Source organism: Bacillus infantis, assembly GCF_008180445.1.
Lineage (GTDB): Bacteria > Bacillota > Bacilli > Bacillales > Cytobacillaceae > Bacillus_AB > Bacillus_AB infantis_B.
This window is the reverse complement of record NZ_VTER01000001.1, coordinates 166982-222631: the sequence shown is the minus strand read 5'-3', so window position 1 is coordinate 222631 and position 55650 is coordinate 166982. Positions and strand designations below refer to the sequence as shown.

Genomic DNA, 55650 nt, shown 5'->3' with positions numbered 1-55650 from the left:
TCCGCCGATGTATTGGCGTGTGCAAACCTTGAAAAACAGCTCTTCCCCTAAAGGGATGATCAAGAGATGGGCCGCTGACAGGATGAGAGAGTCTTTTACAAGATAAGGTATGAATGACCTGTACTTTCTTAATAACAAAGCACAGGTCATTTTTTTATTCAGTCAAACAACTGCCCTGACGATATATCTGGAATGAGTAATGGCCAATCCTCCGGAAGCTGCATGCAGATTGAAAATCGTGGTGACTTCAGAGCCGTATTTTTCCTTAACGAATGCTGCTATAGATGGCAGCTGTCCGAAGCAGGCCAGTCTGATAACGTCCTGCGGTGACTTGAGATATTCAATACTGGAAACCTCTTCAATTGCCGCATTCGTAAAATTGGAATTCTCTGCACGATTCTCCAGACCTTTTAGAATGGGAGTACCCGTTTTTTCTTCAAATAGAAACGGAAACAAGCCAGGCAATTCCAGGCCCTGACTGTCGCCCGGATGAAGGCCCAGAATGTGTCCGCCGTCTTTCACCGCTCTCTTTAAAAGAGGGTAAGCAGAAGTGGGTCCTTTTCTAATATAGGCAAAATCAAATTCCTTATTGGCAAATGGCAGGCCGCTTTTTGTATTTGCAATAATAAAAGATACATTAGGCTTCCGCTGTCGATGCCCTTCCATAATAAAAGTCTCTGCTGCATCAACCCCCACAATTTCCTTGGCAAATGAGGCACAGTGCATGGTAAACCGGCCTTCCCCGCACCCCACGTCAAGGACTTTCTGATTGACCGACAATTTTTCAGCCTCGCTGTCAAATATAGATTCTCCATTAGGCTCATTAATGTATGAATCCCAAGGATAAACATATTTTCCTTCCAATCTGCCGAGCTGTTCATACCATTCGATTGAATGGGGTGCCAGCCAGCCCTGAATAGAAGTGAGTGTTGTCAATTTGTTTCCTCCTTTGTGGCAGTCACTAAGTATGTTTTCTGCAGGTTGTGGCGGTTTTCCTGTTTTATGGAAAAATAGGGAAGTATACAGTTGGATTATTCAGTTTGACTGTATAACTATACAGTTGAACTGAATAAAGAGGAGGGCAATATGAAAAGAGATAAGCATCTCCCGCTTACAGAAACGGTTTATTATATTTTATTATCATTGCTCGAACCGGCACACGGCTACATTATCATTCAGAAGGTAGAAGAGCTGAGCGGCGGGGAAGTCAGGATGGCGGCAGGTACATTGTATGGAGCATTGGAAAATCTGCAGAAGCTGAAATTCATTCAGCCTGTGAAAAGCGATGACAGCAGGCGGAAGGTATTCGTCATCAGCGATAAAGGAAAGGAAATGCTGATTCTGGATTTTCAAAGAATGCAGCATATGACCAGGATCACGGAGGAAGCGTTAAAAGAATAGGAGGAGAACATGTCATGCTCATCTTATATCTCGTATTCAGTGCAAAAGCGGAGCGGCTCTACCGGGAAACGAAGGATTCGGGGAGTTTGAAGTATTAAGGAAAACCATTGTCCTTAGTCATTATGGAAGTGCTGGGACCGCTAGCGGAAGGAGGAAATGTAAGGGTGATTTTGTAAGAAAGAGGGATGGTGATTACAAGCGGAGGGGCTGGAACCACTATTTGCTGTAAAAAGAATAATAGTGGTCCCAGCCGGAGTAGCTGGAACCACTATTTACTGTAAATAGAAAGATAGTGGACCCAGCCGGAGAAGCTGGAACCGCTATTTGCTGTAAATAGAAAAATAGTGGACCCAGCCGGAGTAGCTGGAACCACTATTTGCTGTAAATGGGAAAATAGTGGTCCCAGCCGGAGTAGCTGGAACCACTATTTACTGTAAATAGAAAAATAGTGGACCCAGCCGGAGAAGCTGGAACCACTATTTGCTGTAAATAAAAAAATAGTGGTCCCAGCCGGAGAAGCTGGAACCGCTATTTCGTGTAAAAAGAAAAATAGTGGTCGGAGCAGAATCACTTCCCAAAAACATGTTAAGCTTTTTATTGCTTGAAAGGCCGGCCTGAATCCTATTGCAAAGATATACAGCAGCCCAGCGAAAGGGGCCCATTTTAACCATAAAGGGAAATCATGATCAATTAGTCACTGGAGGAACTTGCTTTCACCTTATATACGTTATCTTTCACTTAAGCTGCCACCCGGCGGCTTTTTTCTATTCGCTGCGTTCACCGCTAGGTTTCTAGTATACAATAGTGGAAGCAACATCCAATATTAAGAAAATATTAAGATATTTATAAAAGGAATATTAAGATTTGCGCTTTATGATAGATACATAAGCAGCTGCTAAGAAGGTAGGAATAGGAGAATGGAAAATTATAATGTACTTGTGGTAGATGATGAAAAAGAAATCCGGGACGCGATTGAGATTTATTTAAAAAACGAAGGAATTAAGGTGCTGAAGGCTGGCGATGGCATTGAAGCGCTCGAGATGCTCAATGAACATCAGATCCATCTGATCGTCCTGGATGTGATGATGCCGAATCTGGACGGCATTTCAGCAACTTATAAAATCAGGGAGAAAAAGAATATCCCGATTATCATCCTGAGCGCGAAAAGCGAGGATACCGACAAGATCCTGGGGCTGCAGGTCGGGGCTGATGACTATATAACCAAGCCTTTCAATCCTATGGAACTGGTCGCAAGGGTCAAGTCACAGCTGAGAAGATATGTGTCATTCGGGACTTTTGAAGGCATCAGAAAAGTCGTGGATTTGAATGGCCTGACGCTTGAAAAGGAAACAAAGGAAGTCAAGGTCAATGGCGAGCCTGTCAAGCTTACACCGATAGAATATAAAATCGTAGAGCTGCTGATGCTCAATGCCGGCCGGGTATTTTCCATCCAGGAAATTTATGAATTAGTCTGGAAGGAACCGGGTTATAATGCTGAAAATACGGTTGCCGTACATATCAGGAAAATACGGGAAAAGATAGAGATCGATGCAAAAAATCCAAGATATTTAAAGGTGGTTTGGGGAGTTGGATACAAGATGGAAAGGTAGGCTGATGATTGGAGTATGGGCACTTTTGTTCACCCTTTTCATTAATGGGGTGCTTTCAGCTTTTCTTTTAGCAAGCAATTATTCTCATCGTGATTATTTTCATACAAACAATTTCAGATATTCTATTGATGAAGCAGCCGGTTATTTAAGTATGTTGGAGCTCTACGATATCACATTGGAAGAAGCAAAAGATGAAATAACAGTATCTGTTGCCGATATTGAAGAGCATCGTACAAGATATGGATCCCTGCCATCTCAGGTAGAAAATATCAAGTCACAGTACGAAGGGGTCATCCAGGGTGCCATTGATGCCGGCAATGAAGAAGCCGAGGAAGCTTTCGTCAAGGAACGGGATGAAAAAATAGCTGATATCACCAAAAACTTCCAAAGTGATGACCATGTGAGGCCTAAGGTAGTCAAGGAAAAGGAAGAAAAGCTTGAAGCACTATTTAAACAGAGAGAACAGTATCGGGAAGATTATCAAAGGGTCAAGAGAAACTTACTATATTATTTTAAAAACGACCGAACTGGAAAGGTTTATACGAATATTCATTTAAAGAGCGGTGAAACAGCAGAAGAGTATTTTCGCGGTGATAAGGTTCAGTATGCAACTAATTATTACATTGGATCAGATTTATTCTTCTACAGTTTGCCCCGTGAGACCACTATGATTGACCCCCTTTTGAGTTCGATGGGTGATTATGAAGGGAAATTTGCTGTTGCCGCCCAAATAGGCCCTGCCAATTCCTTTTTTTATGATAACCAGGCATATAAAAGGGATCAGATGGTGCTGGCTATCCTTTCAGCAGCAGGGTTGGCAGCCTTGGTTCTTTGGATCATAATCACACGCAGGTCGATAGCTTTAAAAATGGAAATGGGAAGATTGGAGCCATATTATAACAGGCTGCCGATCGACTCCCGGATTATTTTTCTCCTGCTTTCTGCAATAGGTGCAATGACTTGCATGTCAGTTATTATAGACACCACCATGAATATGGTAGATGTTCCTTATGATCAGCTGGAATTGATTATATTTTTTCCTGCTGCCGCTGCTTTATGGGGACTGGTGATTTTACAGTGGAACTACCTTTACGCTGTCTTAAAGAATGGGAAGCGGACCAGGGAGGATTGGCAGAATAGCTTGCTGTATGAGGGAAGCATCCTTTCAAAGAAGATATATACAAAATCTAATCGGGCTTTGGAAGATGCATTCATCAATAGAAGCACAGGCACCAAAATGCTCATCATGTTCATCCTCGTGTTTGCTATGGGAGCCCTTTCCATCATCATTCTTATAGATCCAATATTTATCATAGTGTATCTTATCATTCTCTTTGGTCTGGGCACGCGGATTGCCATGAGCCTTGTAAAAAAGATCGGCTATTTTAACCGCATCGTCCAATATACGGAGGAACTGTCTTCGGGAAATCTGGGTCCTGATCTGGAAGTTGCAGGGAGATCTGTCCTGGCTGACCATGCTGCCAATGTAAATAGACTAAAGGAGGCAGTCCGGACTTCCCAAAGCCAGGAAGCCAAAAGCGAGCGTTTGAAAACAGAGCTTATCACGAATGTGAGCCATGATCTCCGGACTCCTTTGACATCAATTATCACTTATACAGAGCTTTTGAAGCAGGAACGCATTGAGCCGGATGAGAGGGAGGCGTACCTTGAAATCATAGACCGCAAATCGCAAAGGCTGAAGGTCCTGATTGAGGATTTGTTTGAAGTAAGCAAAATGGCAAGCGGAAATATCGAGCTCGCCAAAACGAAAGCAGACCTTGTCCAGCTTCTTCAGCAGTCCCTCGGAGAATATGATGAAATGATCCAGGGATCAAGCCTGAATTTCCGGGTCACAAAACCTGACAAACCGCTGGCTGCGATGGTTGATGGACAAAAAATCTGGCGTGTATTTGATAATCTGATCGGCAATATCCTGAAATATTCACTGGAAAACAGCCGTGTGTATATCTCTATCCGGGAGACGGGCCGAAAAGCGGAAATCACTTTCAAGAATGTTTCCAAATATGAGCTTAATGATAACGCAGAAGAGCTGTCCGAGAGATTCAAACGGGGAGATGAATCACGCCATACTGATGGATCAGGCCTGGGGCTGGCCATCGCCAAATCGATCATTGATTTACATGAAGGGGAGCTTGAAATCGGGACAGATGGCGATCTTTTCAAGGTAATTCTTATACTGCCGTTGGAGGGGTAAGGGGTGGAAAAATGACTGGGGCAGAAATAGCAAACTCATATGAAACTCATAAAAAAAGGCTCTTCCATATCAGCTATTCTATTACAAGAGACTCTTATTTAGCCGAAGATGCAGTCCAGGAAACATTCATTAAGGCACTCAATAAGGCACACACCATTACAGACAAAAAAAAGCTGGGAGCGTGGCTGTCTGTTACTGCAGCCAGAACAGCAATTGATTTTGTACGCAGGGAACGGAAGAAAAGCTGCCAGCCCATGGAAATAGAGGCAATCGAAGCTTTGGGCAATGTTAAGAGCGAAGCGGTTGACAGCATGGTAGAGGCCCAGCTGATGGAGGCGCAGATCAATCGGGCGATTAATACGCTGGGGGATGGCTACAGAGATATCCTGCATCTTAAAGCAAGCAAGGGACTGAAGGAAAAAGAGATTGCAGAAATGCTTAATCTGAAGCCATGCACAGTAAAAACAAGATTGTACAGGGCGAGGAAAAGATTGAAGCCTCTTTTTATCGGATTAGCAAATATGTAGAACAAGACAAAAGGAGCTTCACCGGAGGCTCCTTTTGTCTTCCATTTAGAGAGAAATCTTCACGCTTGCAAAAGGGAAATCTCTACTTTACATAGAATAGATTCAGAATAGAAATTGCTGTCATCAAAGAGCAAGAATTGACAGGATGCCAGCATGATCAGCTGCTACAATAAAAGCAGGGAGTGAGCGATATGGGATGGGCCGAGGGGCTGCAAAAAGCGATCGATTATATGGAGGAACACCTCCTGGATGATATTTCAGTTGAGGATATTGCCTTGCAGGCAAATGCTTCTTCCTTCCATTTTCAGCGGACATTTTCGGTGCTGACAGATATGTCGATTGGTGAATACCTGCGGAAAAGGAGGCTGACGCTTGCAGCACAGGAGCTTATAGCATCAGATCAAAAGGTCATCGATATCGCCCTGAAATATGGCTATGACACTCCCGAGGCGTTCGCGAAAGCCTTCCGCCGCCAGCATGGGCTGACACCATCCGATGCGCGGAAAAAGGCTGGACAGCTGAACGCCTATAATCGCCTGGTCATACAGGTAACCTTGAAGGGAGCGGAACCAATGAAGTATAAAATCATTGAAAAAGAAAGCTTTACAGCGGCAGGGATCAGGAAGGAATTTTCCATGGAAAACGGAGAGAATTTCAAAGGCATTCCACAAATGTGGAAGCAGGTGCATGAAGACGGAATCAATAAAATCCTTTTCACGCTGAACAAACATGTTCTTGGAATTTGTGTCGATAAAAGGGGTGAGACCGGAGAGCCGAAGATGGACTATTGGATCGCGGCAGAGTGCAAAGGCGAGAAGCAGGAAGGATTAGAAGAGCTGATCATTCCTGCCTCCAAATGGGCTGTTTTTGAGGTGCATGGAGAGATGCCTGATGCTATGCAGAATACCTGGAAGCAAATCTTCTCAGAGTGGTTCCCTTCCAATCCGTACGAGCATGCCGGGACACCAGAGCTGGAAGTCTACAATGACGGTGATCCTTACAGCACGGACTGCTATTCTGAGATCTGGATACCGGTAAAATAAACAGATGTAGCGAAAGAGCGGCAGAAAGCTGCTCTTTTTTTTGCGTAAAGAAGGGTGTTTAGACTGTCTGGAGTCAGGTTATGGAATATTAGGCTGCGGGAATCTTGTGGTTTGTGATAAATCTAGTATCTTATTGGTTTTTTTATAGGTTCAGCTGGCTATTTAATTAATTCGGCAGTTAATTCCATCTAATCAATAAATAATTCAATCATTTCAACGGATAATCTACCGTTTTCAGCAGATAATCTACCATTTCAAAAAATATTCTACCAATTCACATGTTCAGCCAGCTGCTGCCCATCCAAGCAAACCTGCCGTCCCGCAGCCCAGTAAGCCCGAAACAGACACCAAACTAAAAAAGGAATGATCTTATGCTCTTTTGGCTCAGCATGCTTTTTGCCATCGGTTTTGCGCTCATCCATTTTTCCTCCAAATATATGAATTTTATCGAAGAAACCCCAAGAAGCCGGATCCTTTCCATAGCCGGCGGCATTGCGGTTGCATATGTGTTCCTGCATTTGCTGCCGGAATTGAATGGCTATCAGGAGAGCCTCGAGGATTCGATCGGGACGGATGCAGGAAGATATATTGAGAATCATATTTACCTGATTGCCATGATCGGGCTGGCGATATTCTATGGCCTTGAACGGATTGTGAAGGTTTCGAAAAAGAAGAAAAAAGACAAGACGGAAAACCAGACATCGGCAGGCGTGTTCTGGATTCACATCGGATCTTTTTTTATTTACAACAGCATCATCGGCTATCTCCTCATAAGAGAGGAATTTGAAAGCCCTTGGGGCATGTTTTTTTATTTTATAGCTTTAAGCATCCATTTCATCACCAATGACAGGGGGCTAAGGCGGGATCACCGGGAAGTTTATGACAAATACGGCCGAATGCTCCTTACTGCAGCAATTCTGCTCGGCTGGATGATTGGAGCGGTTATGGAAGTTCATGAGCTGATCATTTCAATCCTGGTCGCTTTCCTGGCTGGAGGAGTTGTACTGAATGTGCTGAAGGAAGAGCTTCCGGAAGAGCGGGAAAGCAGCTTTGCGGCATTCTGCATCGGCCTTGCCGGATATTCAGTCCTTCTTATGGTCATTTAAAAAACACACACCCATTTGTTTCTAGTAGCCGGGTCAGGGGAAGAATAGAGTAATCGATCAGGAAAAGGGGGCTAAATAATGGATAGCATTAAAAAGACTGATCTTGCCGGACGTGCCATAGACAGTATTGAAGGAGCAGCCGGTAAGTTCCCTGGCCGCAAAAGGGCACATGCACGGGGAATCTCGTATGAAGGAATCTTTAAGCCAAACGGAAAGGCCGCCTATTTGACGTCTGCCCCTCATCTGCAGGGCAGTGAAGTGCCGGCTGTCGTCCGTTTTTCCAACAGCTCGACCAATCTCGGGCACAGTGATGCGCTGACTCCTCCTAAAGGAATGGCAGTTCAATTCCAGCTGCCAGACGGAGATGTTACAAACCTTGTATGCACGACTGTTCCGCTGTTCTTTGCAAAAACCCCTGAATCCTTCACCAAAATCATTGAGCTGTTTGCCTCTATACGAAAGGGGAAGCCTGATCTTAAATCATTAGCAGGCATTGCAAAGGATTTTCCTGAAAGCAAGGCGTTCATTGAATTGATCCGGGAAGTAAGGCTGCCTGCAAGCTATGCGGCAGCTCCTTACTATTCTATCCATGCCTTTTACCTCACCACTGGGGAGGGAGGACGGCAGGCGGTTAAATTCATCTGGGAGCCGGAAGAAGGCGTCAGCATGTATACAAAAAAAGAAGCAGCCGGCCATCTTGGGGAAACATACCTCGAAACAGAGCTGGAGGATAGGCTGGCAAAAGGTCCAGTCCGCTTTACATTATCTGTGCAGCTGGGAGAAAAAGATGACCCGACAGATGATCCTACAGTGCTGTGGCCGGGAAACAGGCAAAAAATTGCGGTTGGGGAGCTGACGGTCACCCGCAGGCTCGAAGATTCAAATGAAGAGTTTTTTGATCCAACCATCCTACCTGAAGGCATTGAATGCAGCGAAGATCCTATCCTCCATTTCCGGCATGAAGCCTACCATGAATCGAGGAAGAGGCGTGAAAGCGAGAAGAAGGAAGGGCTGTAAACGGGCTGCTGTAAAGGCAGCTTTTTTTCTGCTTAATCATAGAAGGTGAGTGCATCCGCCGTTTTTTATATCCCCCGTTAAAATCAGGTTGATATTTTTATTCCTCTATGCTACATTATATGGAAATTAGAGGTGATCCTTATGCAGCCGGATAGAAGCTGTTGTCCATTTTCACAAAACCATCATCATAAAAACTAGCCTTGCTATCGATTTTTAAAAATCGCAAATAGGAAGGCTATTAATCATGAACCGCATTTTTTTAAGTATCCACTTAAAAGAGTGCGGTTTTTTTGTATTTTTAAAAGGGTGAGGATCATCTCTAAATCTTATTCTGGAGGAATAACTGATGAAAAAGATGGATTATCAAAATGTAAAAGGAACTAAAGATTATTTGCCTGAAGAAGAGATTGTAAGACGGAGGATTCAAAGAGAGCTGGAGGATGTATTCATTCAATACGGATGCAAACCGTTGGAGACCCCGATTCTGAACTATACTGAACTTCTCGCTTCTAAGTATGGCGGGGGAGCAGAGATTCTTGAGGAGATGTATACGCTGTCTGACCGCGGGGGCAGAGATTTGGCTTTAAGGTATGATTTGACTATCCCATTTGCAAAAGCAGCTGCTATGAACCCTGGAATACGGCTTCCTTTCAAGCGGTATGAGATCGGCAGAGTTTTCCGCGATGGCCCGATAAAAACAGGACGTCTCCGCGAGTTCACACAGTGTGATGTTGATATAGCAGGAGCAGATTCCCAGCTTGCTGAAGCCGAGCTGATGGTAATGGCACTCGATGCCTTTCAGAGGATTGGCCTCGATATTACAATTCAATATAATAACCGCAAGCTGCTCTCCGGCTTGCTGCAGGAATTTGGCGTGCTGGAAGAGAAGCGCAATGAGGCAATCCTTGTGCTAGATAAGCTGGAAAAAGCAGGATGGAAGAAGGTTTCTGAAGAACTGGCAGCAAAGGATATCGGGTATGAAACGATTCAAAAAATTGCGGGCTTTATTTCTGACACGAATATTGGAGAGCTTGCCTACTACAAGGAAATCGAGGATAAAAACGTCCTCTTAAAAGAAGGTTTGCAGGAATTGCAGGAGCTGGAAGGTTATCTAACCTATTTGAATTGCGGCGGGAAAGCGGTTTTTAATCCTTTTTTAGCAAGAGGCCTGGACATATACACCGGCACGGTATATGAAATCTTCCTCACTGACAGATCGCTTGCCTCAAGCATAGGGAGCGGCGGCAGATATGATAACGCAATCGGCGGCTTCATAGGGAGCGGAAGTAAAATTGCCACGGTTGGAATTTCGTTTGGATTGGATGCCATTTTTACCGCGGTCAGCCAAAGCTTGTCCGGGACTGAACGGGAGAGTACGGCAGATTATTATCTCATTCCAATCAACACGCCAAAAGAATCCCTTGCTCTTGCACAGTATCTGCGTGAAAAAGGGTGGAGAGTAGAGTTGGAGCTAGGCAGCCGCAAAATAAGCAAGGCCCTTGAAAGGGCTAACAAGGAAAACATCAGGAAAGTGATTCTGCTGGGAGAAGAAGAAGTTTCAAATAACCAGTATAAAGTAAAGGATATGGAAACAGGGGAAGAAGCATTCGAGAAATTTGTTTTTAAGAAGTATGACTGAAAAAAGAAACATGCAAAGATCTGCTTTGCATGTTTCTCCTATTTTTATTAATACCAAAAGCCGGGGCGTCCGAAACCATAGCCCCATCCAGGACGTCCATATCCCCAGCCTGGCCTGCCATAGCCCCATCCTGGACGGCCGTAGCCAAAGCCATAACCGCCATAGCCCCATCCAGGGCGGCCAAAACCGAACCCGCCTGTAGCTGCACCGATTGCCAGGAGCGGAAGGAACCTTTCATCATGCTGCTGATATGCATATTCAGGAATTGCCATATAAGGATTCATTTTGCATAACCTCCAGTCTCTTTTACTCTGTATGCTATGCAGAAGGAGGGCAGTTGCCCGCAATTATGGCAGGGAATTTTAAAAATGGACATTTGCCCAGTGAAAATTTCTTATACTGAACATGAGAATATCCAAAAGCCAGTGGAGGTGGTAAACTGGTAGAAAAGCTTCTCATATTTAATAGAAAAGGTGATTTGTGAATGACAGAGAGAAAAGAATCGGCAACTTTTGCTGGAGGCTGCTTTTGGTGCATGGTCAAGCCTTTTGATCAATTTGACGGAATATATAGCATCATCTCCGGCTATACCGGCGGGCATGTTGCCAATCCCACATATGAAGACGTGAAAAAAGGGGACAGCGGCCATTATGAGGTCGTCCAGATCGAATTTGATCCTGACGTGTTTCCATATGAAAACCTGCTTGAGCTGTTCTGGCAGCAGATAGATCCTACCGATGAAGGCGGCCAGTTCCATGACCGCGGAGACCAGTACCGGACTGCTGTTTTCTATCACAATGAAACTCAGAGGGACAAAGCAATCGCTGCCCGCAATAAGCTTGCGGAAAGCGGAAAGTTCAGCAAGCCGATTGTCACAAAGGTACTGCCTGCTGAAACCTTCTATCCGGCTGAAGATTATCACCAGGACTATTATAAGAAAAATTCCGCCCATTACAAGGAAGACAGGGAAAAATCAGGGCGTGATGAGTTCATTAAAGAGCATTGGGAAAAGTAAAGCTCAGTAAGGCCCCGCAATCTTGCATGCGGGGCTTTTATTAATGACACTATCTTCTGAGAGGATGGAGAAGATGCAGATTCGCGGGCAATTTTACTGCCGTAATTCAAAGAGTAAGCTGCATTTCTTGTCTGATATCAAAGTATTTCACTAAAAAAACAGTTTGCATCTTCAAATAAAGAAAACAAATTAGCTCAGCAGGAATTTCTCTATAAAATGCCGAATATTGTCAGCTGATCTGAAATAAAAAGGAGCATATTCAATGTATATAGAAACAGAACGGCTGATCATCAGGGATTTTCAGGAGGAGGACTGGCGGGATGTTTATACATATACCTCTGATGCACAAGTCATGGAGTATATGCCGGAAGGTGTATTCAATGAAGAAGCTGCCATGAAATTTGTGAAGGAAAATATGATTGAAGCAAGAAACTATCCAGTCATTGTTAAAGAAAACAGGCAGCTCGCCGGCCATATCGTTTTTCATCCCTATTTTGGAACTCATACCTATGAAATCGGCTGGGCAATGAACCCTCATTTCCAAAACAGGGGTCTGGCATCTGAAGCAGCTTCTGCTGTTTTGAAGCACGGGTTCGAACAAAAGAATCTCCACAGAATCATTGCTACCTGCCAGCCGGAAAATATCGCATCCTTTAAAGTGATGGAAAGAATCGGAATGAGAAGAGAAGGATTTTTCAGAAAATGCATTCCGCATGGTGAAGGATGGCGGGATGAATATTATTATGCGATTCTAGGGGAAGAATGGCATCTTCACCATACTGCTGCAGGAATGGAGAGTGACTGAATGTCTACAAGAATCCGATATCCTTTTATTTATTTCTATGCTGAGCCGAATGTAGTTTTTGTCTGCAAAATAAATAGGACAGAATTTCTGGATTCCAATAGTTTCCGTGAACTGGAGAAGCAGACTTATGAGATGGCACCAGGGGAGGCTTTCTCTGATTTCAATCATGAAAACCATCAGCCTCTGGAAGGCCGCGGTTATCTTATGAGTCTTGAAAACCGCTATGAAATGATTAAAATAATCAACAGGGCGATTCAGCAGCATAAAAAAGAAACAGAAACCAGGAGAAGCCACTCATTCACCGCTGTCCATCTTGCACCATCAGAATCCGCTGCCGGCAGCATAAGGGTTATGCTGCCTCAGCGGGAGAAAGTAATCAGCCAGATCGAACATCTGGGCATCGGGCCAATATGGAAACTGGATACAAAAGAGGGGAAAAAACATCGTGCTGACTGGATGTTTGACCATATCAACTACCAAATAGAAGACTTTGAACTGGATCAGAAAATTGACAATATGCTCCTGGAAATAGCTGATATCCCTGAAGAAGTGCCCATCTATATATGGGCAGGCGAAAATGCGGATGAGCAGACAAATCTCCGCTATTTAACGAGTCTGCTGAATGGCAAGAAAAATGACATAATCGTCATTAATTCCACTGGCCAATTCACAGAGATGGGCTTGAAGAATAATGGGCCTGCCCGTTATACAAGCCAAATGGAGCCCGACAATCTGTCGCTTATTTTTAAGAGGGGCAAAGAGAACTCCCCCCTGAGCGAGAAACAGCGTTCGAAGCTCCTGAGTGAGTGGGAAAAACTTGCACGCACTCAATCAGTTTTGCGCAAATGGGAGAACCAATGCATTGTCTCCGTTCAAGAAGACCATCTAGACCCTAGAATCATCGAAACAATAAAAGAAATTGAAGCTGATAGTGAAGATGGCTTTGTCAGAGCTGGACACCTAATTGGAGCCATAACAGATAAAGATTTGCCGGACACAGATTTATTTTACCTGGAGTACCGGATCAGAGAACTGATTTACAATGGCAATCTTGAATCAAGGGGAGTCCCAAAATCTATGCGGCATTACCGTGTGAAGCTGCGGGAGTAAAAGCCAACAGCGCTTCCTGGGTGAAATCCAGCAAACTGACCCCATAGGCGGAAGCAGCCGCAAACACGATTGTCCACATGGCAAGGCTGACGGTCATCCAGGCAAGAACCCGGGAACGGGAAGCCCCGAGGGAAAAAGCGGCTATGGCAGCAATATCCGTCCCAACCAATAAAGGAGCAAGAAGGGCGAGGCCCGGGATACCGTATTTTTCCCAAAGCTGCTTTGAACGTATATCTCTTATTGTGGGGCCGGATGCCCCTTTTTTCTCCCGCCTGCTGTTCCTCCACAGAAAGAACTGCTCAAAAAAGAGAGCAAGCAAGATAAGCAGCAGAAGATTTCCTGCAAATGCCAGGACTCCTGTCCAAAAGGGTGACAATCCCCAAAGTACTCCAAGCGGAACCATAATGGAAATGTCCATCCAGGGTGCAGCTGAGAAAATAAAAATGACGATATACTGCCAGAAAGCACTGGCGGATTCTGCCCATTCAATCATCGTTCTTCTCCTTTCTTCGCTATTGCTCAAATCATTTATTACTATTATAAAAGCAACAGTTTAATATAGGGTAAGATTGTGTTTAATATTTGTTTAAAAAGCAGCTAACTTCCTTCCAGTATATAAAAACGGGGAGCTAAAAGTGTGTCTGAGCTAAAATTGAAAGAAACAGCATGCTGTTAAAAAATCCATACATACATTTTGTAAACAGGAGAGAGGATATGCACAAAATATTGCTTGTGGAAGATGATACTAAAATAGCAGATCTGCTGAAGTCGCATCTCATGAAGTATGGCTATGAAGCTGCCGTATGCACGGAATTCGATGAGGTAGTTAAATGCTTTGAAAGAGAGCAGCCTGCGATGGTCCTGATGGATATCAATCTGCCGAGCTATGACGGTTTTTACTGGACACGCCAGCTCAGGCAATTGACCACCTGCCCGATCATATTCGTTTCAGCCCGTGCGGGTGAGATGGACCAGATTATGGCATTAGAGCATGGAGGCGATGATTACATAACCAAGCCATTCCATTATGAGGTCGTCCTGGCTAAAATCAAGAGCCATCTAAGGAGGGCATATGGGGAATATGCATTGAATATGAAGGAACGGCAGATTGAAGCTGATGGACTTATCCTTTACCCTGAAAGACTCCTGCTTGTTTTCGGGGAAAAGCAGGCTTCGGTCACAAAGAATGAGTGTGCGGTCCTGGAAATTCTGATGAAAAGATATCCCCGCTTTGCCAGCAGGGAAGCGCTGCTCGAAAAGCTGTGGGATGATCAGGCTTATGTGGATGAAAACACATTGAATGTCAATATGAACAGAGTAAGGAACAAGCTCAGGGAAATTTCTATAACCGGAGCGGTTGAGACCGTCAGGGGAGCAGGCTATCTGCTTCAAAATACCTGGAAAAGGAGCTGATTGGTTTTGAAGCTCTTTTTTAAGGATCATTCAGGGGTCATATTTCTACATATTGTCATGCTCTTTTCTGTGCTTATCATCTATCGTATGGCAGGATTCCGGGACATGAAGGTAAGCTTTTATACTGTTTTTTTTGGGCTTTGCCTGCTCGGCGGTTATCTGGTTTTCCGTTATGCAGGGATGAAGGGATATTATGCACGGCTCACCGATCCGTTAGCAGCTCTCGATGAATCGATTTCTGCGACAGGCTTCTATCCGATGGCAGAAGCACTTGATCAGCTCCTGCTGAATCAATACCAGCTTTATGAGAACAAGCTGGCGCAATGGGAAAAAGATAAAAATGAACATCTTATCTTTATGAATCAGTGGGTGCATCAAATGAAAACCCCCCTGTCTGTCATAGAACTGCTGCTGCAGGATGATGACGAAGTAAGCCGTGAAAGCATCAGGGAAGAGACGGACAGAATTCATAATGGTCTGGAAACAGTACTGTACAATGCAAGGCTTAAATCTTTTGAGCATGATTTCCATGCAGAGCCTGTCAGTCTGTGGGAGCTGGCTGTGAAACTGGTGCAGGAAAACAAGCGCTTGTTCATCCGGAATGAAGTTTATCCTGAAATTGCAGAAGGAGCTGATCTGTTTGTCCATTCTGACAAGAAATGGCTCGAGTTCGCAGTCTCCCAGATTCTGATAAATAGCATCAAATATTCAAAAGGTACAAATCAACAGGTGACCATCTCCTTCTGGCAGGAAGGAGAAACTGTCATCCTTGAAGTGAAGGACCGCGGGCATGGAATACCAGCCAGTGATATCGAGCGTGTCTTCCAGCCTTTCTTTACCGGTGAAAACGGGCGCCGTTTCCCGGAATCAACAGGAATGGGACTGTATCTGGTTTCAGAAATCAGCATGAAGCTTCAATTTCAGCTGGAGCTGGAGTCCGAGGAAGGAAAAGGGACTGCTGTCCGCTTCCTGTTCAATGAGCCGAACAGCATCTTACAAGATTGTAAGACTCCTGAAAGGAACATCGATAGCTGAAGCAATCACTCTCCTTTAACATAAAAGCATCAGAAGAAAGAGAGGAGAAGTTAGATGAATATGCTTCAGATAAATCGGCTGAGCAAAGTATATACAGGAAAGGTTTCTTACCGGGCGCTGTCAGAACTCAGCCTGGAAATCAGCAAAGGGGAGTTCACAGGGATCATGGGCCCTTCAGGCAGCGGGAAGACTACGCTGCTGAATATGATATCCACGATTGATTCTCCAACCTCAGGGGAAATCCTGATAGAAGGAAAAGATCCGAATAAGCTGAAGAAAAGGGATCTTGCGAAATTCCGCCGGAGAGAGCTTGGGTTTGTTTTTCAGGATTTTAATCTGCTTGAGACGCTGACTGTGAAAGAAAATATGATGCTTCCTCTTACATTGGAAGGGGTACGCGTCAGGGAAATGGAAGAGAAAGCAGAAAAGGTCGCAGACAAGCTTGGCATCCGTCCGATCATGAACAAAAGGACTTATGAAATTTCGGGCGGACAGGCACAAAGAGCGGCGATTGCAAGGGCGATCATTCATACCCCGAAGCTCCTGCTGGCAGACGAACCGACAGGGAATCTGGATTCAAAGGCTTCACACGATGTGATGGAAACTATGTCAGACATAAACAGGAATGACGGTACCACCATGCTGCTCGTCACCCATGATGCCCTGGCTGCCAGTTATTGTGACCGGGTTATCTTTATCAAGGATGGCAGGCTCTATAATGAAATCCGCCATGGAGACAGCCGCCAGGCCTTTTTCCTGAAAATCATTGATATGCTTTCAATACTGGGAGGGAATGCACATGACCTTTCGTCAATTCGCGTTTAAGAATGTGCACCGCAATAAACGGCTGTATGCTGCTTATCTGCTGAGCAGCGCCTTTTCGGTCATGGTATTTTTTGTCTATGCGGTTTTTGCTTTCCATCCGGGCCTTAAAACAGAAGGAATCGGCGGGCATGTTTCAACCGGCTTGCATTTTGCCGAGGCAGTTATCTATGTGTTTTCCTTCTTTTTTGTTCTTTTCAGCATGAGTGCATTCCTGAAATCGAGAAAAAAGGAGCTCGGATTGCTGGTTATGCATGGCATGACAGGCATGCAGCTTAGAATGATGATCTTCATGGAAAACATGATGATCGGACTGGTTTCAATTCTGACAGGAATCGGAACTGGCATGGTGCTTGCCAAGGCAATCCTGCTCGCAGCTGAAAATGTACTCGGTTTAAAAAAGTCCCTGCCTTTTTATATGCCTTTTGAAGCGCTGGGCCTTACAGCGGGTGCTTTTGTCCTGCTGTTCGCAGTTATTTCATCTTTCACAGTTTCCATGTTCAGGGGGAATCAGCTGACAGCTTTTATTAAAAGAAGCACTGCTCCAAAGCCCGAACCGCGGGCTTCCCGCCTGCTTGCCCTGCTATCTGCCTTGCTTCTTGCCGCAGGGTATATTACTGCGCTCAAGGTAAAGGGGGTTTATGTAAGCCTGGCATTGGTGCCGGTCAGCACTGTTGTCATCATCGGCACCTATTTTCTCTTTACACAGTTCAGCGTGTATATTATCGGCCGCTTAAAAAAGAATCCATCAATCCTGTTCAAAAAGACGAATCTGCTTCTTTTCTCTGATTTAGCTTATCGGATGAAGGATAACGCCCGTACCTTCTTCATTGTTTCGATTGTGTCCACTGTAGCATTTTCAGCCATTGGTGCACTGGTCGGCTTCAGGACAGTTATGACAAAGGCAGTCCAGGAGGAGAACCCGTTTGCTTTTGACTACAGCAGCTATGCAGGGAACGAGAGGGAAGCATCCCAGGTTGAGCTTATTCGGGATAAGCTTAAAGAAGAGGGAATTTCCTATCGCGAACTTAGAGCAAAAGGGCTTTACCAGACAATCGGCGACAGTCAGGCGATGTTTATAAAAAGTTCTGAATATAATCCGATAGCAAGTGCGGCAGGCGGGGAAGCGGTAGACCCTGAAGGAGACAAAGCAATCAAGATAATACCTATGAAAACACCTGCTGAAAAAGAAAAACAAACAAAACTGACCCTCAAAGAAAGCGGGGAGCCCATTTCCATAGCAGGAAATACACAATCATTTGCGTTCCCTGCATATGAGAGCTTCTATGTAGTTTCAGACAGTAAGTTTGCTGCGCTGCAGGGTTTTGCCAACGAACAGCGTTTTTATATTTTTGATGCAGAAGATTGGAAAAGCACATCAGATATCGGGGAAGAACTCGCGAAAGATCTTCCGATCAGCAGACTGGGAAAAGAATACAGCTTTTTCCCGCTTGCTCATGAATTGGATAAGATCGTTCAAGGGTATGGGGCCATCCTATTTGTCGGCCTATTTATCGGAGCAGTGTTTTTTGTTGCCGCCGGGAGCTTTCTTTACTTCAGGCTCTTTAGCGACCTTGATGAGGATAAAAAGAAATTTTCCCGCATTGCAAAGATTGGACTAACGGATGATGAACTGTCAAAAGTCGTTTCAGTGCAAATCGGACTCCTGTTTTTTGTACCGTCAGGCGTTGCCGCTGTCCACGGTGCTGTCGCCCTTACCAGCATGCAGAATATGTTCGGCACCTCGCTCTTCAGGGAATCAGCCCTTGTGCTGGGAAGCTTTTTATTGATTCAGCTGGTTTATTATGTATTTATCCGTTCAGCATATTTGAAAAATATCAAGAAGGCACTCCGCTAAATGCAGCAGGACCAGAAATCAGGGTCCTGCTTATTTTACTCTTGCGGCAAACGGATTTGTTGACGCTGGATGCCTGTCTGCCTGTAAAATAGATAAGTGTACATAGAGTTAATACTAACAGGGGGATGCTGATATGAACCGCTTCACTTATATGCTGCTGGTACTTTTGACAACTTCCCTTATGGGATCGTCCTTTGCTATTGGGAAAATCGGACTGCATTATATCTCCCCCCTTATGCTTGTAGGGCTTCGTTTCACCATTGCCGGGGTGCTGATGGCAGTCATTGTGTATCAGAAGCCGCGGCCGGGTACATTTACAGACTGGCTGAAAGTGTTCACAATCGGACTGTTCCAGACAGCAGGGGTAATGGGCTGTATTTTTCTGAGCTTAAGGACCATCACTGCCGGGGAATCTTCCATTCTGACTTTCAGTAATCCGCTGCTCGTCGTTGTTCTTGGCACGATCATTTTCGGCCTAAAATATACAAAGATTCAATGGATAGGCGTCATTGCTGGATTTCTGGGTGTGATCCTGACACTTGGCTTTCAATTTCGGCTGGAATCAGGCACCCTGCTCGGTCTTGGGGCAGCTTTTTCATGGGCAATCGCAACCTTGCTTATTAAAAGGTGGGGAGGGCAATTCAATACCTGGGTTTTGACAGCTTATCAGCTGCTTTTCGGAGGAATCGTCCTGCTGCTTATGAGCTTGGCCATGGAAAAGATTGAGCTGCACATCACTCCGCTTTCAATCTTCATTGTTGTATGGCTCGCTGTGATGGCATCTATTGTCCAATTCGCTGTCTGGTTTTATTTATTAAGCAAAGGAGATCCGGGGAAAACGAGTGCCTTCCTTTTCCTTGCCCCATTCTTTGGCGTGCTGTCCGGATGGCTTCTGCTGGGGGAAGCTGTCCATTGGTATGTCTATGCAGGGGGAGCACTTATTTTTCTCGGAATTTTTCTTGTCAACTGGACTTTCAAAAAGAGCAGTACCTGACAAAGAGAGCCGCACTTCAAAAGTGCGGCTTTTCTCTGTTCCCGGCGGATTATTCCTTGCTGCCGCCGTTTTCGTCCCAATAGATATCTGCAAAAGCTTCAGACAAAGCATCTACTGTCCTGTGGAGTTCCTCCAAGTTATTATCGACTCCGCCAAGCTCCACCAGTATGGCTCTGTTGGATATATCCTGGTTATATACCCCGTTTCCTTCAAGCTTTGTCTTCAAGAATACTCCGCGGCTTAGGCCCGGGTATTTTTCTTCGACCTTCGCATTCAGTTTTTTTGTATATTCAAGATTGGCCTGGTAATTTTTATTTTCCTTGCCGACGATGAAATACAGCCGTGCATAGGTTTTGCCGTTGATTGTCGCAGTCGTTTTATCCTTCCGGGCAGAATCGCGGTGGATGTCTATAAAATATTTCAAATTCGGATTTGCTTCTGCAGAAGCGTGGACAACTTCATTGGATACTTTATAGGAAGAAGAGTAAGTCCACTCTCTCTTGAGCAATTCTTTATTAATATTGGTTTTATCCTGGGATGCTCCGATCCCTTTTTGCAGCAGTGCATCTGAAAGCTTGCTGCCCAGTCCGACCACATTGGCCCGTTCATCTGAAGTTACGGCTTTATTGGCGTCTTTTGTATTTTTCAGCAGGGGAAGAAAGGCCTCCATATTATGTGAATGATAAATCAGCACATCTGTTTTTTCAGGCTTTTTGGCCGGTTGTGACGGCTTGTCCGCCACAGGCTGCTGCAGCTTTTCTTCTGCAACTTCACGCTCATTCATGAGCACTTCTGCTGGAGGTGCTGATTCAAATGGGAGGGTGGAAAGGTCTGTCCCTTCACCGGCAACCACAATTTCTGTATCAAAATAAACAAGGCCGGGAAGCTCTGTACCGAGAAAGGTACGGGCATCTGTAGGCTTTACATTAGTGGCAAGGGAAAATAAAGCATCTGTCACATTTTCAAACGTAAAAGGATCGCTGTCAGGAGCGAAGGAATGGTTGGCCGAGCTGATAAAATAAGTCAGCAGTTCATTGATTTCAATATTTCTCATGACGCGCTCCAGTGACTTCGAGCTGAATTGAGTGTAGATAATGATAGAAAAGAGGAAAACGGCGGCCGCGATTAGTAGATAGATGAGATCTTTGTAATGTTTAACGTTTACTGCTACAACTTTTATCATGAAATTCACCTCAATTCACCATATGCTCAATGATACGAGAGTATGCGAAATAAGAGGTAACGATTTGTAAAATTCCTGCTGGGAAAGGGATCCAAGAATATGGGCGGCTCTATCTGAACTGCACATGAATAACCTGCAGCCAATGAGGAGATTTTATAATAAAGGCTATGTTATTGATTTGGGCGCATTCGTGTGAATATCTGGTTAAAATGAGCCCTAAATCAACAACAATGTTTAACAATGCCATAATAAAAAGAAGCAGAATCCTGCTGATTGAAAAGTAGGGAAAAGAGATGGCAGGACTTATTATTTCAATTATCATTTTTAATATCGCAGCTGTAAAGTTCGGCAAAACCCTGACTGGCAATCAGAAGCTGCATATATGGACTTTTACGATTGCATTTCAGCAAACCTTTGACGTCATCATAGAATTTAAGCTCCATGGATACTGGTATTTCAGCCTGGATCCCGATTTTGGCGGACTGCTGGCACACACGGTGCTGCTTCCCCCGGTGAATATCCTCTTTCTCAGCCGCTATCCTTTTAGCTCTGATAGACTGACAAGGATATTTTATGTATTTTTCTGGGTGATTGCCATCCTGCTTTACGAATATTTCACTTTGCTTCCTGAGCCGTGGGGATATTTTCACTACGGGTGGTGGAAGCTGTGGCATGCTGCCATTGCTGATCCAATTTTGTTCTTATTATTGATTCAATATTATAAATGGATACGCAAACTGGAAGGCGCAAGTTAGTTTATCCCATAAAAGAGGTGCTTGTATGAAACCGCAAAGACTGCTTTTGGCTGTGATGCTGCTTCTTTCCTGGGCTAGCATACCTATGATAGGGAAGAGGTCTTTTAAAAGATTCCTGCCGGCATCTATATTCATCTGTATCATTGCAGCGATCATGAATATACCTGCAGCAAAACGCAAGTGGTGGGTTTTCCAATCCAGTATCCATCCTAAAGTAAGAGGAGATGTACCATTTGTTATCGGACCTTATTTTGTTATATCCTTTCTGGTATTGAAGTTCATGTACGGAAAGTTTGGATTGTATATGATCGTCAATTTTGTCCTTCATCTTTTATATGCATTCCCAGGCGTCCGGTTTTTAGAGCGGACAAGAATTGCTTCACTCAAAAAAATGACCAAGCAGCAATTTATCCTGCTTCAGCAGTTCAGAGCAGTCCTTTTATATGGCTTCCAAGTGCTCTATGAAAAGCTGCGAAGTTCCGGGCACAGTGGACAGAACTGAGCCCCGCTCTTAGAGAGCGGGGCCTGCTGACAGCTAACCATTGCTGCGCTGATGGTCTACCCACCAGTCTATATGATCCAGATCAAAAACGATCATGCTGCTAAAGGGTCTTTGATGGGGGAGCTTCCGTTTTTGAATGAGATCCAGAATGGCCTCCTCAGACAGCGGATAATCTTTCATATCCAGATAAGCTATCAGTTCTTTTATGCTGTAAGCCTTTCTCAAAAATTAATCACCTCCCGCCAATCCTCCTTTATACAAAGGAAGTCTGGCGAAAAGCACTTAATAAATGAGAAGCTAAAATACTTTTACCCCGGCAATTACTCTCTAATCTTTCTTCTGCAAAAAAACTTGTTATTGAAAAAGAACTCCGTCCCAAATGAAATATTTGCCATCATCCTGAAAAGAAACCAGGGAACTGAAATAGTTAATGGCAGTTCTGCGGTTTGAAATGAGACCTCATTCCGTACTTAAATGATGGAAAAAAGCAGTATAAAAAGTTATCATGCTTTAAACAAAATGGGCTTGTCCCCCTGAAACGGTTCTTAGTGCTCCCCGTCTAATATGTTGTAAAGATGAAAATACAACAAGATTGACAGAAGGGGGATTCAAAATGGGAAAAGTAAAAAAACTGGCTGCTTCAGCGCTTGTCGCTCTTGGGATTCTGACATTCAGCCAGGGGACTGCATCTGCTGAAGAGTTTTATACCATCAAAAAAGGGGACACTCTCTATAGCATTGCCAGGCAATATGGCAGTACAGTCGGGCAGCTGAAGCATCTCAATAAATTAAAGAGCGATTTGATCTATGCAGGCAGCAGATTGGAGGTTCCCGGAAAGATTACAGTGAAAAAAGGAGACACACTCTGGGGAATCGGACAAAAATACGGTCTCAGCGTCGCTGAACTCAAAAAAATAAACGGACTGAGGAGCGACTTGATCCTGATAGGGCAAAAGCTGTCAGTCAATATAGGCAGTATTGCTTCATATGATGCTGAAAAGGTGAAATTGTCCGTTTCAGCCAAGAAAGGTTACACTTTTCATGCAGAAGAGCCGCGCCGATTCCTTTTGGAATATGGGAAGAATAGCCGGTATTTTGCCAGGGTAGAAGTGCTCGACGGAAAATCAGTAATAGGTGAGGTAAAGAAAAATTCTCTGGATTATCTTAGGACGATTGGCAAGCCTGAAGAAATGAAATCCGTCCAACTTCCATTTTACAGTGACAGTATGATGGTGCTGCATGCACATAACAAAACTGATCAGGCAAACATCATTGTCAAAAAAGTAGATGGGAAGCTGCTTCGATTTACCATCCATTATGTTAACCAGGAGGAATCAGAAGAGGTTTACAGGACAATGATCTCGATTCTCGGAAGCATGAAAGCAAACTGAAAATGAAAAAGGGAGGGGATCCGTCGGTCCCCTCCCTTGCCATTCTTCATGATTATTTCAAGATTCTCCGGCAATGATTGCCAGAGTGAAAGTAGAATGGCTAGGTAGAAAATAGAGAGCTTCAGCAAGCTCTCTATCTGTACAAGTCTATAGAGTGTTAAGCTTTATTTTGAAAACAGCTTCAGCAGCGGATGCTTATTTTTGTCCTTCACCTTGATTTCCTCCATCACTATCCGGTCTTGATGCTCAGAAATCCATTCTTCCATTTCTTTTTTATCTTTGCATTGCGTATAGTAGGTTTCTCCGCCTTTTCCAACTGCATTAATGACATATCGGCAAGTGTTTCCCATAAATCCTCCCGTTGCTGTGGTCTTTAAAAGGTATGATGCATGCATTCCATAATGGTTTCTCCTATTCTAAGATTCTCTTGTTTTATACACAAAAACAGAGGATGAGAAACCGGATTTTCGAGTCATGATTTCCAATAATAAATCCTGTTCTGCCTTATCTTACTCACGAAATTAATAGCTGTCAACGGAAAATAAAAAAGAAATAAAAAAAGAAATAAACGGGTTGAAAACATGGTGATGTCTTTGTAGAATAGAGGATTCACTCATTTTTTTGCGGATTGCTGAAGGTCAGATATAAAAAAGATATGCAGAAATTTGCTAATACGGAAAGTTGGAAGTAAAATTATTTCAACACCTGAAAAATGAATCGGCTTAATCTCATATTGAGAGCGGAGGAACCAATTTTTGGGGCTAATCCTGCAGGAAGCAGGAGGGATGAGAATGATCTTTCGCCATCCTGCCCGTCAGCTAACTTCGTCGGCTAAAGCGAGTGAGGTCATATAAGACCGCCTAATGAGCAGCATCCCTGCATCCAAATCTGCAGGAGCTGCCTGGAGCCAGGATTGGTCTTTTTGTGCTGTATATAAACTGCGTACGTTTTAGAGCGGCTGTTTTCAGGGAAGAAAGGGAATATGACTGTTTATGCATTTTCATGGCCAATGGAACAGTTTGTGCCCAATTACCCCAAGGGAACTATTAAGCCGGATTGAATGCTGCAGGTGTTCACTGATAAGAAGAAGGAGAATCAGCTGTAATGAATATCGCGTTTTTTTTATTGCCTAAAAATGAATTGGTTTTTGTCTATGACCATTGGACAATGAGGCAAGCCATGGAAAAAATGGAGTATCACCGTTATACAACCTTTCCGATATTAAATAAAGAAGGAAAGTATGTAGGATCCTTGTCAGAAGGAGACTTGTTATGGAAGCTCAAAAGCATGTGCAGGGTCGACTTTAATGAGATCCAGGGAGTGATGCTGAAGGATGTGCCGCTTCATAGATCATATGAGCCGGTGCTCGTTAGCAGCGAGATGGAAGAAATCATTAATTCATCACTAAATCAGAATTTTGTCCCTGTTACTGATGACAGCGGCGTTTTCATAGGATTGATCCGAAGAAGGGAAATCATTGATTATCTGGCAGGCAGCTTCAGAGAAAGGAACTTGTCTGTTCCCGGGGAGCAGAGCAAGACAACATAAGGAATGCTGAGCACCCGCTTTTATTTAGAAAAAAGTCCATACAATTTTGTATGGACTTTTTGGCGCCTCAGAGGTTTGGGGGTGGAATTGACACTGGATTGCTTTGTTCAGTTGGAAAATGGCATCAATTTAAGGGAGAAGTCATTAAGATGGAGGGGTGAGCATCACATCTAGAAGCAGATTTGCCCGACTTTTAAAAAGAGTCTCCCAATATTGAGGACGATCATTCCGGATACCTTCATAATCATGCCTGATTTGACTAAAATCATGCCTGTTTTGGCAATAATCATTCCATATCTGCCAATATTCATGCCGGTTTCCGCATTAATCATTCCTAATTCCATATATTTACAAAAAAAACCGGACAAAGCGGCGATGAAGATGCTCCATATGAAGCGGAAAAATCCATGGCGTACCCTGCGCTTCTTCTTTAAATAGCTTTTGTGCTCTTAATAATGATAGTTGTCGGAAGATATTGGGCTTTTTCATAGGAATACCAGCGGTTGCTGTGCCTTTTCCTGTCTTCCTCTGATAGACAAGCTTCTTCTATGACTCTCTCGATTATAAAGCCTTGGCTGATCAGCGCATTGATATAGGTGCTTACCTTATACTGCTGCATAAAAGCAGGCGTATTCCATCCCTCATGGTTATAAATGCCTTCTTCGTGATAAGGCTTATCGATAATAATGGAAGAATCTTTGCTCCGGATTCTGCTGAAAAAGGGATGTTCCCAGCTGAAAATGAAAGTGCCTCCAGGCTTTAAATACCTGTGGATATTACCCAGTGTTTCCTCGAGGCTTGTTGGTCCAGCCGAGAGCATAGATGGAATAGACAATATCAAAATAATGATCAGGGAGCCCCGGATCATTCTCCATAGGGGATTCAAATAGTCTTACTGGCGCTGCCGCACCGCCGAGCACCTGCTGTGCCGTATGTATCTGCTTCGGCGACAAATCAATGCCCCAAAGCTCGGCCGCACCCCGCCCGTCCATATAGAGAAGCGAATGCCCGCTGCCGCAGCCGATATCCAGCACCTTTTTCCCGGCAGGGTCGCCAAGCAGGTTCAGTTCATCTTCCACAGGAGCGAGGGGGCCATACTCAGGCAGCGGATTTCGCCTAAAAAAGCGCTCTGCTGAAAGGTTCCAGCTTTCTTTGTTTTTCTCTAGAATTTCTGTTTTCATAAGAATCATCCTTTATCCAATTATAAAATGGCCCTCATGCTGAACTGAGGAACCTCTATCAATATTCGATGCACTTCCAATATTCTCCTTTAAATCTAAGGGGAAATTAGTCTATTCGCTTTGTTTAAGCAAGATTTTCAGCAGTGTCATAGAGATGGCGAGTAATGGAAAGCAGCAGATGTAACCAGGAAAACAACCTGGGATGATAACATGTCAAGAAGACTGCCAGCCGGCCTGACTAGTCAGGAGAAAAGGAAGTAATCCCTTTTGTGAAGGCGGCAATAAGGAAGAAACGCCTGAATGACACTCAGCTGATCATGCTAAACAGATGTTTATTAAAGAAGCTCTAAAAACAATATTTCCATATCAGAAACCATGATTAAAACAGCAGCCAGAGCGCGATCAAGCATAACCCCTGGAAATACTATTCAAAGCAAACAAGCGTATTTTAACTATCGGCCATAACAGAGTTCTCCTTATCACTCATTCTCTATTATTAGTGTAAGAAATTCTGCAGAAATCAAAAATCAGCCCCGGCTGTATTTTTATACGGCTCAAGACTGATTTTGCTAGTAAAGTAAAGCTCATAATTTGGACAGCTGAACTGGATTAGCAGTTAGCAGTCCTTCCCTTTAGACAGATGCAGGGGAGGAGGGATCAGCCAGCCTTTTTCTTTATTCAGACGCAGAACCTTGGCGCCAAGCTGTGCTTTTTGAGTGTGGAACTGTCCATACATCATGGCTACATCTTCACGGATCGACATACCTATAACCTGGCTGCAGGCAACAAGCCCTGCTGCAATGTCAGCTGAGAGTGTTCCCGCTATCTCCATGTCAGAAACCCTTGCGCCAACCGGGATATCATCCAGGCACGCATCCGGCCGTTCAGGCAGTGCCGGCGGAAGACCGATACCATTTTCTTTTAGCAGCTCTTCCACCTGCCTGCGATTTTCTATACCGAGTTCAATCGCTTCTGCAAGGAGTTTTTTTAAATCATCGTCACCTGCATGGTTCATCATGGTCTGATAGCCTGCAATCATCGCATTTCCCGCAAGCTGGGAGGACCAGATACTAAATACTTCGCCATAATGCAGCGGTTCTTCCTTCGGGTTGCCGCTTAAAATTCCCATCATAAACCTCCTTAAGTTATCTCTCATCAGAGTGCCGCCTTTCTGTTAAGCACAAGGGTAGTATTGCCAATCTGCCTGGAATCCATTTCATCTTTTTTGAAAAGCACAAAAAAACTTGAGGCTGAATCACCTCAAGCTTGATATTAAATTTCTTCGCTCACTCCGGATTTAACGGAGTTTCTGCCCATGATTGGCAGGAGGATGAGAATGCCGACCGCCAGGAGTACAGCGGAAGCTTCATAAATCAGGACGATGGAAAGCTTGCTGAGCAGCCAGCCGGACAGCGACATGGTTATGACGGTTGCTCCCATAAAGAGGGGATTCAGGATGCCATTGACCCTGCCGATAAAGTTTTCTTCTGTATTTTGAAGAATCATCGTATTAATGCCGATATGGATGCACGGCATAAACAGACCGGAGAAAAATTGTGCAGCAAGTGTGAGCCAGAAAGCAGTGGACAGGCCCATTCCTATAAAGCCGAGTGCACTGGCTGCCATTCCAAGCGCAAGAAGCAGCTGGGGCTGTGCCTTCTTGGAAAGAGCTATGGTAATGCCTCCTCCAAGTATCATGCCGGCCCCAAATGCAGTCATCAGCCATTGCAGCTCCTCTTTTGGCAGGCCAAGCCTGTCAGTTATGAGAAAGACGCCGAGCGGCTGGGTAAGGCCGATAGCAAGGCCGGCAGCCGCAAAGCAGCCTCCGAGCAAGGTGAGCGGCTTGCTGCTCCAGACATAGCGGAAGCCATCCTTCATTTCCTGGAACAGTGATTTTCTTTCAGATGTTTCATCCAATTCCGTGTCAGCTGGCAGCATAAGCAGAATGAGGGCAGAAAGGATAAAAGCTATACCCATAACAGCAATGGCTGTCATGATTCCGAAACGCTGGTAGACAAAGGTTCCGATAATCGGCCCAAGGATCATGAAAAGCGCAAATACAGTCTGGTAAATGGACATCCCCATCTGAACCAGTTCTGCCGGTACATGCAGTTTGAAAAGCTTCATGCCGGCAGGCTGGGAAAACTGGGATAAGATTGAAGAAACAAGCGTCGCGAAGAATATCACTTTCCAGCTGCCGAAGAGCAGGGTCAGCAGCACCGCAAATATGGACAAAGCACTTAATAAGTCGCACCATACCATGGTCCTTTTCGGCCTCCACCTGTCTGCAAATGTCCCTCCGATAAAAGAAAACAGGAAGATCGGCGCAAATTCGGCGACTGATATGAGAGACACGGCTACCGGGTTTTCATTTGTTTTTTCAATTACATAAAGAAGGATCGAGTAATTACGGACCCAGATCCCGATTTGCAGGAAAAAGACGGAAAGCAGGATGGTTCTGATGACGCGATTTTGAAACAGCGCCCCCAATCCCGCTTTTTCTGCAAGCGTAATTTCTGTCATAAAAAAACCTCCTGGATTTTTCTGGGCAGGAGGCTCCTTTGGTGTATAGCAGAGCAGAGGTATTCTGCTTGCTGCAACAAAAGGGATGCACTAATCCTATCCAGAAAAAAATCGTATAAATGAATTACGAACATTTTCCAAAAAGAATTAGTTGTTCATCGCCCTTTTGTCACCCTTCCGGTAAATTAATATACATATATTACCGGAATCCACAGGGGAAGGCAAGGGGAGGAATTGAAGAATAAATCGACATATTCAGCGGATGATATTGATTTGAATTTGATTACAGAAAGTTTAAAATAATCATGAAGGTTTGAAAAGAGATTTAACCCAACTCTAGTATTGAACGGGAAAGGGGACTGTCATGAAGGAAGAAAAACTTCAATTGGCAAATGGTATAAGTTTGAATGTGGCTTATAGGCTTTCTGAAAAACCAGTCATTCTGTTCCTGCATTTCAGCGGAGGAACATGGCAGGCATGGCATGGAATCTTACCGCATTTTTCTGCAGAATATAGTGTGATTGCACCGGATATCAGGGGACATGGTAAATCGGAAAAACCTGAAAACGGCTATCATATTGATGAGATGGCAGAAGATATCATCCTGCTCTTAAATGAATGGGGCATTGATTGCTGCCATATCATTGGAAGCTCTATGGGGGCTGAAGTGGGGCTCAGCATCGCAGCCTCCCATCCAGAAATGGTCCAGTCGCTTGTTTGTGAAGGCGGTTTATATGATCGCTGGGGTGAATACAGCTTGCTGGAAGGAACAAAAGAAGAGGCAGACATAGAAAGAACAGAGCTCCTGGCAAGCATTCTTAATGAAGAAGAACGTGTTTACTCTTCAGCCGAAGAGTATCTTACCTCAATGGAAAAAGAATTCAAGGAAGCTGAAATCTGGAGCAGACATGCAGAAGCATTCATAAGAAGCACGATGGAACAAAAAGTAAACGGACACTTCGCGAATCGCTTTAAAAAGAATGTCCTTGCCGGCTTTATCTCGTCATGCTGGGATATCAGGCTGGAAGACTATTATAGTAAAATCAGCTGTCCTGTTCTTTTGCTGCCAAGCCAGGAGGAGTCTGAAAACAGACTGGCGGAAAAAAGCATCCAGCATTTTTCTTCCCTTATCCAGGAACATTACATGACCTATATCCCCAACTCACTGCATGCGTATGTTTGGCTGCAGTTTCCCTGCCAGGCTGCTGACGCCGTCAAAACTTTTTATAAAAGCAAAAAATCAGGGAGGCTATCTGTTTAATGGAATTGCCTCAAGCGTTTAAAAGAACCATCATAAATGTACATAAAGAGAATGGCATACAATGGCTTTCTTCCTTTGATGATTTAATAGAAGAATGCGAGCGGCGGTGGAAGCTTAGAATAGGGGAGCACTATAAGCTTTCTTATAATTTTGCTGCGCCCGTTTTTATGGCAGATGGAACAGAGGCTGTTCTTAAACTGTCTGTACCAGGAGGGGAATCAAAAGGAGAGGCCTATGCACTGGAGCAGCTTAAAGGTCCGGGTGTCGTGGAAGTATATGAAGCTGATGTGGAAAAAGGCATTCTCCTCCTTGAAAAGGTGTCCCCAGGTTCAACACTTGCTGGAGTGGAAGATGATGAAGAAGCTGCAGGGATTGCCGCAAATCTGATGAAAAACCTTTGGGTTCCTGCAAAGGATTCATCAGATTTGCCTGGGATGGAGGAGCGGCATCAAAGTCTTCAGCGGATTCTCCGTGAAAAACCGGAAGGGCTGGGACCAATAACAGCTTCAATGCTGAATGAAGCAAACAGCATATTTGCTGAGAACATAAGGAATACAGCAGACAATTTCCTTCTCCATGGAGATTTGCATCACTATAATATCCTGGATGGCGGGAAAAATGGCTGGATCATCATCGATCCAAAAGGGCTGATCGGGGAAAAGGAATATGATGTTATACAGTACCTTCTCAACCGGCTGCCTGAAACAGATGCTGAATCTATCATCTCAAAAAGGATTAACCTATTCGCTGAGAAAGCCGGCCTGGAAAGGGATAAGCTGATCAGCTGGGGATATGCCCATTCGATCCTCTCTGCTTCATGGAGCTGGGAAGAAAGTGGCCGATGCGAACCTTCCTTTTTTAACAGTATTTGGGCATTTAAAGAGATGCTCAGCAAAAGCAGGAATGCCTGAAAGGAATTAACTTTCCAATGCAGTTTAAAAGATGACCCTTGTAAGCAGAAATGCTACAATAGTAAAGGAAAAATATCTTAAATAGAGAGGTCTCAGGGGAAGCTATGCATAGAAATGAAGATTTACATGAATACTTAGTAGATAAAACATGGCAGCTAACAGAAGACTGGTATGCTTCTTTGGACAAAAGTGATCCAAAAGGGGTATACAGCTCGACCAATCCAAATGTTATTCGTACGATCAAGCAGCAAAATCATGATTTCCACGAGCATTTTTGCAAAATTTTTATCATGGATGAAAATCGGTTTTTCAGTGAATTTGAGCAGTGGATCCTTACTATAGCCCAGGATGAAGAGCACTTGAGAACTCCAGTCCACTTCATTTTAAGAGAGTTTTTTAATACGCAGGAACAGTATCTTGACCTGGTTGGAAAATTCACCAGGGAAAATGAAGGCAAGTATGCTCAGGAGCAGATCAACACCTGGAACAGATTGATCATCAAGGCATTCAGCAAGGTGATGACCTGGTTCACGCAGGAAAACCATAAATTCTCTGAAGCCAGACTGAAGGCCAGCCAGGAAATGATCAATGAACTCAGCTCGCCGGTCATTGCCCTTAATAACAATGCAGCATTGCTGCCGCTTGTGGGAGACATCGATACGGCAAGGGCCAAGTTCATCCTGGAGCACACGCTGCTCGAATGCAACGAGAAAAAGGTTAACCATCTGTTCATTGACTTGTCGGGAGTGGTCATGATTGACACTATGGTTGCCCACCAGATTTTTCAGCTGATAGAGACGCTTACACTGATTGGTGTGAAGAGCACTTTATCTGGCATCCGGCCAGAAATTGCCCAAACCGCGGTGCAGCTGGGAATCTCATTTGATAGGATCAGTGTTACTTCCACCTTGGAGAGAGCCATCAATTCACTTAAATAAATTCACCATCTGGAAGCTGTCAGTATGCAGCTTCCTTTTCTGTAAATTCAAAGGAATCCGCAGGATATATATTTTTCAAAAGGCGTTTAATCAGCCGGAAAAACGGTTAAATGTATATTGGAAAAAAGCATAATTAGTTATCGAAAAGCTAGGAAATTTGGAATGGTGCCGGTATAATAATATAAAAAAATAAAAAAGATTCTTTGTATATTCATGTTGGGGGAGCTTATGACAAGAGAACTTGCACATATAGGGGAAAGAATTAACCAGGAAAAAATGCAGATTGCCAAACAGGTCCAAACAGAGCGATTTGCTGATCTGACTGATATAGAAAGAGAAGAAATCAGCAAATATGAAACAGAGATTTTGAATTTAAGAGCTGCTTTTATCAGCATGTTTGGGGACAGTCTTATCAAATCTTCCAAAGGGGAAGAATTATCGGGAGTTTTTGAAAACTGGGGAGCCGAAACAGGAAAGAACCTGTGTGTTCAAGGCGTGTCGCTGGATGAGGCCCTCATGGATACGGCCTTATACAGGAAATACATATGGAAAGTAATCAAAAAGGAAGTTCTCAAAAATGAACTGGCAGCAGACACCGTTTTTGAAATAATAGAAACAATTGATCCATTGCTGGATACGGCGGTCCATGCCTTCAGCCTGGCCTATGTGAAATCATATACAGAAACATTGAATAATTCTAAAAAGGCATTCCTTGAGCTTTCTGTACCGGTTGTGCCAATTACAGACTCTGTGGCGATCCTGCCGCTGATTGGGGATATTGATACTGACAGGGCGCAGCTTTTAATGGAAGAAACACTTGAAAAATCAAGGGAATTGGGCATTACGCATTTGATTCTGGATGTATCAGGTGTGATGATCGTAGATACGATGGTCGCTAATGAGCTGTTTAAAGTCACTGATGCGCTAAAGCTTCTTGGCATTAAGGTGATATTTACCGGTATACGTCCTGAGATAGCTCAGACCATGGTTAATCTGGGTCTTGAGGTTGACGGGCTTGTCTTCCTTGGCAGCCTGAAAAAGGCACTGACGCGTCTGAATAAACAAAATGTTCTATAAAACGTGAAAAGCACTGCCCAGCTGGCAGTGCTTTTCTTATTTTGCGCGCCTCCGATGCTAAGATGATGCGGTGCCGATTCCTGCTTCCCTCGGGCGGCTCGCTTTATACCATTCAAGGCAGAAAAAAATAATGATGAACAGGTCTATCAAATCTCCGCCATAATACATGAGGACTGCGCCGCTCTGAGCCTGATCAATTGATACACCTGCCGGCGGATGGGCGTATAAATATTTTGATAATATGCCATGGCCGGCCAGGGCTGTAATCAGGATGGCTGCCCTCGGCATAAAACTCCTTCTATGAGGAGAAGACTCAATTGAGATAAACGAAGCCGTAAACAGATATCCTGCCAGAAAAACATGCAAATGGACCAGCAGGTAAAGCAGAGGCTGTTCATGCATCCTTGTAAACAAATCGGTTGTATATAGAAGCCAAAGGCCTCCAATATTTAAGATTGCTGTTGTTGCCGGATGGGAGACGAACCCAAAAAAGCGCGATCTTAATATTCTGGCACCCTTTCTAGCATATCCGGCAGGCAGCATCCTCAAAAATAAAGTGACAGGTGCGGAAAACACCATCAAAAGGGGGCCGAGCATCCCGAGGAGCAGGTGGCCCATCATATGCATTGGAAAATGATTCTGGGACCAGTAAGCTATTGGACCTGCCGCCGCTATACAGCAAAGGATTCCGGCAGCCCAGAGAGCTGTCCTGTATAAAGGCCAATCACGTTTCCTAAAAAATTGGACTGCAAGGTACATGAGAAGCAGACATACAAAAAACACAATAAGGGCACCTTGGGAAGCGATTAACTCAGCACCAACCACTGCTTCGTGGTGCTGATGGCTATTGCCGTGCATCTGGAGCAGCACCTGCCTTTCGCAGCTGTTTGTTCGTCTTCAGGAAAAGCATAGTTCCCAAAAGAATGAAAAAGAGCGCTATTGCATTCCAAACCAGGTCATAAGGCAATATTTCAACCTCATAGCGGATTTGGTGGATCCTCATCACCTTATGCTGGATAGTCCCGTCATAAAAATTAAAGCCGCCTGAACCCAGCATGACGCCGCTCATCCATCTCTTCCGCCACCAGGCCGCCCTCCGGCGAAGGTCTGCAAGCATAAATAAAGCTGCAACCGTAGCAAACCAGCTGAAAGCATGAAAAAATCCGTCAGAAACCAGTCCTGCGGCTGTGGTGGAAAGGTCATAAAAATGGTGCCAGTGCAAAAGCTGGTGAAAAACAGCTTCATCCAAAAAAGCTGCCAGACCAACGCCAAACAAAGCACCGGAACCCAAGTTCCTTCCGGAAAACTTGGCCTGATTTTTGGAAAGGGTTTTGTCCATTCTTGCCATCAGCCAACCTCCTATCCTTTAAAAAGTCCTTTTCTCACCAATCTACCCATAATAAAGAATATTTAAGCAGTGGAATAATTTACCTTTAATCTTGTATTGAAAGAACATTCGTTCTATAATGGTGTTGTAATTAAAAATAGCGGAGGGTATATATGAGGCCGGAACTTTCCAGTAAAATAAGCTATAAAGAATTCAGTGAATATTATTGGCTGAAAACAGAGCTTCAGGCTTTCTGCAGGGAAGAAGGGATGAGTACGTCAGGCGGAAAAGCGGAGCTGTCGAAAAGGATTGAGATCTATCTGACTACAGGGGAGAAGAAAGGCCCAATGATAAAAAGAAGGCCAAAGCCCCGTGCAGCCAAAGCCCCATTAAGCCTTGATACTGTCATTTCTGAAAATCATACTTGCTCACAGGAAGTCCGTGCTTTTTTCAAGAGTGCCATAGGTTCACAATTTCATTTTTCTACTTACATACAAGATTATTTTAAGCATAATTCCGGAAAGACCTATAGGGATGCTGTATCAGCGTGGCGCGAGGAAGAAAGCCGGAAAAAGGATCCTTCCTATCAGCGCGAGATTGGCCGGCAATTCGAATATAACCGGTTTATCCGTGATTATTATGCAGATCCAAAAAACCAGGGGAAAAGCAGAGCTGAGGCTATTGCAGCGTGGATGCATATTAAAAGCATGCCAGGAAGCAATGAATATAAGTCCCCGAAATAGATTCCTCCATATTTCCGGGCCTGCCGGCAGGGGAGGCTAGCTTTTTTTGTCCTCTTCAAGCAGCTCGATGATTCTGTCCAGTTTCTGCTCCATTTTGGATTCAGGTTTTCCTATAACCATCCAGCGGACCAGGAAATAGACAGCAAAAACCATTCCAGCCATTATCGCAAACATAAGAATCTGGAATATAAGATCTCCACTGTTAAACATTCTTTCCACAACCTTTCTTTTTTCCAGTATAACATTTAATTTGTATTTATATGGGAAAAATTCACTTTTTTGATGCTAACAGTGATATTGGTTGGAGTAGGTAATTTGAAAAGGGGGGATTTTATCCATGATAAATGTATATACAGTTCCTGGGATACGTGATTTGGTGCTGCAAAGAAAAGAGGCTGCGATCAATGAAGAGTTTGAACATTTCTGCACAGATGAAGCTGGCAGGCTGCTGTCTGTCCTGGCTGCCCAGGTGGGCCAAGGAAGAATTCTGGAAATCGGGACAGGGCTAGGTGTGGGGAGTGCCTGGATCCTTTCGGACATATCACCTGGAGCTGAATTGGTATCGATAGATAGCTCGTTTGAGAGGATAGAAAAGGTGAGAGGCGGCATTCAACACAAACAGGCAACTTTTCTTCATGGCGACTGGAAGGAGGCAGCGGGGCATGGACCCTTCCAATTGATTTTCGCAGATGCTGCTGCAGCTAAACAAAAAGAAGGGGAAGATCTGATAAAAATGCTGGATCAAAATGGGGTGCTGTTCATGGATGATTTCACGCCTGAAGAGCATTTTCCTGAGGAATGGAAAGGTAAACCTGATACAGTGAGGGAATTCTGGTTTCATCATCCTTTAATGGCTTGTGCTGAAATTTTACTAACACCTAGATCAGCGGCGATTATTGCGGTGAAAAAAAGATAGATTCACTAGAGGTATACGATCTTGCCGTGTTGTTCTAGTGGAGCATATGGTCAATTTAAGTATACCATGTAAATTCTTCAATAATCAGTCTATAATTTTTCTGCTTGACTGATAGGATGATAATAGCCGCTGCTGAAGGGGGAGTTTTTTTGATTGATTACCGGATAATGCCTGCCGCGGAATACGGCAAAAGAGTTGCTGATGTGGTTAGTATGCTTGAACATTCAAGGTCTGTAACACTTACTGAAATTCGGGGGCTGGATCAATCCCGGCTCGATTTTTTGATTGACGAGGCCTCTAATTCAATTGGTGCCCTGCTGATGCATATGGCTGCAATCGAATTTGTACACACCATTATAACATTTGAGCAAAGAGACTTAAATGAGGATGAAAGAGCAAAATGGGGAACTGCGCTGGAACTGGGGAACCTGGCCAGAGAAAAGTACAGAGGCAAGGATCTGGCATTTTATATGGCTGAACTCGCTGCAGTCCGGAGAAACACATTGGAAAAACTGAAGAACGCGGATGAAGACTGGCTCCTTAAGGATCATCACTGGGAAAATGGGCTGGCATACAATCATTATTGGATGTGGTTTCACGTGATAGAGGATGAAATCAGCCATAGAGGACAGATTAAGCTGTTAAAAAGACTCTTGGACAGACAAATATGAAAAAGGGCGGATCTAAGTGTCCGCCCCTCTTTATAAGACCTTGATTGTTATCGGATAAATATATGGCTGATCAGGCTCACTGATCAATTCCCATTCTGTCACCTTAAGGAGCGGCAGCATTGTTCCATTATATTCAGCCATCTCTATTGTACCTTTTGCTTTCACCCAGCTGTCAGCTTCCAGCCCTGAAGCTTCTTGAAATTGTGATAAAAAGCCGACGATGCTTGCATCTGCCACACAATGGGAAACAAGGAAACGGGAGATGACAAGCTGGTCCTCGTTAAAGCCTTCTTCCTTATAGACAAATCCCTTCAGCTCTATTTCCTTCCCCTGATAGCTGTCCAGATCTTCATGCATGCTTTCATAATAGGCGGCATATACATCGTCGTTCAAAAGAATGCTATTGCTTTTTGCCAGTCTTTTTTTGTATGCGGTGTATTCGTCATTTGTCATAACAGGCTGATTTTCCAGATTTGGATCAGGTTCATTTTCGTCTATAGTGTCACCCTGTTTAGCCTCAGTCAGGTCCTCTGCTGCTGCTTCACTCTGGTCAGTCTGATTCTCCTCTGTTGCCGCTTTATTCTGGTCAGCCTTCTGCTTTCCATGCGACAAAATGGCCATTCCCCCTTTTTTATCCGCGATCGACGCGTCGAGCACCTTGGGCGGGAGGAGGAAGCCCGTAATCAAGGGGAAGATGATGATCGTATAGGATAGCAGCTTTTTTACTGTAAAAGGAGAGGTGCCATGATCATGATGATGGCCGCAATCATGGTCTCCGCCATCATGATGGCAGCATCCCATTTCGTCATGGTGATGATGCATTTTTTCCTTTTGTCCCCATATTCTTGTAATTTGAATAAAAAACAGGACCAGAAAAATAACAGATGCAATTTGGCTGAGGCTCTCATATTTGGGATTGATATATTTGCTGATTTCTCCTGTATAATGCAGCTTGAAAATCAAAGCTGAAAAGATAAGCAGTATCAATGCCCTCAAGCCCTGCTGATAGTGTATGACCATTTATTCTCCCTCCCTTACCATAAGCCCTGTACAACGAGCAAAATGATGAAAACTGCTGCTGCGACAATCAGCAGGACGGATAAGACGAATCTTTTCCGGAAGACGCTCAGCATCATCAGCGTATTTTTCAAATCAATCATAGGACCGAAAATCAGGAAGCCCAAAACAGAGGCAGAAGGGAAGATGCTGCCGAATGACGCCCCGATGAATGCATCGGCCTCCGAGCATAATGATAGAATATAAGCAAGGCCCATCATCACCAGCAGTGATGTGACAGGGCCGCTCCCTGCCTCGAGCAGTGTCCTTGCAGGCAAGTATACCTGTACGAATGAAGCCAGGAAAGCCCCCAGTATTAAATATTTTGCCATATCAAAAAACTCATCAATAGAATGTGTCAGCATCGACCAAAGCCTGTCCATGAAGGGGGCTTTGCTCATTGATTGAGCGGACACTGTATGAAGGCCTTTTTTAAATTGATTGCCTTTGAAGAAGAGGCTGACAGCAAAAGCGGATGCCAGTGCAATGACAAAACCCAGCCCCATCCTAAGACCGGCCATCGTCGCATCATTGCCAAATGCCATATATGTAGAAGCAATAACGATCGGGTTAATAAGCGGTCCAGTAAGCATAAAGCCGATTCCCGCATAAATCGGCACCCCTTTGCCTACGAACCTTCGAATAATCGGGACTATACCGCATTCACATGCTGGAAAAAGGGCTCCCGCCGTACAGCTCATCAATATCGCCATATATTTGTTCTTAGGTATCCATTTTTTAATATGGTCCTCAGTCACAAAAATCTGTATAAACCCGGCTATAAGAACGCCGATCAATACAAATGGAAGCGCCTCTATCAAAATACTGATAAAAATCGTATTCAAATTGAGCAATGATGAGGGAAGCTCCACTGCTTCTTGAAAACTGACAATCAAAAAGATAAACAGGCCTGCTGTAACAGCGATAATCAGACCTGTCAGATCGCCCATATTGCTTTTCATTATTCGATTCATATAAACCTCCTAAATAACAGCACCCGCGGGTATCGGAATTTGAAGTAAACGTAATTATTACGCTTTACATTCTAAGCTAACTATATGTGTTTGTCCATGGGAATATACCTGTCCAATTTATAGCAGTTAAGGAGGCGGGAATACCTGTTTATACAGGAGAAGAAATGCGCCGATCGTCCCGGAATGATCCTGATTAGTGAATAGAACCAGAGCAGATGCAGGCACAAAGAATTTTGGTGAACCTTATCAGGAGTGGGGATTGCATAGGTTTATAAGTTGTGGTTTAATTAATAAATCGTAACTGTTACGTTTTATTTGGCGCTGAAGCTGCCAATAAAACTGAAAAGTTGCTTATAAACACAAAAAGCTGAGAAAGAATTTTACATAAATCACATCAGCCAAGCGCTTTTTTCAAGGAGGATTCAAAAAATGAAAGAATGGGTCATTGTCGGCGGGGGGATTCAGGGTGTTACTCTTGCTGCTTTCTTGCTGAGAAAGAAAGAAGTATCGTTAGAAGGGCTGTCAATTATTGATCCGCATCATGAACCGCTATTCAATTGGAACCACTGCACCTCTGCCATTTCAATGCCTTACCTGAGATCGCCTTCAGTGCATCATATTGATGATGGGCCTTTCAGCCTGCAGAAATTTGCCGGTGATACAAAACAAAAGGGAGCATATTACGGCAGGTATAAGAGGCCTTCATTGAAATTATTCAATGAGCATTGCCAGCATGTTATCCAGGATACAGATATGAAGGATTCTTGGGTGCAGGGCAGGGTGAAAGAAGCAATGGGGACAGAGGGAGGCTGGCGTGTTGCCCTTCAGGATGGACGAACATTAGAGACGAAAAATCTAGCCATTGCAATCGGGATTGGAGAACAGCCCTTACTTCCTGAATGGGCCATCAGTCTAAGAGAAGAGGGCTGTCCTTCCATTTATCATATTTTCGAAAAAGGCATGCCGGCCCTTGAACATCTCCAGGTTCCTATAACGGTCCTTGGCGGGGGGATATCAGCGGTACATTTGGCCATAAGCTTAAGCACACAATATCCCGGCCAGGCAGCATTGCTTAAGCGTCACCCTTTCCGGGTGCATGATTTTGACAGTGATCCAGGGTGGCTCGGACCCAAAAAACAATATGGCTTCCGCAAGCTTGAATCCTGGAAGGAAAAGCGCCGGCAGATTATAAAAGCAAGGAATAAGGGATCCCTTCCATTTGATCTTCTGGCAAAAATCAAGCAGCTGGCTAGAGAGGATAAGCTTCACCTTATTGATGGCCATGTTGAGCGGGCAGGGTGGAGCGGAGAGGGCATTTCTATGTTCAATGAAGAAGGGGAGCTCATCCATCAGACTGGGACTGTTGTTTTGGCTACAGGCTTTCAGCCCGGCCTTCCGGGAAGAGAATGGCTTGCCCCTTTTATTGAAAATCATAGCCTGCCTTGTGCAAAGTGCGGTTATCCGATCGTTGGCCATTCGCTCCAATGGTCTCGTGGACTTTATGTTACAGGAGCACTGGCCGAGCTGGAGATAGGGCCGATTGCCCGAAATATCTCAGGGGCACGCCAGGCAGCAGAAAGAATTACAAGCAGCTTATGATCATGTTTAAATCGTAATAAATACGTTTAAGGAGAGAAATTTTTATGACTACAAAGAAAATACCTGTTACTGTTTTGAGCGGCTATCTTGGCTCAGGAAAAACAACTTTGCTCAATCACATTCTGGCAAATCGCAAGGGCTTGAAGGTGGCTGTAATTGTCAATGATATGAGCGAGGTCAATATTGATGCAGCAATGGTGAAGCAGGGCGGCTTCTCAAGGACAGATGAAAAGCTGGTTGAAATGCAGAATGGCTGTATATGCTGCACGCTGCGCGAGGATTTAATGATAGAGGTTGAGAAGCTTGCGGCCCAAGGCGGTATTGATTATATCGTGATTGAATCAACAGGGATCAGCGAACCGGTTCCTGTTGCTCAGACCTTTTCATATGCTGACGAAGATTTAGGAATTAATCTGTCCTCCATCTGCAGGCTGGATACTATGGTGACAGTTGTGGATGCTTACCGTTTTTGGCAGGACTTTTCTTCAGGAGAAAGCCTTCTGGACAGGCAGGAGGCGGCAGGGGATTCAGATGAGCGCGAAGTGGCGGACCTGCTGATCGATCAGATTGAATTTGCCAATGTGATATTACTGAACAAAATTGACTTAACAGAAAGGAAGGCTGCTGAAGAGCTTACAGCCGTCCTCCGCAAGCTCAACCCGGGAGCAGATATTATTGAAACAATACAGGGGGCAGTGCCGCTGGACCGAGTGCTGAATACAAAGCTTTTTGACTTGGAACAAGCTGGACAAAATGCAGGATGGATAAAAGAGCTTAATCAAGAGCATATACCGGAAAGCGAGGAATACGGAATTTCTTCTTTTGTCTATAGAAGAAGAAGGCCGTTTCATCCTGACCGGTTTATGCAATGGCTTGAACAATGGCCTGTCGAGGTGGTCAGATCAAAAGGCTTCATTTGGGTTGCAGGCAGGGAAGATACTGCCGGCCTTCTTTCTCAGGCTGGACCTTCGCTTATCCTGCAAGGGGCGGGTGCATGGATCGCATCGCTTCCCGAGGCCGAACGGGAACAAATTCTGTCAGAAGATCCCGGACTTAAGGAAAGCTGGGATGAAATAACAGGGGACCGGCAGACAGAGCTGGTCATGATCGGCATAAAAATGGATCGCCGTGCCATTGAGGATTCGCTTGATGTTTGTCTGATTAGTGAAGAGGAAGCTGAGGCGGACTGGAAGACTTTTGATGACCCTTTGCCTGTTTTCTAAAATCGTAAGATGCCGCACTAAAATGTCGCGGCCCTTTTTTTTCAAAAGAGGAAGGATAAAGTTCATTTAAAAAAGAAGAATACAAGATTAACGGCTCTTTCCCTTCATAAATAATGAAGAAAAGGGGATGTTTTGATGAGAAAAGCATTATTGTCAGGAATAGTACTGGCAGGTCTTGCGGCGGCTGGTTCTTATGCGGCGGAAAACTGGAATCTTTCATGGATGCTGAGCGGGACTGTATCTATAGCTTCCATTTTAATTAGCGAGTTATTGTTTGGTGTTTTCATCAGCGGGGAACAAAACAGGGCAAATTTACACACAGAAAGCAAGAATGATAGAAAGAAGCGGCAAAAAATAGGGGGCGGTGTCCTGCTGTTCGGCCTCCCGAATATGATAGCAGTATTGGTATATTATCTTGTGTCAGGCGGAGGATAAATCTATGGAAGAACTTGAATTTGCAATGTACCTTAGGGGATCGGGAGAGCTCAAGAAGTCAAATCTTATCCTCAAGAAGCTTGCTGACAGAAATCCCGGTGATGCGCTGATCAGCTATCAAACTGCCTGGAGCTTTGATTTGCTGGGGGAGGAAGCGGAGGCTGCTCCCTATTATGAAAGAGCCATCAGCCTTGGGCTTCCAGATAAAGAGCTGGAGGGGGCACTGCTCGGATTGGGGAGCACTTACCGCACATTAGGAGAATATCAGAAGGCAAGATGTACGCTGGAGAAGGGGATGGAAAGATTCCCTGATAACCGTGCAATGATCGTTTTTTATTCTATGGTGTTATACAATTTAGGAAACCATGGAGAAGCAATGGGCATCCTGCTGGAAAGCCTGGCGGAAACATCTTCAGACGAAGGCATTCAGCAGTATAGGAAGGCGATTTTCTTTTATGCAGATAAGTTGGATACAGTCTGGAAATAAGGGCCTATAACAGGTCCTTTTTTCTTTGATGAAAATTGAAACTTACTGTTCTTTTTTTCGTCAAATCTATTATAAAAGCAAGAAGGCAATGAAAAAGCAGCAGAAGTGTTTGTAATCGAGCTGTCTGAAACAGAACAAGGAATACATAAGATCATCTTTTAAAAAGAAGCGAAGGGGACATCAAGCATAGGGAAAGTATTGTGCCATATCCCTTTTCAGCGCAGCATGAACAGTCAGATTTGAGAGGAAAGGTTTTATTATGAGAAGAAAACTAGGAGCGAGCGCAGGTTTATTTATCCTGGGATCACAGCTTTATATACTATTTTTATGGATGGCAGACTGGGAAAGGCTGACGACTGTGTCCGGTTTAATGCTATGGGGGGCAGCTATCGTTCTGGGCCTCCTGGTATCACTCATTTACCACCAGCTCAGGGAGCCTGAAAAATATATAATGATAAGCAAAAACATATTATTCAGCAGTACGATTATGACCATTCTGCTGGCTGTTATGGCATTGGTCATTGAGCTCATTTCAAGCTCTATGCCTTAATGGATTGGGGGAATAGTAAAATGCCGGAGATCAATCATAGAATATTGATCAGAAAAGACAGACATGATATTTATCGGGTTTTGACGACTGCTGAAGGCTGGAACAGCTGGTTTACCGATGGGACTGAACTTAATCTGAACTCGGATGGCACAGGTGATATCCGCCTGAAATGGAATAATTATGGTCCAGAAAAACTGGTGCTTGAGGATGGGGGGAGGATTCTTCATGCAGAGCCGGACAGCCGATTCATCTTTCAATGGGCCCCCGGTGAGAGTCCGACCACGGTGTCGTTTACACTGGAGCCTGCTGAGGAAGGAACGATTGTCAGTGTGCACGAGACGGGATATTCCTCCTCCCGCAAAGACCTTCAGGCATGCGTAAATTGTGCAGCCGGCTGGGGAGAGGCACTCGTCCTCCTCAAGTTTTATGCAGAGCATGCTCTTGTCTGCAAGCAGGATTTGTGTTGAATATTGGAATCATCATCCTTGATCGGGACATCCTAACGGCAGGAGGGATTTTCCATGAGATTAAGGATTTTTTTATGCTTTCTGACTATATTTGCAAGCATGCCCCTTTCCAGCCAGGCTGAAGGAAATATAAAGGCAGTTTTTATTCGGGACGGTAATTTGTGGCTTGCTGAGGGAAAAAAAGAAACACGTTTGACTGAAGGGGGACAGGCTTCAGATCCGAAATGGTCTTATGATGGAAGGTTCATTGCTTATCTGTCTGCAGAGGGTGAACAGCGTTATCTGTATATATATGATTTACAGAAGAACCGCAGCTATCAGCCCTATAAAACAATCGAAACCTATCACTTCGAATGGTCTCCGGATGCCAATACGATTGCTTACACTTCCAGGGGAGTTCTTAATACCACGAAAACAAATAACGGGATACCAAAGGGCTTTGAAAATGTCTCTTTGGGTGTAAGTGATTTTACATGGACGCCGGACGGCAAGGGATTCATTGCCTCATCACAAGCGGAACTGCTGCCTACAGGATGGGGGCCGGTAAGGCTGTTCAAGATAAAGAAGGATGCCGCACTGAACCCTGAAAAAATCAAGCCGTTTTATACGATTAAAACAGACCCTGACAAATTGTTTGCGATTGATGCAAATCATTTCAAATGGAGCACAGATCACAAGTGGATCAGCTTTCTGGGAGTCCCGACCGCATCATGGTCGGCCGACAGCAACACACTCCTGGTATTGTCTGCAGGAGGTACCCGGTTTCAGACTATCGGCAAGATGCTGAACCAGCCTGATTGGTTCAAATGGTCCCCGGAAGAAAACAAAATCGCATATATCTCAGGGGAAGGAAGGTTTTTTGTACAAGATAAAAGGACGTCGGTAGCAGATATTCCAATTTCAGCCGGCCAAAAGGATTATACCCCAGAAGGCTATGTAGATATTGACCTCGCCTGGCTGACAGCAGACGAGGTGATCTCGGCCCGGGCAAAGGAAAATAAAGACTGGAAGGAAGGGCCGGTACCGGAGCTGTATTCAAAGCTATACAACATCAATATCAAATCAGGCATCCAAAAGCAAATCACATTTCCTAAACCTGACCGCATGGATATCAAGCCTCAAGTAACAGGGAGCTATTTAACATGGGTGCGAAAAGAAAGCGGGAGACTGCAGGGAGATGTCTGGATCAAAAAGGGAGCAGCCGGCAAAGCAAAGGTATGGCTTGAAAGAGTGGACGGTGCACCGGCTTTTTACAACAGCAAGCAGAGGTAAGCCCATTCGCTGAGGATGGGCTTATTTGATATGTTCTTTCAGCTAACGAATGAGTGTAAACAAAGCTAGAGTTGAGAAGAACCGATGATATGTACGAATAGCGGCTAAACAGTACTTGAGGTGAGAAAAAAGAAGACSCTYATGCATCGAATAGAGGCYAATCATGCATGAGTTGGAAAAAAAGAAGATCCTCATGCATCGAATAGAGGCCAATCAATGCATGAGTTGGAAAAAAAGAAGACCCTYATGCATCGAATAGAGGCCAATCATGCATGAGTTGGAAAAAAAGAAGAYSCTCATGCATCGAATAGAGGCCAATCAATGCATGCGTCGTAATGTAAGCAGCGGTGACGCCCAGACTGAATTCCCCACTTTGTTTATGAAAAGCCCGCCCAATAACCTTCTAGGTACTCGATTGTTATTGCTATCCTCCCTATCTCTTTCCTTCCAAAAACCAAATTTATTATTCTAATTGTTACAAAATTATGGATAAATGACAACTATCGTTTACATTATGACAATAATCCTTTACTCTTAAATTGACATAGGGAGGGGAAAATTACCATGTTAAAAAATTCCGTTCGGGAAATGAGGGCGAGATTCCGTTTCACACAGCAGGATCTTGCAGATAAGATCGGTGTTTCTCGGCAGACGATCGGGCTGATTGAAAAGGGCGATTATGCCCCGTCCATCACACTCGCCTTAAAGATATCTTCTGTATTTGGAGTCCCGGTCGAACAGATATTTCATTTAGAAGGGGAAGAATGACCATGCTAAAAGCTATTTTTCAATCTCCACTCTTTAATTGCCTGCTGATCCTGGGCCTTGGGATCATAATGATCGGCAATTATTATACTGAAAGTGTTCCTGGATGGATGAATATTGATCCGCTGTACCTCGGCATTCCAATACTCATCCTTGTTGCTTCCATACCTGTCTACAATAAGCTGAACCCTGGCAGCAAGGTGAAACCGCAGATCATCCCGATGGAGCTGAGGGAAGAGGACGAAGGGCAGCAGTGGATCACCTATAAGGCGACCAGGAAGGTGTATATCTTTTTTGCCTCATTCATCCCAGTTGCCATTGCACTGACAGCTTTCTTGAATCATATTCCTTACTTCCCGGTCATGCTTATTGCCGGGATGGGCATTGTGCAATACTTGATTTTTTGGCTGGAGCTGAGAAGACACCGATAAAGGGGGAGCTTACATGGATAAACAGATGCTGATTTCACTTTCCATACTGGCTGTACTGCTCGAGGCTTTTCTGATATTTGTTTTTATCAAATATAAACAGGGAAGAATCGATCATAACCCATTTGGAGCGATGGTGTTAAAAGAAGGGAAGATTCTGTATTACAGCATTTTCCAATGGGGAAAGAGGAGGCCTGCAAATCAGGCAGCTGTTTTTCCATTATTGAAAGGCTCCAATTATTTTTGGCTCTTCCTCGCTCTTTTACATGAACAGATTCTTGAGATGATTGTTTTTCATATCTATCTGAGAAATGAGGAGCCAGCCCTTGCTTACACTATTTCAGCGGTCCATATTTACAGCATCATTTATATGATCGGCGATTATAACTGGCTCCGCAATACACCAATCACCGTCAGCAATAACAGGGTTGAAATGAAAATCGGGGCGAGAAGGGAATTATCCTTCCATATCAGCGAGATTGACAGCATACAGAAAGCAACCCTTCAGTATAACAAAAGCGGGGGGATCATTTACGAAAAGGGTGTCTTTCATGCAACCGCTTTTCCGAGAGTGCTGACCAGGATATTCGGAATGGGTGACGAGCTGAGGCATGAAATAATCTTTAAGCATCCTGTTACGGCAAGAGGTTATTTTGGATTAAAGAAAGAAGTGAAGAAAGCCTTCATATATATCGAGCAATCAGACGAACTTGCTGAACTGCTGAAGATGAAAATGGAGGAGTGTTCAGAAGAGGAGAGGGAGATTCAGGTCCTATCAATAAAAGAGCCGCTTGTTAACTGGAGGATGTATTTCCTGCTTCTAGCCATCAACCTGGCAGGGGCACTGGCATTAGCTCCTTATGCAATGGCCAGAGAAGGATTCCATAAGGAAATGGGGGTGTCTGAAGCAGCTTTTACACTTATTTTTGCAGGCCAGATCGTAATCGAAGCTGGCATTCTAATCCTGCTCGCTCTGCTCATGGCGAGAACGGCAGCTGTTAAACTTCCCATTTTGGAATCTTTCATTATGCGTACAGGAAATTGGAGGAAGCATGGAAAAGATGCAGGAAAGGCTGTCTTTTATGGAGTTCTGACAGGGATTGTGATTTGTATCACAAGCTACTTTATTTCGAAGCCGCTCGGTATAGATAATTCCAGCATAAATGAGCCTGATTGGAAACTGGGTCTTTTAGGCTCTTTCGGAGCGGGTATAACAGAAGAAACCATGTTCCGATTGTTCTTTGTCACTCTGCTTCTCTGGTTAACAGTGAAAATCAAGAAAAAGAAGCCTGGGAAAACTGCCATCTGGATCAGCATATTTAGTGCAGCTCTCTTATTTGGCGCCCTGCATTACGGTGTTGCAGCTTCGGCTTTCGACATGACTCTTGGTCTTGTTCTTGGAATGCTCCTTATAAATGGAATAGGCGGTATCGTGTTCGGAGCGATATTCGTTTATGCGGGGCTGGAATATGCAATGATCGCCCATATCTTTGCTGATATCGTCATACATGTCGTTGCCCCGCGATTTATTTGAGAGGTTAATAGTCTCTGGTGCCTCATTGCTTCATTCTTTGCCGCATTGCAGGCACCTTTTGTCTTCATCATCTTCTCCGTACATGCGGAGCTCTTTTTCTATCCCGCATGAGATGCACCGTTCAAAATATATTTGCGGCAGGACACCGCATTCAGCCAAAGGGACCCACTCATCTTCATACAGGGTCCTTGTCATGCCGTAATCAATGAAAACGAGCTGCTTCTCTTCATTAAAACCATAATTGCTGCTGTCTTTAAGATCAAAAGAGTCGAATTCAGCATCAAGAATCCGCAAAGCTTTTTCATAGCCGGCTTGAATGGATGCCTTGTATCTATCTCTATCAATCTCAAAAGATTGAAGATTGATGAACGGCAGGGGCTCATAGTATTTTTGCACGGCAACAGAAGGATCAGCATAAAAGGTTTCAGCAAACAGGCTGGCCAATCCTTGTGTTTTCATAAATTGAAAAATTTCATTCTCCATTAAAGATTGCTTGTATCCTATTGGATGAAGATGCACTTTGATGGCATAGTCCTTATGCCTGTAAACCTTTCTTGTAGATCCGATTCCGATAAAATTTTCCTCTATGCAATATTTCTGCCAAAGTTCCCCTATATGCCCAGTCATAAAGTTACCTCCATTTGTGACCTCCTGATCTCGACAAAGGAAAACAAGATTTGTCGCAGCCAGGAGAAAATGCATAATTTCCGCGTTACGCCCTGGCAACGCTAATACCATATAATGGATAACAAATTTTTCTCCTAAATTATAGCAGACTATTTCTTTTTAATCAAAAAAACCAGGAATATCTTTCTAATCCTGGGTATATATATTTGAGTCTGTGATATTTTCTGTCCATAGCACGCTGAAACTTTTTGGTCTGTTTATACGTATAATATATGTGAGCTTTTTGTGAACAAGCTGGTTTGAATCGGTTTCCAGTTCATTTTTGCACAGAAACATGATACACTTACACATTATGTTGTGCTTCATTTGCAATGTAAGGGCCAAAGATGTGAAACGGGAAATGGCTTCCCCTGTGCAAGATTTCGATTTTGCAATAGAAAGAGGGTTTTATACTTGAAGAAAACAAACTATATGAATGCGAATATACTAACTAAATTTGCAGGCTTTTATGCATTGGCCGTCCTGATGCTGTGGATTAAGACTTACACAGTGCAGGCCCATGAGTTCAGCCTTGGAATTGACAGCGTCCTGCAGCAGTTCCTGCTTGTGCTGAATCCGCTTGGATCAGCGATGCTGTTCCTCGGAATCGCCTTTTTCTTTAAAGGACGGAAGAAATACTTTGCTTTGATTGGGATCGACTTGCTCATGTCATTCCTCCTGTATGCCAATGTGCTGTTTTACAGGTTTTTCAATGACTTCCTGACACTGCCGACATTGACTCAGACGCAAAACTTCGGCGATGTGAGCGGAAGTGTGACATCCCTGCTGAAGCCGCATGATATCCTATATTTTGCTGATCTGCTGCTCCTGGCTGTATTGCTGGCAAGCCGTTTTGTGAAAATGGATATGGCTGCTGTGCCGCGCAGGAAAGCAGCGGCATTAATGTTCCTGTCATTGGCTATTTCCAGCTTCAATCTTGGACTGGCTGAGTCAGATCGCCCGCAGCTGCTGACGCGCGGATTTGACCGCAACTATATTGTCAAATATCTTGGAATGTACAATTATACAATCTATGATGCTGTTCAAAGTACCAAATCAACTGCACAGAGGGCTTTTGCGGACAGCAATGATGTGACAGAAGTCATCAACTTCACAAAATCAAATCATGCCAAACCCAATGAAAAATATTTCGGGGCCGGTGAAGGAATGAATGTCATTTACCTTCACCTTGAGTCTATCCAGAATTTCCTGATTGATTATAAGCTGCATGGCGAAGAAGTAACGCCATTCCTGAATTCACTCACAAGTGATCAAAATACGATGTACTTCGATAATTTTTACCATCAGACAGCACAGGGGAAGACTGCTGATGCTGAGTTCATGCTTGAAAATTCCCTTTACGGACTGCCTCAGGGCTCCGCTTTTACAACAAAGGGAACGAACACGTATCAGGCTGCACCTGCCATTCTTGGCCAGCATGGCTATACATCCGCTGTTTTCCACGGGAACTCCGGAAGCTTCTGGAACAGGGATGAAATATACAAATCCTTTGGCTTCGATCAATTCTTTGATTCAAGCTATTATGATATGACTGCCCCTCAGGCAGAATACGGCCTGATGGATAAACCGTTCTTTGAGCAGTCGATGGACCACTTACAATCATTGAAGCAGCCTTTCTATACAAAGTTCATTACAGTAACACATCATTATCCTTATAAAATGGATCAGGCTGAAGCTACGATTGCCCCTCATACAACCGGGGATAAATCAGTCGACAATTATTTCCAGACCGCCCGATACGCAGATGAGGCGCTGAAGCAGTTTTTCGAGGATCTGAAGGAAGCAGGCCTATATGATAATTCCATTATTATTATGTACGGAGACCACTATGGAATTTCCGAAAACCATAATAAGGCAATGGAAGAGGTGCTTGGACAGGAAGTCGATGACTTTGTCAGCCAAGGATTGCAGCGTGTGCCACTGTTCATCCGTGTGCCTGGCATGGAAGGCGGAGTCAATCATGAATATGGCGGCCAGATCGACCTGCTGCCGACCGTTCTGCACTTGCTTGGAATAGAAAATAAAGACAATATCCAGTTTGGAACAGACCTTCTGTCAGAGGAACATGATGAAATCGTTCCTTTCCGTAATGGAGATTTTGCAAGCCCTGAGATCACTTCGACAGGCGGTAAGTTCTACGATTCCAAGACAGGTGAACTGCTGGATGAAAACAGGCTTGAAGAAGCGGAAAAATACAAGCTGAATGTAGAGCAGAAGCTTAAACTGTCAGATAAAGTTGTTAACGGTGACCTGCTCCGATTCTATACACCGGAAGGCTTTGAACCGGTGGACCGCTCGAAATATCAATACAAGAATGAAGATACTGTAATTAAAAAAGCAGATGAAGAAAAGTTAGAGGAAGAAGAAACAGACACAGAAAAAATAGTTGAAGATCAAATAGATGATGAAAATTCAAGCAAGGCTGAGTAGCAGGAAAGGCTGTCCTTTAAAAGGGCAGCCTTTTTCATTTTTCCGTCATAGCTGACAGAATAGGGAAACTTTTGTCCGTGATAGACCGTATATAAGAAATGAACCCATTTTGGAGGTGCACTATTTGAACTCATTATTTTTCATTATAGGGCCTATGATGGTTTTCCTGGCAGTTAGCAGCGGGCTCTTTTTAATTCAATTTACATTATTCAGCTGGCTGCCGAAAAAAGGGTTTAAGCTTCTGCTCATATTTACTGCCGGACTTAGTATTTTTATTTGGCTGATTCCATTGGATGCAGGATTCCAAGATTTTTTTAGTGATTGGTAGAAACGGTGAAAGTAGGAGGGTACTGATTGTTCTACATAAAGCTCGTGTTGGTTGTTCTTTTTTTTCTTTGGATATTTGCTTCGGTAAGAAAGGAATACCGCAAGAGCCATGAGGGGGGAAAAGCGGGGTTCTGGAAAGATGCGCTTGCCGGAGGAGCAGGCCTGATGTCTGTCGGCTTGCTTTTAAACTTTGTAAATTTCTTGTTCTTTGATGAAGGTTTGAGGAATTTGTCTTTCTTTTTAGTCCTCGCCGGAATGGTTAACGCCAGCATATATATTTGGAAAAAAAGCAGGAAGCGGAGTTTCATGCTTCTCGGGATGGCGGCAGCAGGCGCGGCTATCTATTACTTGTATTATTTTTAATATTTACTATCATAGTATGTAAAATCCTGGTTTGAAAAGGAGAGTATATGCGATATAAAGACTTAATGGAGATGAAGGATATCACGATTTCATTTCATGAAATCTCCGAGCCGAGAATGGAAGGAGCGATGCTGCGCATTACGGTTCTTATAAGCAAAGATGCCACTGACCTGCTGATCTTTCCGCATCCTGACAGCAAAGCCGTAAAGGCAGATATTGATTTTAAGAATTATGTTACTTATTCTGTCGTTCATGATGATTATACGGTTTGGGATAATGAAGAAGTTTTTGAGGGAGAAGTGTTCAGGATCTATATGAAGTCAAAGCTGCAGGATTTCGTAAAAAAGGAATATGCTTATCAGGAATCAGAAGGAAAAGAGCTGACGCATTATTCTTTTGCATGTTTTGAGCATCACGTTCACGTGTTTTCCTTTCATGAGCCTGTGATAAGAATTATATAAAAACACCCCTGCAAGGATGCTAATGCAGGGGACATTGTCTATTGAACAGTAATTTCCTCGGTGACTTTATAGTCTTCCCCGTCCTGCTGTGTCATCCAGGCTTCAAGCGTGTACATTCCCGGGGCAAGCTTAAGCTGGCTGAGGTTGATATCGTAATTCAGCTCTTCAGCAGGCTTCAATACTTCTTTTCCCTCAGCCTGGAGGAAAAATGCCGCACTTGAGAACAGGAATACTTCTGCTCCGTCCTTATCTTTTACGGAATAGTCGAAACGCTGGGAAGTGGGGAATTTCATTTCAACTTCCTTTTCTGTCTGGTTTTTAATGGTGTACAAATAATTCAATGAGCTTTGTTTGTGAAGTTCAGGTTCTACACTGCCTGCAATAATGCCGCTCCCTCCTCCATTTGTGTTATTTTCTGTTTCTTTACCCGGTTCATTATTTTCTGCGCCCGTGCCGCACCCTGCTAAAACAAGTGTCAGCACCAGGATCCATTTATACATCATGATCACCTTTCTTTGCTGCCAGGATTCCTTTTCCCTTTATATATACTGGCGTAAACAGGATGGAGAAAGTTACATGAAAATGGAGCATAAGCTTTGGTATTTCTTTAATGTTCTGATATCTTTTTCAAAAGGAGGTTTTTATATGAATTTCGATCATGCCCTATTAGGGGAAAAATATTTCAGCCTGGACGCTGCCCAGGTGGATAAAAGTCCGGATGAACTGGTGATTGCCGATCCTGAAGAATCAGGGTTTTATATCATCAGCAGGGAAAGCTATGAAGAAGGTCCCCAGCTTGCAGGCTACAAAATACTTATTTCTGAAGGGGAATAGCCTCAGCGGGTTTTCCGTACATAATAAATAGGAAGTATTTTTCAAAAGGAGTGACGGGTATGACAGCATACACTTCCAGGCAGGATGTGCCTGTTGAAGAAACGTGGAATCTTGAGGATATCTATAGTGATGAAAAGCTGTGGGAGCAGGATTTCGATAAAGTCGGGAAGATGGCTGAAAAGCTTAAAGAGTATGACGGCAACATTAATGATGCACAAGACCTTTACCAATATTTAAAGCTAAGTGAAGAGCTGTCGTACACATTTACTCATGTATATGCTTACAGTATGTTTAAGGCGGATCAGGATACGAGGGATACAGCTGCCCAAGCCCTGCAGGACCGCGTCAAGCAGCTTGGGGTAAAAGTCGGATCGGCCACTTCATTTTTCATGCCATATCTCCTTGGGCTTGATGAAGCGACGCTTAAGGGATATATCGCAGAAGAAGCTGGCCTGAAATATTTCGAGGAAGACTTGCTTGAATCTTTTAGGTATAAAACACATGTTCTGACCAAAGAGCAGGAAGAAATTCTTTCACAGCTTGGCGAGGCTCTTTCATCCCCAAGCAATACGTATGGCATGATCAATAATGCCGATATCAAGTTCGGGATGGTAACCAAAGACGATGGCGGGAAGGTCCGCCTTACGCGGGGCATGTACAGCAAACTGATTGAAGATGAAGACCGCGAAAAGCGGAAGGAAGCTTATAAAGCTTATTACAAGCCATATGTCGAACTGAAAAATACAATTGCATCCACCTTGTCTGCTGCTATCAAGAATAATGTGGCGACATCCAAGCTTCGCCGTTATCCTTCTGCTTTGGAAAAAGGGCTTTTCGGGGATAATGTCCCGAAAGAGGTTTATGAAAACCTGATTCAATCGGCAAAGGATAATATTGCGCCAATGCATGAATACAACAGGCTGAGAAAAGAAAAGCTCAAGCTTGATGAGCTTCATCAGTATGACTTGAGTGTCCCTCTTGTAAGCGGGGTGAAACAGGAAATTCCTTATGAAGAGGCCTATGAGATTATGCTGAAGGCTTTGGCACCGCTTGGCGAAGATTATGTCCAGACATTGAAGGACTTTAAAGATGCGCGATATCTCGATGTCCGCGAAACACCGGGGAAAAGATCAGGCGCTTATAATATGGGTGTCTATGGTGTTCATCCTTATATCCTCCTGAACCACCAGGATGATTTGAACAGCTTATTCACACTTGCGCATGAGTGCGGGCATGGGGTGCACAGCAAGCTGAGCAGCCAGCATCAGCCGCAGATCTCAGCGCGCTACAGCATTTTTGTTGCTGAAGTGGCTTCAACGGTCAATGAAGTGCTCCTGATCAACTATCTGCTCGATAACGAGAAAGATGAAAATGTGCGCAAGCATTTACTCAATCATTTTATCGATAAGTTCAAGGGTACTTTCTTTACACAGGTCATGTTTGCCGAATTTGAGAAGGTCACCCATGAATATGCAGAGCAGGGCAAACCGCTGAATGTCGAAGTGTTCAACGGGATCTATGAAAAGCTCTTCCGTGAATACAATGGCGAAGAACTTGTCTTTGATGAAGAGGTGAAATATGGCTGGTCCCGTATTCCGCATTTTTACCGCCCGTTTTATGTGTACAAATATGCCACCGGATTTGCTTCAGCCATCCATCTTGCCACTAAAATACTTGAAGGCGACAAACAGACGCTTGAGTCTTATATCGAGTTCCTGAAGAGCGGAAGCAGCGATTACCCGCTTGAACTGCTTAAGAAGACGGGAGTGGATCTTACTTCACCAGAGCCTATTGAAAATTCCATGAAAAAGTTTGGCGAGCTTGTGGAGGAATTGGAGAAGACTCTTTAGAGAAGGAAATGCGGATATAAAGGGTTATTCAAGAGGTTCAATTTTAGATCCTACAAATATTCATAACTGCCGGGGAACTTGGGAAAAATACTTCCATCAATAAGATGGAGGTATTTTTTTGGAGAAACAGCGTATTCGATTGACTTCATCAGAAACTGGCGGATTATGGACAAATTTTGTATCAGACAGCATGTTCAGATGTGTTTATCAATATTTTATAGCTTGTGCAGAGGATCGTGAAACGAAAAACATCTTGAGCCATGCCCTCGACTTAGCTGAACAGCATATTAAAGTGATATCGGGAATTTTCAAAGAAGAAGGGCATTCAGTGCCCGCAGGCTTTACTGATGATGATGTCCATCCTGATGCACCCAGGCTGTTTTCTGATGAATTTTTTCTTTATTATACAGAGCAAATGGCTAAAGGGGCACTGGTGACTTATGGCGCCATCCTGCCTTTAACGTACCGGAATGATGTCAGGGAGCATTTTATGTCGTGTATATCATCAACAATGGAATTGATGAATGAAACGAAGGATTTGCTCCTTTCCAAAGGCCTTGAAGTGCGGTCGCCTTATATTCCTCCTCTTGCAAAACCAGAGATAGTAAAAGGGGAGCACTTTCTTGCAGGCTGGCTCGGTAAGCAGAGACCGCTTACCGCAATTGAGATCACACATCTATTCGCCAATATCCAGACCAATTATTTTGGCGGGACCCTTGTAACAGCATTTGCACAATGCGTTAAAGATGAAGAAGTTAAGCAGTATTTTGTGCGGGGAAAAGAAATCACCAAAAAACATACCAGAGTATTCAGCCGGTATCTGCAGGAAAATGATCTGCCTGCGCCGGTCACTTGGGATGCTGAGATAACGGACAGCCAGGAGCCGCCTTTTTCTGATAAATTAATGATGTTCCAGCTGAACATGATGTCCGCTGCAGGAATAGGAAATTACGGTACAGCAATTTCTGCCAGTCCAAGGAGAGATATTGCTGCTGACTATAGCCGCCTTCTGGCTGAAGTGGGTTTATATGCAGAAGACGGGGCACAGATTCTTATTAATCATGAATGGATGGAAAAGCCTCCTCATGCTGCGGATCGGGATAAACTTATTAAATAAGTCTGCTTTAGAGCTGATTTTCGGCTCTTTTTCTTATTTTGAAGGTCATTCTCTCTATTTTGTAGAAATTAGAAGGAAAAGGGGGCTGCGGGATGAAACTGGTCGATGGATTCTATGATTTTAAACAAGCGGCAGAGCTGGCGCCTGCTATTGACAAATATCCAGCATGGCAGGCCTACTATAATAAATACAAAGCTGCGTTTGATCCTCTCTTCAGCAGCCTTTACAACCTGGATGAGAAAAGAATCCAAACTA

Annotated in this window: 62 protein-coding genes, 1 pseudogene and 1 riboswitch (2 of these 64 only partly in view); of the genes and pseudogenes, 45 read left to right on the top strand and 18 right to left on the bottom strand. The window is 44.0% G+C overall.

Annotation, left to right across the window (positions count from 1 at the left end; all coding sequences use genetic code 11):
- Window positions 1-106 carry the final stretch of a M56 family metallopeptidase gene (locus FZD51_RS01250; protein ID WP_148973080.1) on the top strand. The gene continues 1598 nt to the left of window position 1, outside the view, so the window shows 106 of its 1704 coding nt (coding positions 1599-1704); its start codon lies off the left edge, out of view; the stop codon is at window positions 104-106.
- 56 nt (window positions 107-162) lie between these two features.
- On the opposite strand, the gene FZD51_RS01245 is transcribed toward FZD51_RS01250, so the two are convergent.
- Window positions 163-936: a class I SAM-dependent methyltransferase gene (locus FZD51_RS01245; protein ID WP_148973079.1), complete on the bottom strand. Its 774-nt coding sequence runs from the start codon at window positions 934-936 to the stop codon at window positions 163-165.
- 150 nt (window positions 937-1086) lie between these two features.
- Here FZD51_RS01245 and FZD51_RS01240 point away from each other — a divergent pair, with 150 nt between their 5' ends.
- The 8 genes from FZD51_RS01240 (at window position 1087) to FZD51_RS01205 (ending at window position 10558) form a co-directional block, all read left to right on the top strand.
- Complete coding sequence (locus FZD51_RS01240) at window positions 1087-1401, top strand: PadR family transcriptional regulator (protein ID WP_148973078.1); 315 nt, start codon at window positions 1087-1089, stop codon at window positions 1399-1401.
- Between the two features lie 917 nt (window positions 1402-2318).
- Window positions 2319-3011 carry a response regulator transcription factor gene (locus tag FZD51_RS01235; protein WP_148973077.1) on the top strand — a complete coding sequence of 231 codons (693 nt, stop codon included), beginning with the start codon at window positions 2319-2321 and terminating at the stop codon, window positions 3009-3011.
- Window positions 2989-5226 carry a sensor histidine kinase gene (locus FZD51_RS01230; protein WP_262380605.1) on the top strand — a complete coding sequence of 746 codons (2238 nt, stop codon included), beginning with the start codon at window positions 2989-2991 and terminating at the stop codon, window positions 5224-5226. Before FZD51_RS01235 ends, FZD51_RS01230 begins: the two co-directional genes overlap by 23 nt.
- A gap of 11 nt (window positions 5227-5237) precedes the next feature.
- The gene (locus tag FZD51_RS01225; protein WP_148973076.1) at window positions 5238-5753 is read left to right on the top strand and encodes an RNA polymerase sigma factor; all 516 of its coding nucleotides are present in this window, start codon (window positions 5238-5240) and stop codon (window positions 5751-5753) included.
- Between the two features lie 191 nt (window positions 5754-5944).
- The gene (locus FZD51_RS01220; protein ID WP_148973075.1) at window positions 5945-6796 is read left to right on the top strand and encodes an AraC family transcriptional regulator; all 852 of its coding nucleotides are present in this window, start codon (window positions 5945-5947) and stop codon (window positions 6794-6796) included.
- 371 nt (window positions 6797-7167) lie between these two features.
- A complete protein-coding gene (locus FZD51_RS01215) occupies window positions 7168-7902 on the top strand; it encodes a hypothetical protein (RefSeq protein WP_148973074.1) in 735 nt (244 codons plus the stop codon).
- A 78-nt stretch (window positions 7903-7980) separates the two neighbouring features.
- The gene (locus tag FZD51_RS01210; RefSeq protein WP_148973073.1) at window positions 7981-8919 is read left to right on the top strand and encodes a catalase family peroxidase; all 939 of its coding nucleotides are present in this window, start codon (window positions 7981-7983) and stop codon (window positions 8917-8919) included.
- Window positions 8920-9265: 346 nt separating this feature from the next.
- The gene (locus tag FZD51_RS01205) at window positions 9266-10558 is read left to right on the top strand and encodes a histidine--tRNA ligase (RefSeq protein WP_148973072.1); all 1293 of its coding nucleotides are present in this window, start codon (window positions 9266-9268) and stop codon (window positions 10556-10558) included.
- 53 nt (window positions 10559-10611) lie between these two features.
- On the opposite strand, the pseudogene FZD51_RS01200 reads toward FZD51_RS01205, so the two are convergent.
- Window positions 10612-10776, bottom strand: a pseudogene (locus FZD51_RS01200) (hypothetical protein); the annotation flags it as partial.
- A gap of 266 nt (window positions 10777-11042) precedes the next feature.
- Here FZD51_RS01200 and msrA point away from each other — a divergent pair.
- The 3 genes from msrA to FZD51_RS01185 all read left to right on the top strand — a co-directional run bounded on the left by msrA (window position 11043) and on the right by FZD51_RS01185 (window position 13488).
- Window positions 11043-11573 (top strand): peptide-methionine (S)-S-oxide reductase MsrA, encoded by a 531-nt coding sequence (gene msrA, locus FZD51_RS01195; RefSeq protein ID WP_148973070.1) that lies wholly within the window; start codon window positions 11043-11045, stop codon window positions 11571-11573.
- 262 nt (window positions 11574-11835) lie between these two features.
- Window positions 11836-12378, top strand: a complete 543-nt coding sequence (locus FZD51_RS01190) for a GNAT family N-acetyltransferase (RefSeq protein WP_148973069.1) — start codon at window positions 11836-11838, stop codon at window positions 12376-12378.
- Window positions 12379-13488: a DUF1835 domain-containing protein gene (locus FZD51_RS01185; protein ID WP_148973068.1), complete on the top strand. Its 1110-nt coding sequence runs from the start codon at window positions 12379-12381 to the stop codon at window positions 13486-13488.
- On the opposite strand, the gene FZD51_RS01180 is transcribed toward FZD51_RS01185, so the two are convergent.
- On the bottom strand, window positions 13454-13981 hold the full coding sequence (locus FZD51_RS01180) for a small multi-drug export protein (RefSeq protein ID WP_148973067.1): 528 nt from the start codon (window positions 13979-13981) through the stop codon (window positions 13454-13456). The two genes, FZD51_RS01185 and FZD51_RS01180, sit on opposite strands and share 35 nt — an antisense overlap.
- Window positions 13982-14202: 221 nt before the next feature.
- Here FZD51_RS01180 and FZD51_RS01175 point away from each other — a divergent pair, with 221 nt between their 5' ends.
- The 5 genes from FZD51_RS01175 to FZD51_RS01155 all read left to right on the top strand — a co-directional run bounded on the left by FZD51_RS01175 (window position 14203) and on the right by FZD51_RS01155 (window position 19610).
- Window positions 14203-14901 carry a response regulator transcription factor gene (locus FZD51_RS01175; RefSeq protein WP_148973066.1) on the top strand — a complete coding sequence of 233 codons (699 nt, stop codon included), beginning with the start codon at window positions 14203-14205 and terminating at the stop codon, window positions 14899-14901.
- A 6-nt stretch (window positions 14902-14907) separates the two neighbouring features.
- Window positions 14908-15936 (top strand): sensor histidine kinase, encoded by a 1029-nt coding sequence (locus FZD51_RS01170; RefSeq protein WP_148973065.1) that lies wholly within the window; start codon window positions 14908-14910, stop codon window positions 15934-15936.
- Window positions 15937-15996: 60 nt separating this feature from the next.
- Window positions 15997-16761, top strand: coding sequence for an ABC transporter ATP-binding protein (locus FZD51_RS01165; RefSeq protein WP_148973293.1), 765 nt, complete (start codon window positions 15997-15999; stop codon window positions 16759-16761).
- Window positions 16736-18616, top strand: coding sequence for an FtsX-like permease family protein (locus tag FZD51_RS01160; RefSeq protein ID WP_148973064.1), 1881 nt, complete (start codon window positions 16736-16738; stop codon window positions 18614-18616). The genes FZD51_RS01165 and FZD51_RS01160 overlap by 26 nt, the downstream gene beginning before the upstream one ends.
- A gap of 133 nt (window positions 18617-18749) precedes the next feature.
- Window positions 18750-19610, top strand: a complete 861-nt coding sequence (locus tag FZD51_RS01155; protein ID WP_148973063.1) for a DMT family transporter — start codon at window positions 18750-18752, stop codon at window positions 19608-19610.
- A gap of 49 nt (window positions 19611-19659) precedes the next feature.
- On the opposite strand, the gene spoIIP is transcribed toward FZD51_RS01155, so the two are convergent.
- The gene (spoIIP, locus tag FZD51_RS01150) at window positions 19660-20793 is read right to left on the bottom strand and encodes a stage II sporulation protein P (protein WP_262380603.1); all 1134 of its coding nucleotides are present in this window, start codon (window positions 20791-20793) and stop codon (window positions 19660-19662) included.
- Between the two features lie 293 nt (window positions 20794-21086).
- Here spoIIP and FZD51_RS01145 point away from each other — a divergent pair, with 293 nt between their 5' ends.
- Together FZD51_RS01145 and FZD51_RS01140 are read left to right on the top strand one after the other, a co-directional pair.
- Window positions 21087-21548 (top strand): hypothetical protein, encoded by a 462-nt coding sequence (locus tag FZD51_RS01145; RefSeq protein ID WP_148973062.1) that lies wholly within the window; start codon window positions 21087-21089, stop codon window positions 21546-21548.
- A 25-nt stretch (window positions 21549-21573) separates the two neighbouring features.
- On the top strand, window positions 21574-22050 hold the full coding sequence (locus FZD51_RS01140; protein WP_148973061.1) for a hypothetical protein: 477 nt from the start codon (window positions 21574-21576) through the stop codon (window positions 22048-22050).
- Between the two features lie 33 nt (window positions 22051-22083).
- Here the strand turns inward: FZD51_RS01140 and FZD51_RS01135 are convergent, their stop codons facing one another.
- Window positions 22084-22275 (bottom strand): hypothetical protein, encoded by a 192-nt coding sequence (locus tag FZD51_RS01135; protein ID WP_148973060.1) that lies wholly within the window; start codon window positions 22273-22275, stop codon window positions 22084-22086.
- A gap of 388 nt (window positions 22276-22663) precedes the next feature.
- Between FZD51_RS01135 and FZD51_RS01130 the strand changes: the two genes are divergently transcribed.
- Window positions 22664-23440, top strand: coding sequence for a LysM peptidoglycan-binding domain-containing protein (locus FZD51_RS01130; RefSeq protein WP_148973059.1), 777 nt, complete (start codon window positions 22664-22666; stop codon window positions 23438-23440).
- A gap of 164 nt (window positions 23441-23604) precedes the next feature.
- Here the strand turns inward: FZD51_RS01130 and FZD51_RS01125 are convergent, their stop codons facing one another.
- The gene (locus tag FZD51_RS01125) at window positions 23605-23790 is read right to left on the bottom strand and encodes a hypothetical protein (protein WP_035402415.1); all 186 of its coding nucleotides are present in this window, start codon (window positions 23788-23790) and stop codon (window positions 23605-23607) included.
- 359 nt (window positions 23791-24149) lie between these two features.
- Window positions 24150-24288, top strand: a riboswitch (cyclic di-AMP (ydaO/yuaA leader).
- A gap of 256 nt (window positions 24289-24544) precedes the next feature.
- Between FZD51_RS01125 and FZD51_RS01120 the strand changes: the two genes are divergently transcribed.
- On the top strand, window positions 24545-24988 hold the full coding sequence (locus FZD51_RS01120) for a CBS domain-containing protein (protein ID WP_148973058.1): 444 nt from the start codon (window positions 24545-24547) through the stop codon (window positions 24986-24988).
- A 170-nt stretch (window positions 24989-25158) separates the two neighbouring features.
- Here FZD51_RS01120 and FZD51_RS25985 read toward each other — a convergent pair whose 3' ends face one another.
- The 5 genes from FZD51_RS25985 to FZD51_RS01105 form a co-directional block, all read right to left on the bottom strand.
- Window positions 25159-25320 carry a hypothetical protein gene (locus tag FZD51_RS25985; protein WP_187445578.1) on the bottom strand — a complete coding sequence of 54 codons (162 nt, stop codon included), beginning with the start codon at window positions 25318-25320 and terminating at the stop codon, window positions 25159-25161.
- A gap of 98 nt (window positions 25321-25418) precedes the next feature.
- A complete protein-coding gene (locus tag FZD51_RS26440) occupies window positions 25419-25856 on the bottom strand; it encodes an SAM-dependent methyltransferase (RefSeq protein ID WP_262380602.1) in 438 nt (145 codons plus the stop codon).
- Window positions 25765-26169: a class I SAM-dependent methyltransferase gene (locus FZD51_RS26435; RefSeq protein ID WP_262380601.1), complete on the bottom strand. Its 405-nt coding sequence runs from the start codon at window positions 26167-26169 to the stop codon at window positions 25765-25767. The genes FZD51_RS26440 and FZD51_RS26435 overlap by 92 nt, the downstream gene beginning before the upstream one ends.
- Window positions 26170-26785: 616 nt before the next feature.
- On the bottom strand, window positions 26786-27298 hold the full coding sequence (locus FZD51_RS01110; RefSeq protein WP_148973291.1) for a DUF3231 family protein: 513 nt from the start codon (window positions 27296-27298) through the stop codon (window positions 26786-26788).
- A 143-nt stretch (window positions 27299-27441) separates the two neighbouring features.
- Window positions 27442-28692 carry an MFS transporter gene (locus FZD51_RS01105; RefSeq protein WP_148973057.1) on the bottom strand — a complete coding sequence of 417 codons (1251 nt, stop codon included), beginning with the start codon at window positions 28690-28692 and terminating at the stop codon, window positions 27442-27444.
- Between the two features lie 364 nt (window positions 28693-29056).
- On the opposite strand from FZD51_RS01105, the gene FZD51_RS01100 reads away from it, so the two are divergent.
- The 4 genes from FZD51_RS01100 to FZD51_RS01085 all read left to right on the top strand — a co-directional run bounded on the left by FZD51_RS01100 (window position 29057) and on the right by FZD51_RS01085 (window position 32879).
- Window positions 29057-29953, top strand: coding sequence for an alpha/beta hydrolase (locus FZD51_RS01100; protein ID WP_148973056.1), 897 nt, complete (start codon window positions 29057-29059; stop codon window positions 29951-29953).
- Entirely contained in the window at window positions 29953-30864 is a 912-nt protein-coding gene (locus FZD51_RS01095; RefSeq protein ID WP_148973055.1) for an aminoglycoside phosphotransferase family protein, read from the top strand. The genes FZD51_RS01100 and FZD51_RS01095 overlap by 1 nt, the downstream gene beginning before the upstream one ends.
- 104 nt (window positions 30865-30968) lie before the next feature.
- Window positions 30969-31802, top strand: a complete 834-nt coding sequence (locus tag FZD51_RS01090; RefSeq protein WP_148973054.1) for an STAS domain-containing protein — start codon at window positions 30969-30971, stop codon at window positions 31800-31802.
- Between the two features lie 228 nt (window positions 31803-32030).
- On the top strand, window positions 32031-32879 hold the full coding sequence (locus FZD51_RS01085; RefSeq protein ID WP_262380600.1) for an STAS domain-containing protein: 849 nt from the start codon (window positions 32031-32033) through the stop codon (window positions 32877-32879).
- 57 nt (window positions 32880-32936) lie between these two features.
- Here FZD51_RS01085 and FZD51_RS01080 read toward each other — a convergent pair whose 3' ends face one another.
- Together FZD51_RS01080 and FZD51_RS01075 are read right to left on the bottom strand one after the other, a co-directional pair.
- Window positions 32937-33737: a cytochrome c oxidase assembly protein gene (locus FZD51_RS01080; protein ID WP_262380599.1), complete on the bottom strand. Its 801-nt coding sequence runs from the start codon at window positions 33735-33737 to the stop codon at window positions 32937-32939.
- Window positions 33724-34227: a DUF2243 domain-containing protein gene (locus tag FZD51_RS01075; protein ID WP_148973052.1), complete on the bottom strand. Its 504-nt coding sequence runs from the start codon at window positions 34225-34227 to the stop codon at window positions 33724-33726. Before FZD51_RS01075 ends, FZD51_RS01080 begins: the two co-directional genes overlap by 14 nt.
- 152 nt (window positions 34228-34379) lie before the next feature.
- Here FZD51_RS01075 and FZD51_RS01070 point away from each other — a divergent pair, with 152 nt between their 5' ends.
- Complete coding sequence (locus tag FZD51_RS01070; RefSeq protein WP_148973051.1) at window positions 34380-34949, top strand: DUF6434 domain-containing protein; 570 nt, start codon at window positions 34380-34382, stop codon at window positions 34947-34949.
- Window positions 34950-34985: 36 nt separating this feature from the next.
- Here FZD51_RS01070 and FZD51_RS01065 read toward each other — a convergent pair whose 3' ends face one another.
- Window positions 34986-35159, bottom strand: a complete 174-nt coding sequence (locus FZD51_RS01065) for a DUF4083 domain-containing protein (protein ID WP_148973050.1) — start codon at window positions 35157-35159, stop codon at window positions 34986-34988.
- A gap of 127 nt (window positions 35160-35286) precedes the next feature.
- Here FZD51_RS01065 and FZD51_RS01060 point away from each other — a divergent pair, with 127 nt between their 5' ends.
- Both FZD51_RS01060 and FZD51_RS01055 read left to right on the top strand, forming a co-directional pair.
- Complete coding sequence (locus FZD51_RS01060; protein ID WP_148973049.1) at window positions 35287-35865, top strand: O-methyltransferase; 579 nt, start codon at window positions 35287-35289, stop codon at window positions 35863-35865.
- A gap of 149 nt (window positions 35866-36014) precedes the next feature.
- Window positions 36015-36536, top strand: coding sequence for a DinB family protein (locus FZD51_RS01055; RefSeq protein WP_148973048.1), 522 nt, complete (start codon window positions 36015-36017; stop codon window positions 36534-36536).
- Window positions 36537-36566: 30 nt separating this feature from the next.
- Here FZD51_RS01055 and FZD51_RS01050 read toward each other — a convergent pair whose 3' ends face one another.
- Complete coding sequence (locus tag FZD51_RS01050) at window positions 36567-37556, bottom strand: TIGR03943 family putative permease subunit (RefSeq protein ID WP_148973047.1); 990 nt, start codon at window positions 37554-37556, stop codon at window positions 36567-36569.
- A gap of 14 nt (window positions 37557-37570) precedes the next feature.
- Window positions 37571-38566, bottom strand: coding sequence for a permease (locus tag FZD51_RS01045; RefSeq protein ID WP_148973046.1), 996 nt, complete (start codon window positions 38564-38566; stop codon window positions 37571-37573).
- Between the two features lie 429 nt (window positions 38567-38995).
- Between FZD51_RS01045 and FZD51_RS01040 the strand changes: the two genes are divergently transcribed.
- The 10 genes from FZD51_RS01040 (at window position 38996) to FZD51_RS00995 (ending at window position 47326) form a co-directional block, all read left to right on the top strand.
- Entirely contained in the window at window positions 38996-40165 is a 1170-nt protein-coding gene (locus FZD51_RS01040) for an FAD/NAD(P)-binding protein (protein WP_148973045.1), read from the top strand.
- Between the two features lie 44 nt (window positions 40166-40209).
- Window positions 40210-41388: a GTP-binding protein gene (locus FZD51_RS01035; protein ID WP_148973044.1), complete on the top strand. Its 1179-nt coding sequence runs from the start codon at window positions 40210-40212 to the stop codon at window positions 41386-41388.
- 135 nt (window positions 41389-41523) lie between these two features.
- Complete coding sequence (locus FZD51_RS01030; protein WP_148973043.1) at window positions 41524-41823, top strand: DUF5316 domain-containing protein; 300 nt, start codon at window positions 41524-41526, stop codon at window positions 41821-41823.
- A gap of 4 nt (window positions 41824-41827) precedes the next feature.
- The gene (locus FZD51_RS01025; protein WP_148973042.1) at window positions 41828-42310 is read left to right on the top strand and encodes a tetratricopeptide repeat protein; all 483 of its coding nucleotides are present in this window, start codon (window positions 41828-41830) and stop codon (window positions 42308-42310) included.
- A 259-nt stretch (window positions 42311-42569) separates the two neighbouring features.
- Window positions 42570-42860, top strand: a complete 291-nt coding sequence (locus FZD51_RS01020) for a hypothetical protein (protein ID WP_148973041.1) — start codon at window positions 42570-42572, stop codon at window positions 42858-42860.
- A 20-nt stretch (window positions 42861-42880) separates the two neighbouring features.
- Entirely contained in the window at window positions 42881-43327 is a 447-nt protein-coding gene (locus FZD51_RS01015) for an SRPBCC family protein (protein WP_187445577.1), read from the top strand.
- A 54-nt stretch (window positions 43328-43381) separates the two neighbouring features.
- Window positions 43382-44599, top strand: a complete 1218-nt coding sequence (locus FZD51_RS01010) for a TolB family protein (RefSeq protein WP_148973039.1) — start codon at window positions 43382-43384, stop codon at window positions 44597-44599.
- Between the two features lie 564 nt (window positions 44600-45163).
- The gene (locus tag FZD51_RS01005) at window positions 45164-45367 is read left to right on the top strand and encodes a helix-turn-helix transcriptional regulator (RefSeq protein ID WP_101548104.1); all 204 of its coding nucleotides are present in this window, start codon (window positions 45164-45166) and stop codon (window positions 45365-45367) included.
- Complete coding sequence (locus tag FZD51_RS01000; protein ID WP_187445576.1) at window positions 45364-45795, top strand: hypothetical protein; 432 nt, start codon at window positions 45364-45366, stop codon at window positions 45793-45795. Before FZD51_RS01005 ends, FZD51_RS01000 begins: the two co-directional genes overlap by 4 nt.
- A 13-nt stretch (window positions 45796-45808) precedes the next feature.
- The gene (locus tag FZD51_RS00995; RefSeq protein WP_148973037.1) at window positions 45809-47326 is read left to right on the top strand and encodes a CPBP family intramembrane glutamic endopeptidase; all 1518 of its coding nucleotides are present in this window, start codon (window positions 45809-45811) and stop codon (window positions 47324-47326) included.
- A gap of 30 nt (window positions 47327-47356) precedes the next feature.
- Here FZD51_RS00995 and FZD51_RS00990 read toward each other — a convergent pair whose 3' ends face one another.
- On the bottom strand, window positions 47357-47953 hold the full coding sequence (locus FZD51_RS00990; protein WP_148973036.1) for a protein kinase: 597 nt from the start codon (window positions 47951-47953) through the stop codon (window positions 47357-47359).
- A gap of 471 nt (window positions 47954-48424) precedes the next feature.
- Between FZD51_RS00990 and ltaS the strand changes: the two genes are divergently transcribed.
- The 3 genes from ltaS to FZD51_RS00975 all read left to right on the top strand — a co-directional run bounded on the left by ltaS (window position 48425) and on the right by FZD51_RS00975 (window position 51594).
- Window positions 48425-50443 carry a lipoteichoic acid synthase gene (ltaS, locus tag FZD51_RS00985; protein ID WP_148973289.1) on the top strand — a complete coding sequence of 673 codons (2019 nt, stop codon included), beginning with the start codon at window positions 48425-48427 and terminating at the stop codon, window positions 50441-50443.
- Between the two features lie 354 nt (window positions 50444-50797).
- Entirely contained in the window at window positions 50798-51133 is a 336-nt protein-coding gene (locus tag FZD51_RS00980) for a hypothetical protein (protein ID WP_148973035.1), read from the top strand.
- A gap of 47 nt (window positions 51134-51180) precedes the next feature.
- Window positions 51181-51594 carry a hypothetical protein gene (locus tag FZD51_RS00975; protein ID WP_262380598.1) on the top strand — a complete coding sequence of 138 codons (414 nt, stop codon included), beginning with the start codon at window positions 51181-51183 and terminating at the stop codon, window positions 51592-51594.
- A 38-nt stretch (window positions 51595-51632) separates the two neighbouring features.
- On the opposite strand, the gene FZD51_RS00970 is transcribed toward FZD51_RS00975, so the two are convergent.
- Entirely contained in the window at window positions 51633-52097 is a 465-nt protein-coding gene (locus tag FZD51_RS00970) for a BsuPI-related putative proteinase inhibitor (RefSeq protein ID WP_148973034.1), read from the bottom strand.
- A gap of 142 nt (window positions 52098-52239) precedes the next feature.
- On the opposite strand from FZD51_RS00970, the gene FZD51_RS00965 reads away from it, so the two are divergent.
- The 4 genes from FZD51_RS00965 to FZD51_RS00950 all read left to right on the top strand — a co-directional run.
- Window positions 52240-52428: a hypothetical protein gene (locus tag FZD51_RS00965; RefSeq protein WP_009793387.1), complete on the top strand. Its 189-nt coding sequence runs from the start codon at window positions 52240-52242 to the stop codon at window positions 52426-52428.
- Between the two features lie 59 nt (window positions 52429-52487).
- Window positions 52488-54278: an oligoendopeptidase F gene (gene pepF, locus FZD51_RS00960; protein WP_148973033.1), complete on the top strand. Its 1791-nt coding sequence runs from the start codon at window positions 52488-52490 to the stop codon at window positions 54276-54278.
- 118 nt (window positions 54279-54396) lie between these two features.
- Window positions 54397-55395: a DUF3231 family protein gene (locus FZD51_RS00955; RefSeq protein WP_148973032.1), complete on the top strand. Its 999-nt coding sequence runs from the start codon at window positions 54397-54399 to the stop codon at window positions 55393-55395.
- Between the two features lie 92 nt (window positions 55396-55487).
- Window positions 55488-55650, top strand: partial view of a DUF2268 domain-containing putative Zn-dependent protease gene (locus tag FZD51_RS00950; RefSeq protein ID WP_148973031.1) — the start only. Its footprint extends 716 nt past the window's final position; only the first 163 of its 879 coding nucleotides appear in the window; its start codon is at window positions 55488-55490; the stop codon falls past the right edge of the window.

What these genes read in the sequence shown, in the direction of transcription:
- FZD51_RS01240 (WP_148973078.1), top strand. Translation starts at nt 1,087, where the DNA reads ATGAAAAGAGATAAGCATCTCCCGCTTACAGAAACGGTTTATTATATT.
- FZD51_RS01235 (WP_148973077.1), top strand. Translation starts at nt 2,319, where the DNA reads ATGGAAAATTATAATGTACTTGTGGTAGATGATGAAAAAGAAATCCGG.
- FZD51_RS01225 (WP_148973076.1), top strand. Translation starts at nt 5,238, where the DNA reads ATGACTGGGGCAGAAATAGCAAACTCATATGAAACTCATAAAAAAAGG.
- FZD51_RS01220 (WP_148973075.1), top strand. Translation starts at nt 5,945, where the DNA reads ATGGGATGGGCCGAGGGGCTGCAAAAAGCGATCGATTATATGGAGGAA.
- FZD51_RS01215 (WP_148973074.1), top strand. Translation starts at nt 7,168, where the DNA reads ATGCTCTTTTGGCTCAGCATGCTTTTTGCCATCGGTTTTGCGCTCATC.
- FZD51_RS01210 (WP_148973073.1), top strand. Translation starts at nt 7,981, where the DNA reads ATGGATAGCATTAAAAAGACTGATCTTGCCGGACGTGCCATAGACAGT.
- FZD51_RS01205 (WP_148973072.1), top strand. Translation starts at nt 9,266, where the DNA reads ATGAAAAAGATGGATTATCAAAATGTAAAAGGAACTAAAGATTATTTG.
- msrA (WP_148973070.1), top strand. Translation starts at nt 11,043, where the DNA reads ATGACAGAGAGAAAAGAATCGGCAACTTTTGCTGGAGGCTGCTTTTGG.
- FZD51_RS01190 (WP_148973069.1), top strand. Translation starts at nt 11,836, where the DNA reads ATGTATATAGAAACAGAACGGCTGATCATCAGGGATTTTCAGGAGGAG.
- FZD51_RS01185 (WP_148973068.1), top strand. Translation starts at nt 12,379, where the DNA reads ATGTCTACAAGAATCCGATATCCTTTTATTTATTTCTATGCTGAGCCG.
- FZD51_RS01180 (WP_148973067.1), bottom strand. Translation starts at nt 13,981, where the DNA reads ATGATTGAATGGGCAGAATCCGCCAGTGCTTTCTGGCAGTATATCGTC.
- FZD51_RS01175 (WP_148973066.1), top strand. Translation starts at nt 14,203, where the DNA reads ATGCACAAAATATTGCTTGTGGAAGATGATACTAAAATAGCAGATCTG.
- FZD51_RS01165 (WP_148973293.1), top strand. Translation starts at nt 15,997, where the DNA reads ATGCTTCAGATAAATCGGCTGAGCAAAGTATATACAGGAAAGGTTTCT.
- FZD51_RS01160 (WP_148973064.1), top strand. Translation starts at nt 16,736, where the DNA reads ATGACCTTTCGTCAATTCGCGTTTAAGAATGTGCACCGCAATAAACGG.
- FZD51_RS01155 (WP_148973063.1), top strand. Translation starts at nt 18,750, where the DNA reads ATGAACCGCTTCACTTATATGCTGCTGGTACTTTTGACAACTTCCCTT.
- spoIIP (WP_262380603.1), bottom strand. Translation starts at nt 20,793, where the DNA reads ATGATAAAAGTTGTAGCAGTAAACGTTAAACATTACAAAGATCTCATC.
- FZD51_RS01145 (WP_148973062.1), top strand. Translation starts at nt 21,087, where the DNA reads ATGGCAGGACTTATTATTTCAATTATCATTTTTAATATCGCAGCTGTA.
- FZD51_RS01140 (WP_148973061.1), top strand. Translation starts at nt 21,574, where the DNA reads ATGAAACCGCAAAGACTGCTTTTGGCTGTGATGCTGCTTCTTTCCTGG.
- FZD51_RS01130 (WP_148973059.1), top strand. Translation starts at nt 22,664, where the DNA reads ATGGGAAAAGTAAAAAAACTGGCTGCTTCAGCGCTTGTCGCTCTTGGG.
- FZD51_RS01125 (WP_035402415.1), bottom strand. Translation starts at nt 23,790, where the DNA reads ATGGGAAACACTTGCCGATATGTCATTAATGCAGTTGGAAAAGGCGGA.
- FZD51_RS01120 (WP_148973058.1), top strand. Translation starts at nt 24,545, where the DNA reads ATGAATATCGCGTTTTTTTTATTGCCTAAAAATGAATTGGTTTTTGTC.
- FZD51_RS25985 (WP_187445578.1), bottom strand. Translation starts at nt 25,320, where the DNA reads ATGATTAATGCGGAAACCGGCATGAATATTGGCAGATATGGAATGATT.
- FZD51_RS26440 (WP_262380602.1), bottom strand. Translation starts at nt 25,856, where the DNA reads ATGATCCGGGGCTCCCTGATCATTATTTTGATATTGTCTATTCCATCT.
- FZD51_RS26435 (WP_262380601.1), bottom strand. Translation starts at nt 26,169, where the DNA reads ATGAAAACAGAAATTCTAGAGAAAAACAAAGAAAGCTGGAACCTTTCA.
- FZD51_RS01110 (WP_148973291.1), bottom strand. Translation starts at nt 27,298, where the DNA reads ATGGGAATTTTAAGCGGCAACCCGAAGGAAGAACCGCTGCATTATGGC.
- FZD51_RS01105 (WP_148973057.1), bottom strand. Translation starts at nt 28,692, where the DNA reads ATGACAGAAATTACGCTTGCAGAAAAAGCGGGATTGGGGGCGCTGTTT.
- FZD51_RS01100 (WP_148973056.1), top strand. Translation starts at nt 29,057, where the DNA reads ATGAAGGAAGAAAAACTTCAATTGGCAAATGGTATAAGTTTGAATGTG.
- FZD51_RS01095 (WP_148973055.1), top strand. Translation starts at nt 29,953, where the DNA reads ATGGAATTGCCTCAAGCGTTTAAAAGAACCATCATAAATGTACATAAA.
- FZD51_RS01090 (WP_148973054.1), top strand. Translation starts at nt 30,969, where the DNA reads ATGCATAGAAATGAAGATTTACATGAATACTTAGTAGATAAAACATGG.
- FZD51_RS01085 (WP_262380600.1), top strand. Translation starts at nt 32,031, where the DNA reads ATGACAAGAGAACTTGCACATATAGGGGAAAGAATTAACCAGGAAAAA.
- FZD51_RS01080 (WP_262380599.1), bottom strand. Translation starts at nt 33,737, where the DNA reads ATGCACGGCAATAGCCATCAGCACCACGAAGCAGTGGTTGGTGCTGAG.
- FZD51_RS01075 (WP_148973052.1), bottom strand. Translation starts at nt 34,227, where the DNA reads ATGGCAAGAATGGACAAAACCCTTTCCAAAAATCAGGCCAAGTTTTCC.
- FZD51_RS01070 (WP_148973051.1), top strand. Translation starts at nt 34,380, where the DNA reads ATGAGGCCGGAACTTTCCAGTAAAATAAGCTATAAAGAATTCAGTGAA.
- FZD51_RS01065 (WP_148973050.1), bottom strand. Translation starts at nt 35,159, where the DNA reads ATGTTTAACAGTGGAGATCTTATATTCCAGATTCTTATGTTTGCGATA.
- FZD51_RS01060 (WP_148973049.1), top strand. Translation starts at nt 35,287, where the DNA reads ATGATAAATGTATATACAGTTCCTGGGATACGTGATTTGGTGCTGCAA.
- FZD51_RS01050 (WP_148973047.1), bottom strand. Translation starts at nt 37,556, where the DNA reads ATGGTCATACACTATCAGCAGGGCTTGAGGGCATTGATACTGCTTATC.
- FZD51_RS01045 (WP_148973046.1), bottom strand. Translation starts at nt 38,566, where the DNA reads ATGAATCGAATAATGAAAAGCAATATGGGCGATCTGACAGGTCTGATT.
- FZD51_RS01040 (WP_148973045.1), top strand. Translation starts at nt 38,996, where the DNA reads ATGAAAGAATGGGTCATTGTCGGCGGGGGGATTCAGGGTGTTACTCTT.
- FZD51_RS01035 (WP_148973044.1), top strand. Translation starts at nt 40,210, where the DNA reads ATGACTACAAAGAAAATACCTGTTACTGTTTTGAGCGGCTATCTTGGC.
- FZD51_RS01030 (WP_148973043.1), top strand. Translation starts at nt 41,524, where the DNA reads ATGAGAAAAGCATTATTGTCAGGAATAGTACTGGCAGGTCTTGCGGCG.
- FZD51_RS01025 (WP_148973042.1), top strand. Translation starts at nt 41,828, where the DNA reads ATGGAAGAACTTGAATTTGCAATGTACCTTAGGGGATCGGGAGAGCTC.
- FZD51_RS01020 (WP_148973041.1), top strand. Translation starts at nt 42,570, where the DNA reads ATGAGAAGAAAACTAGGAGCGAGCGCAGGTTTATTTATCCTGGGATCA.
- FZD51_RS01015 (WP_187445577.1), top strand. Translation starts at nt 42,881, where the DNA reads ATGCCGGAGATCAATCATAGAATATTGATCAGAAAAGACAGACATGAT.
- FZD51_RS01010 (WP_148973039.1), top strand. Translation starts at nt 43,382, where the DNA reads ATGAGATTAAGGATTTTTTTATGCTTTCTGACTATATTTGCAAGCATG.
- FZD51_RS01005 (WP_101548104.1), top strand. Translation starts at nt 45,164, where the DNA reads ATGTTAAAAAATTCCGTTCGGGAAATGAGGGCGAGATTCCGTTTCACA.
- FZD51_RS01000 (WP_187445576.1), top strand. Translation starts at nt 45,364, where the DNA reads ATGACCATGCTAAAAGCTATTTTTCAATCTCCACTCTTTAATTGCCTG.
- FZD51_RS00995 (WP_148973037.1), top strand. Translation starts at nt 45,809, where the DNA reads ATGGATAAACAGATGCTGATTTCACTTTCCATACTGGCTGTACTGCTC.
- FZD51_RS00990 (WP_148973036.1), bottom strand. Translation starts at nt 47,953, where the DNA reads ATGACTGGGCATATAGGGGAACTTTGGCAGAAATATTGCATAGAGGAA.
- ltaS (WP_148973289.1), top strand. Translation starts at nt 48,425, where the DNA reads ATGAATGCGAATATACTAACTAAATTTGCAGGCTTTTATGCATTGGCC.
- FZD51_RS00975 (WP_262380598.1), top strand. Translation starts at nt 51,181, where the DNA reads ATGCGATATAAAGACTTAATGGAGATGAAGGATATCACGATTTCATTT.
- FZD51_RS00970 (WP_148973034.1), bottom strand. Translation starts at nt 52,097, where the DNA reads ATGATGTATAAATGGATCCTGGTGCTGACACTTGTTTTAGCAGGGTGC.
- FZD51_RS00965 (WP_009793387.1), top strand. Translation starts at nt 52,240, where the DNA reads ATGAATTTCGATCATGCCCTATTAGGGGAAAAATATTTCAGCCTGGAC.
- pepF (WP_148973033.1), top strand. Translation starts at nt 52,488, where the DNA reads ATGACAGCATACACTTCCAGGCAGGATGTGCCTGTTGAAGAAACGTGG.